The sequence below is a fragment of the Polaromonas sp. genome, assembly GCF_035638815.1.
GTDB lineage: Bacteria > Pseudomonadota > Gammaproteobacteria > Burkholderiales > Burkholderiaceae_C > Polaromonas.
In genome coordinates, this window is the sequence record NZ_DASQZG010000026.1 from 55,033 (window position 1) to 112,703 (window position 57,671).

The following is a 57,671-nucleotide window of genomic DNA, read 5'->3' on the forward strand; positions in this document are numbered from 1 at the left end:
TTCTGATTGACTTCACCCGGCCCGAAGGCACGATGGCGCACCTGGCGGCTTGCCGTGAGCTCGGGGTCAAACTGGTCATTGGCACCACCGGATTTTCAGACGCGCAAAAAACCGAGATTGCCGCTGCAGCCAAAGACATTGCCATCATGATGGCTCCCAACATGAGTGTCGGCGTCAATGTCACCCTCAAGCTGCTTGAAATGGCAGCCAAAGCCCTGAACACCGGCTACGACATCGAAATTGTGGAGGCCCACCATCGCCACAAGGTTGATGCACCGTCGGGCACTGCGCTCAAGATGGGTGAGGTCATTGCAGCAGCCCTTGGCCGCGATCTAAAGGATTGCGCGGTTTATGCCCGCGAGGGCGTAACAGGCGAACGCGACCCCTCGTCCATCGGTTTTGCAACCATTCGGGGTGGCGACATCGTGGGCGACCACACGGTGCTGTTTGCCGGCATTGGCGAACGTATCGAAATCAGCCACAAGTCGTCCAGCCGCGTCACCTACGCGCAGGGCAGCTTGCGGGCCGCGCGTTTTCTGGCGGGGCAATCGAATGGCCTGTTCGACATGTTTGATGTGCTCGGTTTGAACTGAGCGTCCTATGAATGTCCTCGCGCTGATCACCCAGGGCGATGCCGTTACAGCATTGGTGGCTGGCTTGCTGCTGGTCATGTCCGTGGCCAGCTGGGTGGTCATCTTCTGGAAGGCCTGGGTGCTCAAGCGTGCAGTTGGCGACGTGGCTCGCAGCACCGCGGCGTTCTGGCAGTCTCCAAACCTGACCGAGGCGCAGCAGCGGGTCACATCGTTTGACCGCGAAGCGCTGGTGTTGCCGCTGATTGTGGCCACTCACATCCGTGAATCCGGCACGTTGGCTTCAAGCGGACAGCGGTCCCAGCAACTGACCCGTGTTTTGCGCGATGCGTTGCATGGCGTTCTGCACAAGCTGCAGTTTGGCCAGGTGCTGCTGGCCACCGTGGGCTCTATCGCGCCTTTTGTCGGGCTGCTTGGCACTGTCTGGGGGATTTACCACGCACTCATCGGCATTGCCGCAGCGGGCCTCATCACCATTGACAAGGTCTCCGGTCCGGTTGGTGAGGCCTTGATCATGACCGCCGCTGGCCTGGCGGTGGCTATCCCTGCCGTGCTGGCTTACAACATTTTTGGGCGCAGCATCAACCGCATTGAAGCCGACCTTGAAGGCTTCGCTTACGATCTCCGCGAACTGTTGAATGTGTCGGGCGAGGCGAGTCGCGAATTTTCCGACGGGCCGCCCCTGGGAAAATTAGTCCCTCTTTCGAGTGAAAGGGGCAGCGCACCGCCGGAGGCTCGCGAAGCGACAAGCGTGGGGGCTCCGTGAATTTTGGCCGTCTCGAGCGTGCTCAAGGCGCGCAACCCATGAGCGAGATCAATGTCACCCCGCTGGTGGATGTGATGCTGGTGCTGGTCGTGATTTTCATCATCACCGCGCCGCTGCTGGCCAGTTCGATCAAGCTCGATCTGCCCAGAAGCGATGCGGCCAAACCGGGCGAAGCCGCCGCATTTTTAACTGTTGCAGTCGACAAGGCGGGGCAACTTTATCTGAATGAGCAGGCGGTCTCGCTACCCCGACTCGCCGAAAACCTCAAACAGAGCGCAGGTCAAAACCCAGATACCGAGGTGCAACTGCGCGCCGACGAGGGTGTGCCCTACGGCAAGATTGTCGAAGTGATGGGCGTTGCGCAAAAGGCGGGACTGAACCGTATTGGTTTTATCGCTAGCGCACCGCCGCTAACGGACTCTGCAGCTTTGTCTGCGCCCGCCGCAGTTCCCGCAACGCGCCCGTAGCCTGACCGGGCCCGCTGGCACCGCCCAGCGCCTAAAATCCCTGAATTCGGCAGCATTTACTGCTTACTCTCTCTTTTTTACTTCGCGCGCCATGCAAGACAGATACAACCACATCGATGTTGAGCGCGACGCGCAGAACCAATGGGTAGCCGCTGACGCTTACCGCGTTACCGAAGACCGCTCCCGGAAAAAGTTCTACGCCTGCTCCATGCTGCCCTACCCCAGCGGCAAGCTGCACATGGGCCACGTGCGCAACTACACCATCAACGACATGCTCGCCCGCTACCTGCGCATGAAGGGCTACAACGTGCTCATGCCCATGGGGTGGGACGCCTTTGGCCTGCCTGCCGAAAACGCCGCGATGAAAAACGGTGTACCGCCGACCAAGTGGACCTACGACAACATCGCCTACATGAAAAAGCAGATGCAGGCGATGGGGCTGGCCATCGACTGGAGCCGTGAAGTCGCCACCTGCGACCCGAGCTATTACAAGTGGAACCAGTGGCTCTTTTTGAAGATGCTGGACAAAGGCATTGCCTACCGCAAGACCCAGGTGGTGAACTGGGACCCGGTGGACCAGACCGTGCTGGCCAACGAGCAGGTCATCGACGGCAAGGGCTGGCGTACCGGCGCAGTGGTTGAAAAGCGCGAGATTCCGGGCTACTACCTGAAGATCACCGACCACGCCGAGGAGTTGCTCGACAGCGTCAGCACCAAGCTGCCGGGTTGGCCCGAGCGCGTCAAGCTGATGCAGGAAAACTGGATTGGCAAAAGCGAAGGCGTGCGCTTTGCCTTCACCCATGACATCAAGGACTCGTCTGGCGCGCTGATCGGTGACGGGCGGATGTACGTTTTCACCACGCGCGCAGACACCATCATGGGCGTGACCTTTTGCGCTGTGGCGCCCGAGCATCCGCTGGCGCTTCATGCGGCCACGACGAACCCCCAACTCGCCGCCTTCATTGAAGAATGCAAGTCCGGCGGCACGACCGAAGCCGAACTTGCGACCCAGGAGAAGCGGGGCTTGCGTACCGGCCTGTCGGTCGTGCACCCGCTCACCGGCGAGCAGATCGAAGTCTGGGTCGGCAACTACGTGCTCATCAGTTACGGCGATGGCGCGGTCATGGGTGTGCCAGCGCACGACGAGCGTGACTTCGAGTTCGCCAAAAAGTACAGTCTGCCCATCAAACAGGTCACGGATGTTGCAGGTAAGACCTACAGCACAGCGGCTTGGGACGACTGGTATGGCGACAAGCAGCAGGGCGTGGCTGTCAACTCCGGCAAATACGATGGGCTTGGTTTCAAGGCTGCTGTGGACGCGGTCGCGGCGGACCTGGCCGCCAAAGGCCTGGGCGAGAAGAGAACCACCTGGCGCCTGCGTGACTGGGGCGTGAGTCGCCAGCGCTACTGGGGCACGCCTATCCCCATCATCCATTGCGAAGCGCACGGCGCAGTGCCCGTGCCCGAGAAAGACCTGCCCGTCGTCTTGCCGCAGGACTGCGTGCCCGATGGCTCTGGCAACCCGTTGCACAAGCACGAAGGCTTTCACGCCGGCGTGGTGTGCCCCGTCTGCGGCAAAGCGGCCCGGCGCGAGACCGACACCATGGACACTTTTGTGGATTCGTCCTGGTATTTCATGCGCTACTGCGATCCGAAGAACGCCGAGAAGATGGTCGCGGAGGGCGCGGACTACTGGATGCCGATGGACCAGTACATTGGCGGTATCGAGCACGCCATCCTGCACTTGCTGTATGCGCGCTTCTGGACCAAGGTCATGCGCGACCTGGACCTTGTGAAGATTGACGAGCCCTTTACCAAACTGCTGACGCAGGGCATGGTGCTCAACCACATCTACTCCCGCAAGGGTGCCAAGGGTGGTGTCGAGTACTTCTGGCCCGCCGATGTGGAAGACCTGTATGACGAGCATGGCAAAGTCACGGGCGCCAGGTTGCGCAAGGACGGCTCGGCGGTGACCTACGAAGGCGTGGGCACCATGAGCAAGAGCAAGAACAATGGCGTCGATCCACAAGACCTGATCGAGAAATACGGCGCAGACACCGCGCGGCTGTACACCATGTTCACTTCACCGCCCGAGGCCACGCTGGAGTGGAATGATGCGGGGGTTGAAGGTTCGTACCGCTTCCTGCGCCGCGTCTGGAATTTCGGGGTGAAACTGAATGCTATGAATTTAGGAGCTGAAGGCGCCCGAAAAACAAGGGCAGAAGCCGTATTTGATAAAGAATCACAAGCGCTGCGCCGCGAAGTTCATACGGTGCTCAAGCAGATTGACTACGACTACCAGCGCATGCAATACAACACGGTGGTGTCTGGCGCCATGAAGTTGTTGAATGCTCTGGAAGACTTCAAAGTAGATGGCGCCCCCACGCTTGCCGCTTCGCGTACTGCGCTGCCCCCCGAGGGGGCTGAGCTTGCTCGGGGCGGCCCTTCGCGTCACTCGGCATCAGGGGGCTCAGCATTTGCACTGCACGAAGGCATGGGCATCCTGCTGCGTTGCCTTTACCCGGCGGCGCCCCACCTCACACACGCTTTGTGGACAGACCTGGGTTTTGCCAAAGACCACGGTGATCTGCTCGACGCCCCCTGGCCCGAGGTCGACGCGGGCGCGCTGGTGCAGGATGAAATCGAACTGATGCTGCAGATCAACGGCAAGCTGCGCGGGTCAGTCACTGTCCCTGCCGGAGCTGACAAGACTGCCATCGAAGCGGCCGCCCTTGCCTCCGAAGCTTTCATCAAGCAAGCAGCAGGCGCGCCACCGAAAAAAGTCATTGTTGTGCCCGGTCGTCTGGTCAACATCGTCGTCTGAGGAAGCAACCATGCAACGTCGTGTTTTCGTATTGGCTTCTTTGGCGACCCTCGGCCTCAGTGCCTGTGGCTTTGCACTGCGTCAGGCGCCCAAGCTGGCGTTCAAAAGCATTTATACAGGGATTGCCGAGGGCTCTACCCTGGGGACCGAGCTCAACCGCAATCTTGAGGCCAGCGGCGTGCGCTTGATCCGCGATGCACGCCAGATAGAAGAGGCTGACGTCATCCTCGAGGTGCTGAACGACCAGCGTGAAAAAACCGTGGTGGGTGTGAATGCTTCGGGTCAGGTGCGGGAATTCCAATTACGGACCCGTTTCCGGTTCCGACTGCGCACGCTGAGGGGAAAGGTTTTGATCCCGCCTGCGGAAATTCTGCTGCAACGCGACATCAGTTTCAACGAGTCGGCGGTCCTGGCCAAAGAGGCGGAAGAGCAACTGCTGTACCGCGACATGCAGACCGATATCGTGCAACAGGTCATGCGGCGGCTTGCTGCAGTCAAAGAGCTTTAGTCTTTCTGTCCGGGTGGCACTGAGAACGCCGGATCACCAGCAGGACTACCTTTTGCGACCCTTCTCGGGGCTGAACATATAGGCTGATATGGCCTCGGTCAATCGGGCTGCCTGCTGCACATGGTCACCATTGCTGATCATCAAGCTGGTAACCAGCGCTTCTATGACCAGCAAAGCAGAGACAGAACTGCTGGACAAGACCGGGTGTGTTGAATTCGCAAACAGACCCTCGTCTGCGACAGCGGCCAGAGGTGATGCCATGGAATCCGTGATGGCCAGCGTGTAAGCCCCGCGGTCTCTTGCGTACTGTGTCAGGCGGATGGCATCGTCTGCATATCTGGGAAACGAAATTGCGATCAGCACATCGGTCTTGCCGATATTCATCAGCCGACCGGCCGCGACTTCTGTGCCGCCAAACTCCACCACGTTGACAAGCTGCGGACAGAAAGGCTGCAAGTCCAGCGCCAGCATGGCGGCCAGATGCGAGCTCAGCCCAAAGCCCATGATGTAAACAGTGGAGGCCTTGGCGAGCCGGCGCGCCAGCTCCGCCAGGCGCTCGGGGTCCAGACCTTCGGCCGTGGTGCGCGCGTTTCCAAGGGTGAGCGCAAGACTTTCGGATACCACGGACAAGGTGCCGTCCTCGCGGGCGACCACGCCGCGCAACTTTTCCACGGGCTGCAGGACACCCTGCAACACCTCAGCCATCTCGGCGCGCAGCGCAGAAAAGCCGCTCATCCCCAGGGTGCGCGCAAAACGGCTGAGGGTGGCTGTAGAGGTGTGGGCGTTGGCCGCCAGTTCTTCAATGCCCCAAGCGGTGGCCCGCACCGGATTGCGCAGCAAAAAGTCTGCAGTGGCGCGGTTTCCCGGGGTGGCGAGGGGGTCTGACAACACCGTTCTCAGCCTTGCGCCCAGGGGGGACTGCGCAAAAGCCAGTTCGGGCGGCGCGGCGGGACGAACGGGACTAGGGGTTTTCACTTGGAAGGGTTTTTTCATGTTTTACAAATATGAAAATTATGATACAAACTCGCATCGGCCAGCGTACCGCAGTAAAAAAGCAGCTGACCGGTGAAGCAACTTCTTTTTAACCAGCTTGATGGTGACCACAAGAACAATGTTCGATTGTGGCCAGTTCAGGCGCTGCACATGGGGATTTTTATGATTCGCAAACTTACCGCTACTGCGCTGCTCCTCCTGAGCACCGCCGCTTTCGCCCAGGCGCCAAACTGGGGCAAGATCCGCATCGGTGTCGAAGCCAACTACCCGCCGTTTTCCCAGATGGGGACGGACGGAAAGTTTTCCGGTTTTGACATCGATATCGCCAACGCCATCTGCGCCGAAATCAAGGCCGAATGCACCCTTGTAGCTCAAGAGTGGGATGGCATGATGCCCGCACTGAACGCCAAAAAATTCGACATGATCGTGGCGTCCATGTCCATCACTGAAGAGCGCAAAAAAGCCGCAGATTTCAGCAACTCCTATTACGACATTCCTTCCGCATGGGTTGCAAAGACGGGTACTTTCCCCGAAGTTAATCCAACGACCTTGAAGGGCAAGAAAATCATCGTCACGCGAAATACGCCGCGCGCCGCTTACGTGCTGGCCAACTACAAGGACAGCGAGATCCTCCAGGTGGCGAAAGAGGCGGAAGTAACCATGGAGCTGGCAGCAGGTCGTGGTGATATCGGTTTTGGCTCGTCGCTCGCAGCGACGGCGGCCTTCCTCAAGTCGCCTGAAGGCAAAACTTACAGCAAGGTGGGCGCACCCATCAGCCTGGGTGGCGCCAAGGACGGTGGCGGCGTGGGCATTGCCATGCGCAAGGGAGAAGAGTCGCTGAAGACCAAAGTCAATGCCGGACTCAAGCAGATCACTGCCAACGGCGTTTACAAAACCATCAACGACAAGTACTTCGACGTCAACATCCGCGGCGAGTAATCAGCATCGCCGGGCAACCGGCGAGCTGTTTGCATCTGACGACTCACATTACAGCGGGGATTTATGTTGCTTTACGGATACCTGCCGGCAATTCTTGAGGGTCTGTCCCTGACCCTTCGGGTGTCGGCGGTATCCCTTGCGATCGCCTGCGTTTTTGGCATTGCTGGCGCTGCTGCCAAGCTCTCCCAGTCACGCGCATTGCGCTGGACGGCTGAGATCTACACCACGCTCATTCGCGGCATGCCAGAGCTGGTGCTGATGCTGCTGATCTTTTACGGCGGACAGATTGGCATCAACAAGCTGGCTGAATCGCAGGGCTGGGACTATATCGATATCCCGCCTTTCCTGGCTGGCGTCCTCACCATCGGCTTTATCTTTGGCGCCTATCTGACCGAGACATTTCGTGGCGCCATTCTTGCCGTGCCCAAAGGGCAGTCCGAGGCAGCGCTTTCGTTTGCGATGTCGCCCCTTAAGGTGATGTGGCGAATCGTTTTGCCACAAATGGTGCGGCATGCGATTCCGGGGTTCTCCAACAACTGGTTGATCATGATCAAGGCGTCAGCACTTGTGTCCATCATCGGCCTGGATGACATGGTGCACCGCGCTGGGCTGGCGTCGGCGACCACTCGTGCTCCTTTTACCTTTTACCTCGCCATCGCGCTGATCTATCTCACGCTGACGACCGTGTCGATCATTCTCCTGTCGCGCCTGGAAGCCCGTTACAGCCTGGGGCTGAAGAAAGTGCAGTTCTAAATGGACTGGAAAATCATTGCAGACAGTCTGCCGCTCTACGTAGAGGGCATACGCACAACCCTGGTGCTGCTCGCCATCAGCCTGGCAAGCTCCTTCGTATTGGCCGTCCCACTGGCTGTTGCCCGCGTGTCGCCACGGCTTTGGTTGTCAAAGCCCGTCTGGTTTTTCACCTACGTGCTTCGTGGCACGCCCTTGCTGGTTCAGCTCTTCCTGATCTATCACGGGTTGGCGCAGTTCGAGTTCATTCGCGAGAGCGCAGCTTGGGTCTTGCTCAAAAACGCATGGTTCTGCGCCTGGCTTGCCTTTACCCTGAACTCCACCGCCTACACCACCGAAATTTTCGCTGGCGCTCTCAGGGCCACGTCAGTAGGGGAAATTGAAGCGGCTCGCAGCTATGGCATGAGACCATTCAAACTGTACAGCCGGGTGTTGTTGCCAAGCGCGCTACGCCGATCGTTGCCGCAGTACAGCAACGAGGTTGTCGGCCTGATGCATGCAACGGCCATTGCCAGCACGGTCACGCTGGTGGACATCACCCGCGTGGCGCGGGACGTCTATGCAAACCACCTGCTTGTGACAGAGACATTTGGCGTCGCTGCCATCATTTACTTCGTCCTCACCTTTGTGCTTGTCGGGATTTTCAAGTTGCTGGAAAAGCGCTTTCTCAGGCATTTGCAGACGCAAAGAGCAACCGCGCCCGACGCACACCTGATCAAAGCCTGATATGCAAACACAAACCATCAACCTGATGGAGATCGCCCCCGGCGTGCGCCACAGTTTCCAGGTCATTCGCTTCGGTACCCCCGGAACGGGGCCCAAAGCGTATTTGCAAGCCGCACTACACGCCGACGAGGTACCCGCCATTCTGGTTGCGCAGGCGCTCAAACGAAAGCTTCAGGCGCTGGAAACGAGCGGACAGTTGTGCGGTGAAATCGTGCTCGTGCCTTACGCCAATCCGGTGGGTATGACGCAGCAACTCCTGGGGCAGCATCAAGGCCGGTTTGATTTGCGCGATGGTGGCAACTTCAACCGTCACTATTCAGACGTTACATCGCAGGTGGCCACCATGGTGGGAACACAACTTGGGGCTGATGCCGACCAGAATGCGGTGCTGATACGCGATGGATTGCGCAAGGCCGTGAGCGCACTCAGCGCACAGCATCTGGTTCAGGACATGAAAAACCGTCTCCTCCAGCTGGCCGTAGACAGTGATGTGGTCCTGGACCTGCACTGCGATCACGAAGCCGTCATGCACTTGTATGCCCTCACGCCCCAGCGTGAGTTGGCTGCAGAACTCGGGGCGTTGTTGGGCGCAGAGGCCATCCTGCTGGCGACCGAGTCGGGCGACTCGCCATTTGATGAGGCCTGCAGCCGCCCGTGGTACGAATTGCAGCGCCAGTTTCCCGATAAACCTGTTCCGCAGGGATGCTTTAGCGCGACCATTGAATTGCGTGGGGAATCCGATACCAGCCATGAACTGGCCGAGCAGGACGCAGGGGCGATCGTTGAATTTTTGCGTCGCCGCGGGTTGCTGCTGGGCGACGTTCCGGCGCTTCCCGCGCCGCGCTGTCAGCCCACACTGTTGTCGGGTTCGGAGCCCATCACGGCGCCGCGTGCGGGAGTGGTGGTGTTTCACAAACGACCTGGGGACCGTGTTGAAGCCGGTGATGTGATTGCCGACCTCGTTGACGCTTCTACGGGTGCGGTGGAGGCAGTGCGTTGCCGGTCCGGCGGCGTTCTGTACGCGCGCGGCGGTGCGCGCTGGGCGCTGCCGGGCAAGCGCCTCGGCAAAGTTGCCGGTACAAGTCTGGCCCGAACGGGCAAGCTGCTAAGCCCCTAGTAGGCGTGGGCAGGTCAGTGGTTGACTTGCCTGCCCACATTCAAACACTGAGGAGATGACATGACACGCCGTTCCATTTACCTGCTGCTTCTGGCAGCTGTGCTGACAGGTCTTGCATTGCTGGCCTGGCCTTATCGCAACTACGTTGTTCCACTGAAGATCGGCATCGAAGGCAGCTACCCGCCTTTTACCAAGACAGAAGCGGACGGCCGTGTCACGGGTTTCGAGATTGACCTGGCTAACGCATACTGCGAGCGCCTGAAGGCCCGTTGCGAGCTGATCAAGCTTGACTTTGACAGCCTGCTGCCCAAACTCAAAGCAGGTGAGGTTGATGCCGTGATGGCCTCGTTGACCATCACCGAGGAGCGGCTCAAACAAGTCGACTTTTCGGAGAGCTACTACAACGTGCCCAGCATATGGATAGCGCGGACGGGTGCCCCCCATTCATTGGTTCCGGGCATGTTGAAGGAAAAGTCTGTATCGGTTTTGAAGGGTTCACCGCGTGAAAACTGGGCCCGTGTGCAATATCCGGAGGCCAAGCTGGTGTCTGCGGCCAAGGAGACGGACGTCTATGCGCGCCTGACAAGCAACGAGGCCGAGTTGGGACTGAGTTCTGCTCTGGTTGCCAAAACCAAATTTTTGACGCTGCCTGAAGGCAAGGATTTTGCGCAAGTCGGCCCACCCGTGTGGATTGGAAACGGCGTTGGGGTGGCGGTGAACAAAGGCAATACCGTGCTGAGCAACCGCTTTAACCGTGCCATTGCCGCAACCGAAGAGCGCGGTGAATACAAGCGTATTGCAGCGCGCTACTTTGACTTTGACATCAATAACCGAAAGTAAATCGTGAACGCTTCCATGATCCTGCAGGCCTCCGACATCCACAAGCGCTTTGGCACCAACGAAGTGCTCAAGGGGGTGACCGTGCAGGCACGCGCTGGCGATGTGATATCGATGATTGGCTCCAGTGGCTCCGGCAAAAGCACATTCCTGCGTTGCCTCAATCTGCTGGAGCAGCCCAACAGCGGACGCATTGTGGTGGATGGGGAAGAGCTGGTCCTGGTGCCGGATACGCGCGCCAGTGCCGCCGGTGCATTGCGGGCCAGGGATCCGGCGCAGCTGCAGCGGCTGCGCGCACAGGTGGCCATGGTGTTTCAACACTTCAACCTGTGGGCCCACATGACCGCGGTTGAAAACATCACGGAGGCACCCGTTCACGTACTCGGACTGACCAAGGCAGAGGCGCTGGAGCGCGCCCATTTGTATTTGAACAAGGTTGGTGTGTATCACCGCAAGGATGCTTATCCGGCGCATCTGTCCGGCGGTGAGCAGCAACGCGTGGCCATCGCACGGGCGCTGGCGATGGAGCCCAAAGTCATGCTGTTTGATGAGCCGACCTCTGCGCTCGATCCCGAACTGGTGGGCGAGGTCCTCCGCGTGATGCGCTCAGTGGCCGAAGAGGGCCGGACCATGATTGTGGTGACGCACGAGATGAGTTTCGCGCGTGAGGTCAGCAACCACGTTGTGTTTCTGCACAAGGGGCAGATCGAAGAGCAGGGTGATCCGCGCGAAGTGCTCAGCAAGCCCTCCAGCGAGCGGCTGCAGGCGTTTTTGTCCAACAGTTTGAAGTAGGGTGGGAGGGCGCTAACCGCCCGCCCTCACGTGCACCGCCAGATCAGCGCATCAAGGTGCTTTTGCCAAACAGGCTTTCAACCAGGTCAACGGCCACTTCAGCGGTCTGGTTGCGCACGTCAAGCGCGGGGTTGAGCTCCATGATGTCCAGCGAGCCGAGCAAACCCGTGTCAGCAATCATCTCCATGCAAAGCTGGGCCTCGCGGTAGGTCGGTCCACCGCGTATGGTGGTACCCACGCCGGGCGCCACCGATGGGTCCAGAAAGTCAACGTCAAAACTCACGTGCAGGTGAGTGTCAGAGCCAACGTCTGCCAGAGCCGCTTCCATGGTGCGCTTCATGCCCATCTCGTCGATGTAGCGCATGTCAAATATTTGGAGCTCGGAATCGCGCGCGAAACGTTTCTCTCCGGCATCCACGCTGCGAATGCCAATCTGCCGGATCATTCCCGGCTCCATGGCAGGCGTGGTGCCGCCTATCCGGGTCAGCTCTGCGGGGCCATGGCCACACAGCACTGCCACCGGCATGCCGTGCACATTGCCGGTGGGTGTCAGGGCGCTGGTGTTGAAATCGGCGTGCGCGTCCAGCCACAGCACCAGCAGCTTTTTACCCTTGTCCCGGCAATGACGTGCCACGGCGCTGATGGAGCCAATCCCCAGGCAATGGTCGCCGCCCATGAGCAAAGGTAATTCACGCGCGCAAAGCGCAGCGTAAACAGCCTCGTGCACTGCGGTGTTCCACGCGGCCACTTCATTCAGATGGCGATACCCGTCAACCGGCGGCAGCCAGGGGTTGGCCGGACCGATCACATTGCCGCGGTCCGTCACGGTCAATCCGTGGCTGCGCAAAATGTCCTGAATACCTGCGACGCGCAGCGCTTCCGGGCCCATGGATGCGCCCCGGCTGCCGGCGCCTATGTCGGTGGGTGCGCCAATCAGGGCGATGTAAACGCTCATGTTGCGGCCATCGCGGTCAGTCTGACCGATGCGGGCTTGGTAGCACGAGCAGTAGCAGTCGGTTGTGCCGACTCGACCAACAGGCCAAAGAGGTCTTTCGGGTTGTCCAGATGGGGAATCAGGTCGATTTGCTGCCGCTCACCCGCTGCCTTGACCTGCAAGGCATGCAGGTAGCGCAAAGCCGAGTAATCCTCCAGCGCGAACCCGACCGAATCAAAAATGGTGACTTCGTGGTCTCCGGCACGCGCCGGGGCTGTGCCGTTGACCAGCAATGCAAATTCGGTCACGGCAAAGTCAGCAGGCAACTGTTGAATTTCGCCCTCGATGCGGGATTGCGGCTCGTACTCCACCACCACACGCGCATCGGACCTCAGCAGAATATCGGCGTGCAGTTCGGTTTTACCGGGGCAGTCGCCCCCCACGGCATTGATGTGCATGCCAGGTTCGATCATCGTTGGTGTGAGGATCACTGCGTTGCGTTTGTCGGCGGTGACGGTGGTCACGATGTCGGCTCCCTTGACGGCTTCGGCGATGGAAGGGCTGATAACGATGTTGAACTCGTTCAAGCCGAGGGCCCGCAGGTGAGCCGCCAGCTTTTGTGTAGCAGCCAGGTCAACGTCGTACAGCCTGATCTCCCGGATACCGACCATATGATAGAACGCGATGGCCTGAAACTCGCTCTGCGCGCCGTTGCCTATCAGCGCCATGACGCGGCTGTTGTCCCGTGCCATCCACTTCGCGGCCAGGGCGGACATGGCCGCAGTACGCAGCGCGGTCGTAATGGTCATTTCTGAAAGCAGCAGCGGATAACCCGTAGCAACGTCGGCCAGCACACCAAAGGCCGTCACGGTCAGCAGGCCGCGCGCCGTGTTTTGCGGGTGCCCGTTGACATACTTGAACGAGTACTGCTGGCCATCGCTGGCGGGCATCAGTTCGATCACGCCCACGGGCGAGTGAATGGCGTGCCGTGCAGACTTGTCAAAGTCCGCCCAGCGCCGGTAGTCTGACTCGATTTCTTGCGCCAGACCGCTGATAAATTGGGCCGCGCCCATGCTGCCGACGAGGCGTTTGATGTCTGCAATTCCGATGTAATCCACCACGATGTGTCCTTGTTCGCCGCGCCCGTGCGCAGCCGATCAGGGATTGTCTGAGAGCGCGCAGCCAATTAAAAGCCAGTGATTTGTATAATTTGCTAGGTTAGTTAAACAAAAAGCCAGACGTGACTGGCGATTTGATACAAAATGGCGCATGGACGATACCGACCGCCAATTAATCTCCCTGCTTCGTGACGACGGACGAGCGTCGGTTGCTTCCCTTGCCAAAAGTTTGCGGGTTTCACGCGGCACTGTGCAAAACCGGCAGGCCCGGCTGGAGGCGGATGGAACCATCGTGGGGTATACCGTTCGGCTCAAGCCCCTGGCTGAAAACCACCGCATCCGCGCCCTCATGACCGTGTCCGTGGAGGGCAACCGCATTGATCAGGTAATCCGCGACCTTCGCGGCGACCCTGCTGTGAGCGCATTGCACACCACCAACGGCAGATGGGACATCGTTGCCGAGCTGCGAGCCGACAGCCTGGAAGCATTTGACGCTGTCCTGGGTCGTGTGCGTTTGCTGGACGGCATCGCCAACACCGAGACCAGCCTGTTGCTGTCAACCTACAAGCTCTAAACTTCAACGATGCAACTGGCAAGCGCACAACTGTCGGAACACCTCAAGCGTGGGCTTAAAAGTCTGTACACGCTGCACGGCGATGAGCCTCTGCTGGTTCAGGAATTTGCCGACGCTTTGCGTTCGGCTGCGCGGGAACAGGGTTACACAGAGCGCACGGTGCACACCGTTGCCGGCGCCCACTTTGACTGGAGCGAGGTGCTGGCCAGCGGCGGCTCGCTAAGCCTTTTTGCAGACAAACAGATTGTCGAAATCCGCATCCCCAGCGGCAAGCCAGGCAAGGACGGTTCGGCAGCCTTGCAGCAAATAGCGGAGCGGGCACAGGGCGATGACAGCACCTTGACCCTGATTTTGCTGCCCCGGCTGGACAGCATAACCACCAAGGGGGCGTGGTTTGGGGCGCTGGAGAGTTTTGGCACCACGGTCAAATTTGACGCCATTGACCGCCGAAGCCTCCCCCCATGGATTGCGCAACGCCTGCAAATACAAGGCCAGCGCGTGGCTGCAGGCGAGGAAGGCCAGCGAACCCTGCAATTTTTTGCCGACCGCGTGGAGGGCAATTTGCTGGCGGCCCACCAGGAAATCCAGAAGCTGGGCCTGCTGTACCCGGCGCAAGAGGGTGCGGTGCTGAGCTTTGAACAGGTTGAGCAGGCGGTGCTGAATGTTGCCCGGTATGACGTGTTCAAGTTGTCGGAAGCGGTGCTGGGCGGGCAGACCCTGCGTGTGCAGCGCATGATCGATGGCCTGCAGTCCGAGGGTGAGTCCGAGGTGCTGGTGCACTGGGCTCTGGCTGAGGACATTCGAAGCATGAAGAGGGTCAAAGATGCCATCCGCGCGGGCCGCCCCATGCCCATGGCCCTGCGCGAAAACCGGGTCTGGGGAATCAAGGAAAAGCTGTTTGAGAGGGTGCTCCCGCAAATCGGCGACACCACGCTGGCCAATCTTCTACACGCCGCGCACAAGGTGGACGGCATCGTCAAAGGTCTGAAGCAACCCGACTGGCCCGTTGACGGCTGGCAGGCGCTGCATCGCCTGGCCCGTATGGTGTGCGAGCAGTGCACCGCACCCGCAGCAGCACCCCGCGCCGCGCGCCCGTCGGCGGGTGGCGCCAAGACTTAGCGCCATGCAGAACACAGCCTCGCTTTCCAAAAAACTGACGCGCATCGGGGCGAGCTTGTTGGGGGTGGCGCTGGTCTCCATTGGGTTGACGCTGTGGGTAACCTGGCAACTCGAAGGCGGCGCCGCCGCCGTCAACGAAGCCGGTCGCATGCGCATGCAGACCTGGCGCCTCGCCAGCTCGGTGCAGGCCGGCGTAGAGCGACGCGAACTTCAGGGACTGGTAACCCGGTTCGATGAAAGCCTGGCCTTGTTGCGCGAGGGAGACCCTTCGCGGCCCTTGTTTGTGCCCTGGGACGACCAGGTGCGGTCGCGTTTCAACGATGTCGAGTCCCTGTGGCGGACCCAGCGGCCGCTGTGGCTGGCCGAGACGGCTCCGGCGGCGCAGGAACTGCTGGAAGCGGGCGGGGCGTTTGTCGATGCTAGCGATCAACTGGTCCTTGCGATCGAGCAGCATCTGTCCCGTCTGACCGCCATCCTGAACCTGTTTCAGGTGCTGATGATGGTGCTGGCCATTGGCGGCGCGGCCATCATGCTGTTCACCGGCTACATGTATGTGATCAATCCGCTGGCGCAACTCCGGCAGGGATTGCACAAGCTGGAGTCCGGAGATTTCAAGACGCGCATCGACGTTGAGACCGTGGACGAGTTCGGCCAGGTGGCGGCCGGGTTCAACCACATGGCGGTAACTTTGCAGTCGCTGTATGTAGGGCTGGAAGCCAAGGTCGAGGCAAAGACGAAGCGCATAGAGTCACAACGCGCTCGGCTCGAAGCCTTGTACAAGGTTAGCGCCTTTCTGGCCCAGTCCGGCAGCATTGACGAACTTGCAAGCGGCTTTGCGCAGCGCGTGCGGGGGTTGATGAAGGCCGACGCTGCCGCAGTGCGCTGGTCGGATGACGCCAACCAGCGCTACCTGATGCTGGCTTCAGACTGTTTTCCAAAGGAACTGGTGGAAGAAGAGCGCAGCCTGTTGGCCGGAGCGTGCGCCTGCGGCAACCTGCGGGCAGATGCGCGCACCCGCGTGATTCCCATCCTGAGCCACGACGAGGCGCCCGTGCGCCACTGCGCAAAGGTCGGCTACGAAAGTGTCGTCACGGTGCCGATCCGGCTCCAGCAGCGCCTGCTCGGTGAATTCAACCTGTTCTTTCGGACGACAGTCCTGCTGAGTACCGACGAAATTGAGTTGCTCGATGCACTGGCCAGTCATCTGGCCAGTTCACTGGAAGGCTTACGGGCCGATGCACTGGACCGCGAGGCTGCAGTCGCGGAAGAGCGGGCTCTGCTTGCACGCAACCTGCACGACTCAATTGCCCAGTCACTGGCTTTCCTGAAGATCCAGGTGCAATTGCTCCGGGGTGCTGTGCAAAAGGGCCAGGCGCCTCAGGTGCAGGCGGCACTTGATGAGCTGGACGTCGGGCTGCGCGAAAGCATCGGCGATGTGCGGGAGTTGCTGGTGCATTTCCGCACGCGCACCAATACCGACGACATCGAGCAGGCCCTGCAGGAAACCCTGCAGAAATTCCAGAGCCAGACGGATTTGGCGGCACATTTGCAGGTCCAGGGCCAGGGCCTGCCGCTGCCGTCGGACGTGCAAGTGCAGGTGCTTCATGTACTCCAGGAAGCCCTGTCCAACATACGAAAACATGCGGGCGCTACGCAGGTCGACCTTGAGGTGCACAAAGGGGCACGCTGGCGTTTTGTGGTGCGCGACAACGGCGTTGGCTTTGACACGGGCAAACACCCCGGCCAGTCTCACGTAGGACTCAACATCATGCGCGAGCGTGCAGGACGCATAGGCGCCGTGGTCGAGATCGTTTCCTCGGCGGGGGTGGGCACCACCGTGACGCTGACACTGCCGCCACACCCGGAAGTCGGCGGCGGCACGGTCAGGACGGCGGGGTCTGCGATGGCGGCTGCAGGCATGCATGGAGGCTGAGAAAAAGACATGACCATCCCCGTTACCCTCCTCGTCGTGGACGACCACACCCTGTTTCGCCGAGGGCTGGTGGCGTTGCTTTCCCAGGATGAACGTTTTCGCGTGGCAGGCGAGGCGGGCGACGTTGGCGAGGCACTGCGCTGTGTGGAGCGCAACCCGCCCGATTTGATACTGCTGGACAACCACCTGCCAGGTGTTTTAGGCGTGGACGGCATTGCGACCCTCAAGGATGCCGCACCCGGCACCCGCATCCTGATGCTCACGGTCAGTGAAAACGAAGCTGACCTGTCTGCAGCGTTGCAGGCGGGCGCTGATGGTTATCTGCTGAAAACCGTGGAACTCGACAGGCTGTCGGAGTCCATCATCAAGGTATTGGAGGGGGAGTCGGTGGTCAGTCCGGAGATGATGACCAAGCTGGTGACCGCCTTCCGGTCCAGGTCGTCGCCGTCCTCTCATGACGAGGTCGCTGCGCTCAGCGATGGCCGCAGCGCGGAGCTCTCTGCGCCGACCTTGCCGGACGACTCAGCCATCGCGCTCTTGTCAGCGCGTGAACGTGAGGTGCTGGCGCTGGTCGCACGCGGCGACAGCAACAAGGTTATCGCGCGTGAACTCGATATCGCGGAGACAACGGTGAAAATTCACGTCCAGCACATTTTGCGCAAACTGCAGCTCAGCTCGCGCGTGCATGCCGCTGTATACGCTGCCGGACGGGACTGGAGTTGATATAAATCAGCTGCGGGCCAGTTAGGCCCGCCTCTAGTTCTTCAGAACTATTGCCGCCTTGTTCCAAAGGAGGATATTCATACAGCGGTAAAAAGCCGACAGTCATGCCATGTCCCTGGAGAAGAACATGGCCTCTGAACTCGGCAACTCAAGAAAAGCGTGGGCCGTGCTGATTGTCAGCACGCTGGCCTTTACCGTCTGCTTCATGGTGTGGATGATGTTCGGCGTCATCGGCATCCCGATCAAGAAGATGCTGAACCTGAATGCCACAGAGTTTGGTTTGCTTGCGGCCACACCTGTGCTGACCGGCTCCTTGATCCGGGTCCCTCTTGGCATCTGGACCGACCGTTATGGCGGGCGCATCGTCATGGCTCTCCTCATGGCCGCCACCATCCCTGCGATATGGCTCATGGCTTACGCCACCGTGTACTGGCACTTTCTCGTGATTGGCCTTTTTGTCGGTCTGGCGGGCGGGTCGTTTTCTGTCGGCACGCCCTATGTGGCGCGCTGGTTCCCCAAGAACCGACAGGGCATGGCCATGGGTGTGTACGGCGCTGGCAACTCCGGTGCCGCCGTCAACAAGTTTGTTGCGCCTGTGTTGCTGGTGGCGTTTGGCTGGGCCATGGTGCCGCAGGTTTACGCGGCCATCATGCTGGCGGCGCTGGTGCTGTTCTGGCTGTTCAGCCACAGCGATCCGGCCCACCTGGTGCCGAGTCATGTCAAGTTCAGTGACCAGCTCAAGCTGCTCAAGGACCCCAAGGTCATCAAGTACTGCCAGTACTACAGCATCGTGTTCGGCGGGTATGTGGCCCTGTCACTGTGGATGGTGCAGTACTACGTCGGCGAGTTTGGTCTGGATATCCGCGTGGCTGCGCTGCTGGCTGCCTGCTTTTCCCTGCCGGGCGGCGTGCTTCGCGCCTTTGGCGGTGTGTTGTCCGACAAATACGGCGCGCACAGCGTCACCTGGTGGGTGATGTGGGTCAGCTGGATCTGCCTGTTTCTGCTGTCCTATCCGCAGACTGATTTCACCATCCTCACCGTCAATGGCCCAGCGACCTTCCACATCGGCCTGAATGTTTACACCTTCACGGCGCTGATGTTTCTGCTGGGCATTGCCTGGGCTTTCGGCAAGGCCAGCGTTTTCAAATATATCAGTGACGACTACGGCGCCAACATCGGCGCTGTCAGCGGCATTGTGGGTCTGGCCGGCGGCCTGGGCGGTTTCGTCTTGCCCATCATTTTTGGCGGCCTGATGGACCTGACCGGCGTTCGCTCCAGCGCCTTCATGTTCATGTATGGCGTGGTCTGGGTCTCTTTGATCTGGATGTACTGGACCGAGGTGCGGCGCACCGAAGTCATGGGCAGCCACGCCGGCGCACAAGCCTGAACCCTTCATTTTTGAGAAACACCATGAACACCAAAACCAGTCCAAGCACTGACATCACCGATTGGCGTCCCGAGGACGAGCAGTTCTGGGAGAACACCGGCAAACGTATTGCCTACCGAAACCTATGGATCTCCGTGCCCAGCCTGCTGTGCGGCTTTGCGGTCTGGGGCATGTGGGGAATCATCACCGTGCAGATGCTCAACCTGGGCTTTCCGTTTACCCAGGCCGAACTCTTCACCCTGACGGCCATTGCGGGTCTGGCCGGTGCCACCATGCGAATCCCGGCGTCCTTCCTGATCCGGCTGGCCGGTGGGCGTAACACCATCTTCCTGACAACGTCGATGCTGCTGGCGCCGGCCATCGGCACCGGCATCGTATTGCAGCACCCTGAGTGGCCGCTGTGGTCGTTTCAGTTGATGGCCCTGTGGTGCGGGGTGGGTGGCGGAAACTTCGCCAGCTCCATGTCGAACATCAGTACGTTTTTCCCCAAGCGCTTGCAAGGCACGGCATTGGGCCTCAATGCCGGCCTGGGCAATTTCGGTGTGACGACCATGCAGATCGTCATACCGCTGGTCATGACCATGAGCCTGTTTGGAGGCTTGGCGGGCGAAGCGACCACACTGGTAAAAGACAGCGGCTGGATTCTCGGCAAGATTGCTGCGGGTACGCCTACCTGGATACAGAACGCCGGCTTTGCCTGGCTGTTGTCACTCGTGCCGCTGTCCGTGATCTGCTTCTTCGGCATGAACAACCTGAAGACAGTGACGCCCGACACCGGCGGGACCATCCCGGCCTTCCTCAAAATCATCTGGCTCTACACCCTGTCGTTCGTGCCCGCAGGCGTCGGCCTGTATCTTTACCTGCCAAAGCCCACAGGTTTGGGGCTGCTCAACATGTGGATCGCCATGCCATTGATTGTGGCAAGCACTTTGCTGGTGCTCAAGCTCACGGCCTTCGGCACCATGAAAGAAGGCATCACCAAGCAGTTTGCGATTTTCAGCAACAAGCACACCTGGTCGCTGACCTTGTTGTACATCGTGACCTTCGGTTCCTTCATCGGGTTTTCGATGGCCCTGCCGCTGGCCATCACGGTCATCTTCGGCATCAGCCATGTACCTGATGCCGCAGGCGTGATGCAGCACACGCTGAAAAATCCCAACGCGCCTTCGGCACTGACCTTTGCCTGGATTGGCCCCTTTGTAGGCGCGCTCATTCGCCCCGTGGGTGGCTGGGTGTCCGACAAGGTAGGCGGGTCCATCGTGACCCAGATCATCTCCGCCGTGATGGTGCTCGCTTCGGCTGCGGTGGGTTACGTCATGCTGCTGGCCTACAAATCGGCCACGCCGGAAGAATATTTTTTACTCTTCATGGCCTTGTTTATCGTGCTGTTTGCTGCCAGCGGCATCGGCAATGGCTCCACCTTCCGCACGATTGGCGTGATCTTCGATCGCCAGCAGGCTGGCCCGGTGCTCGGCTGGACCTCGGCCATTGCCGCTTACGGCGCCTTCATCGCCCCAGTGGTCATAGGCGCGCAAATCAAGGCGGGAACGCCTGAAAACGCCATGTATGGGTTCGCCATTTTTTATGCCTTGTGCCTGGTCCTCAACTGGTGGTTTTACCTGCGCCCCGGCGCCGAGATCAAAAACCCCTGACCTGCCGTTAAAACGAATTTACCGCCATACCGGAGAACCCAATGAGCCACTTTCTTGATCGCCTGAACCACTTTTCAAACCCGCGTGAATCGTTCTCGGAAGGCCATGGCGTCACCACTGCCGAAGACCGGACCTGGGAAGACGCCTACCGCAATCGCTGGGCGCACGACAAGATCGTGCGCAGCACCCATGGCGTGAACTGCACGGGCTCATGCTCATGGAAGATCTACGTCAAAGGCGGCATCGTCACGTGGGAAACCCAGCAGACCGACTACCCGCGCACCCGTTGGGACATGCCCAACCACGAGCCGCGCGGCTGCGCGCGCGGTGCCAGCTACAGCTGGTACCTGTACAGTGCCAACCGCGTCAAGTACCCCATGGTGCGTGCGCGTCTGCTCAAACATTGGCGCGAGGCACGTTTGACGCTGCCGCCGGTGCAGGCTTGGGCAGCGGTCGTGCAGGACGACGCCAAACGCCGCGACTACCAAAGTGTGCGCGGCCTAGGTGGATTTGTGCGCTCCAGCTGGGACGAGGTCAACGAGATGATTGCGGCCTCCAACGTCCACACGATCAAGAAGCACGGCGCTGACCGCATCATCGGCTTCTCGCCGATTCCGGCGATGTCCATGGTCAGTTACGCCGCTGGCTCGCGTTACCTGTCGCTGATTGGCGGCGTGTGTATGAGTTTTTATGACTGGTATTGCGACTTGCCTCCATCGAGTCCGCAAATCTGGGGTGAGCAAACTGACGTGCCTGAGTCGGCCGACTGGTACAACTCCGGCTTCATCATTGCCTGGGGCTCCAACGTGCCACAGACGCGCACCCCCGATGCCCACTTCTTTACCGAGGTTCGCTACAAAGGCACCAAGACCGTGGCGATCACGCCCGACTACTCCGAGGTCGCCAAGCTCTCCGACCTTTGGCTGCACCCCAAGCAGGGCACCGATGCAGCAGTTGCCATGGCCATGGGCCATGTGATCCTGAAGGACTTCTATTTCGGCGGCAACGGCAAGCCGCGCTCCGCATACTTCGATCACTACGCACGCCGCTACACCGACCTGCCCATGCTGGTCATGCTGAAAGAGCACCAACTGGAAAACGGCGAAACCGTGATGGTGCCGGACCGCTATGTGCGCGCGTCCGACTTCAACGGCAAGCTGGGCCAGGCGAACAACCCCGAGTGGAAAACCGTGGCCTTTGATGCGCAGGGCAAGGTTGTGTTGCCACACGGCGCCATTGGCTTTCGCTGGGGCCCCGATGGTCGTGCAGATGCCGGCCAATGGAATCTGGAATCCAAAGAGGCGCGTCAGGGTGACGAGGTCGCGCTCAAGCTGTCGGTCATGGAGGGTGATGCACCCAGCACGGACAGCGCCAAAGTCGGTTTTCCGTACTTCGGCGGCATCCACCACGACCATTTCCAGAACAACGAGCACAGTGACGTGCTGGTACGTACCGTGCCGGTGCAACGCATTTCCCTGGGCAAGGCCGGCGAGGAGCGCTCAGCCCTCGTGGCCACAGTGTTCGACCTGCAGGTTGCGCAGTACGGCATTGCCCGAGGCTTGCCCGGTGAGCTGGCCGCTGCCGACTTTGACGACAACACGCCTTACACCCCGGCCTGGCAGGAACAGATCACCGGCGTACCGCGCGCCCAGATCATCGCCGTCGCACGCCAGTTTGCCGACAATGCCGACAAGACCGAAGGCCGGTCCATGGTCATCATCGGCGCCGGCATGAACCACTGGTACCACAGTGACATGAACTACCGCAGCGTCATCAACATGTTGATGATGTGCGGCTGCATCGGCAAGAGCGGTGGCGGCTGGGCGCACTACGTGGGTCAGGAAAAGCTCCGGCCCCAGACCGGCTGGACACCACTGGCCTTCGCACTAGACTGGATTCGTCCACCCCGGCAGATGAACTCCACCAGCTTTTTCTATGCCCACACCGACCAGTGGCGCTACGAGAAGCTTGGCGTGGACGAGGTGTTGTCGCCGCTCGCCGACAAGAAGCTTTATGGCGGCAGCATGATTGACTACAACGTGCGCGCTGAGCGCATGGGCTGGTTGCCGAGCGCACCGCAATTGCAGACCAACCCCATGCAGGTGGTCAAGGACGCGCAGTCCGCGGGACTCGATGCGAAAGACTATGTGGTCAAGTCGCTCAAGGACGGCTCGCTCAAGATGAGTTGCGAGGACCCGGACCACCCGGCCAACTGGCCGCGCAACATGTTTGTCTGGCGTTCCAACATCATCGGTTCGTCAGGCAAGGGCCACGAATACTTCCTCAAACATCTGCTGGGTACGGACAACGGCGTGCAGGGCAAGGACCTGGGCGCGGAAGAGGGCAAGCCCGAGGAAGTGGTCTGGCATGACAAGGCCCCGGAAGGCAAGCTGGACCTGCTGGTGACGCTCGACTTCCGCATGAGCACGACCTGCCTGTACTCCGACATCGTTCTGCCGACCGCCACTTGGTACGAAAAGAACGACCTCAACACCAGTGACATGCACCCCTTCATACATCCCCTGTCCACCGCGGTGGACCCGGTGTGGCAATCGAAGAGCGACTGGGAGATTTACAAGGGCTTCGCCAAGAAATTCAGCGAGCTGTGCGAAGGCCATCTCGGTGTCGAAAAGGAAATGGTTCTGACCCCGGTGATGCACGATTCACCCGGCGAGCTGGCCCAGCCTTTTGATGTCAAGGACTGGAAGCGCGGCGAGTGTGAACTGGTGCCGGGCAAGACGGCGCCCCAGATGCAGGTGGTCGAGCGCGACTACCCCAACGTCTATAAACGCTTCACGGCTGTCGGCCCCCTGCTCAACAAGGTGGGCAACGGCGGCAAGGGCATTGCGTGGAACACCGAGATCGAAGTGCGACAACTCGGCGAACTCAACGGCCTCGTGACCGAGCCCGGCGTGACCCAAGGCATGCCGCGTATCAACAGCGACATCGACGCCTGCGAAATGGTGCTGCAACTGGCACCGGAAACCAATGGTCACGTGGCGGTCAAGGCTTGGGCGGCGCTGGGCAAGCAGACTGGTCGTGAGCACACACATCTGGCGCTGCACCGCGAAGACGAAAAAATCCGCTTCCGCGACATCCAGGCGCAGCCGCGCAAAATCATCAGCTCGCCGACCTGGAGCGGCATCGAATCAGAGACGGTGTCGTACAACGCCGGCTACACCAATGTGCATGAACTGATCCCATGGCGCACCCTCACGGGCCGCCAGCAGTTCTACCAGGATCACCCGTGGATGCTGGCTTTCGGCGAGGGCTTGGCCAGCTACCGGCCGCCGGTGAACCTGAAGGCCACCGCCGGTGTGCACGGCATCCGCAGCAACGGCAACACGGAGATACTGCTGAACTTCATCACGCCGCACCAGAAGTGGGGCATCCACTCAACGTACACAGACAACCTGTTGATGCTGACCTTGAGCCGGGGCGGACCCATCATCTGGCTCAGTGAAGACGACGCCAGGCTCATCGGTGTGGAAGACAACGACTGGATCGAGGCTTACAACGTCAACGGCGCGATTGCGGCTCGGGCTGTTGTCAGTCAGCGCGTCAAACCCGGCATGGTGATGATGTACCACGCGCAGGAAAAAATCGTCAACACGCCGGGTTCGGAGATCACCGGCCAGCGTGGCGGCATTCACAACTCGGTGACGCGCATTGTGCTCAAGCCGACGCACATGATTGGTGGTTACGCGCAGCTTTCCTGGGGCTTCAACTACTACGGGACCATTGGCACCAACCGCGACGAATTTGTTGTGGTGCGCAAGATGGACAAGGTGGACTGGCTGGATACGCCGCGTGACGACGAGCGGGCTTTTGCCGTGCAACAAATGGGAGAAGCAGCATGAAGGTACGCGCACAAATCGGCATGGTGCTGAACCTGGACAAGTGCATCGGCTGCCACACCTGCTCGGTCACCTGCAAAAACGTCTGGACCAGCCGCCCCGGCATGGAGTACGCCTGGTTCAACAACGTCGAAACCAAGCCAGGCATCGGTTACCCCAAAGAATGGGAAAACCAGGACAAATGGAACGGCGGCTGGGTGCGCAAGGCCGACGGCTCCATTGAGCCGCGTCAGGGCGGCAAGTGGAAGTTGCTGATGCGCATCTTCTCCAACCCGAACATGCCGCAGATCGATGACTACTACGAGCCCTTCACCTTCGACTACGCCCATCTGCAGGCGGCGCCAGAGATGAAGGCAGCGCCGACGGCGCGGCCACGCAGCCTGATCACCGGCAAACGCATGGAAAAAATCGAATGGGGCCCGAACTGGGAAGAAATTCTGGGCGGCGAGTTTTCAAAGCGCAGCAAGGACGCCAACCTGGCGAACTTCGAGCAGGTCCAGAAAGACATGGTGGGCCAGTTCGAAAACACCTTCATGATGTATTTGCCACGCCTGTGCGAGCACTGCCTCAACCCGGCCTGCGTGGCGTCCTGTCCTTCCGGCTCGATCTACAAGCGCGAGGAAGACGGTATTGTGCTGATCGACCAGGACAAATGCCGCGGCTGGCGCATGTGTGTCTCGGGCTGTCCGTACAAGAAAATCTATTACAACTGGAAAAGCGGCAAGGCCGAAAAATGCACCTTCTGCTACCCGCGCATTGAAGCCGGCCAGCCGACCGTGTGCAGTGAAACCTGCGTGGGCCGCATCCGTTACCTCGGCGTGGTCTTGTACGACGCCGACCGTATCCAGGAAGCGGCCAGCGTCGAAAACGACAAAGATCTGTACCAGGCCCAGCTCGACATTTTCCTGGACCCGAACGATCCGAAAGTGATCGAACAGGCGCGGAAAGACGGCATTCCGGAAGCCTGGCTGGAAGGCGCCCGCCGCAGCCCGGTCTACAAGATGGCGGTGGAGTGGAAGGTGGCGCTGCCGCTGCACCCCGAGTACCGCACGCTGCCCATGGTCTGGTACGTACCGCCGCTGTCGCCCATCACCTCGGCGGCCAACGCCGGGCATATCGGCGTCAACGGTGAGTTGCCCGACATCGCGCAGATGCGGATTCCCGTGCAGTACCTGGCCAACCTGTTAACCGCAGGCGACACGGCACCGGTGATTCGTGCCCTGCAGCGCATGCTGGCGATGCGCTCCTACCAGCGCAGCAAGCATGTGGACCAGGTGCAGAACCTTGCGGTGCTTGAGCAGGCCGGCTTGAGCGTGGCCGAGGTCGAGGAGATGTACCACATCATGGCGATTGCGAACTACGAGGACCGCTTCGTCATTCCGAGCACGCATCGTGAATACGCCGAGAACGCGTTCGACATGCGCGGCGGTTGCGGCTTTACCTTCGGAAATGGTTGTTCGGACGGCGCCAGCGATGTCAGCCTGTTTGGCGGCAACAAGAAACGCACTATTCCCATCAAGGTAGAGGTCTGAACCATGGCATTTTTTAATAACACCCCCGCCGTTGCCACGAAGACACTGCGCGTCCTGGCACGGTTGCTGGGCTACCCAGACACCGAGTTGCGCAGTCATCTGGGCGCCATGCGCGAGGCATTACATGAAGAACGTGCCCTGGGGGCGCAACGGCTGACCGAGCTGGACAGCCTGATTGAAGCGCTTGCGCTTGCGCCAGCGCTGGAGACCGAGGCGGCCTATGTCGAGTTGTTCGACCGGGGCCGCGCTACGTCCTTGCACCTGTTCGAACACGTGCATGGGGATTCACGTGATCGTGGCCCGGCCATGATTGATTTGGCGCAGACCTACGAGAAGGCCGGCATGTACCTGGCCGAAGGGGAGATGCCGGACTTCCTGCCCGTGGTGCTCGAATTTACCTCCACCCAGCCACCACGCGAGGCGCGCGAGTTTCTGACCGAGATGGCACACATCTTCAACGCAATTTTCGCGGCATTGCAGCAGCGCGAGAGTGCCTACGCCTCCGTGCTGGGAGCTTTGCTGGAGTTGGCCGGCGAAAAGGCCCAGCCGGTGCAGATCGCGGCCGAAGAACCTGTGGACACAGTCTGGGAGGAGCCCGTGGTCTTTGACGGCTGCTCGACGAAAGGCCAGGCCAGGCCCGACCAACCGCAACCGATTCATATCGTGCCTCACGTACGCAAGGCACAGCCCACACAAGGAGCACAAGCATGAGCCCCGGACTTCACGGATTCTTTTTTGGCGTCTATCCCTACATCTGCCTGACCGTTTTCCTGCTCGGTAGCCTGATCCGCTTTGACCGCGACCAGTACACCTGGAAAAGCGACTCCTCGCAGCTTCTGCGCACAGGCCTGCTGCGCTGGGGCAGCAACCTGTTCCACGTGGGCATCCTGTTCCTCTTCTTCGGCCATCTGGTCGGCCTGCTGACGCCCCATGCGGTGTATGGGATTTTCATGGACGCCGCCTCCAAGCAGCGCATGGCGATCTACGCGGGCGGCATTGCTGGCGCCATCTGTTTCATCGGTCTGTCGATGCTGATTTATCGCCGCATGTTCGATGAGCGCATCCGTTACACCAGCCACAAGACCGATCTGGCGATCCTTCTGATTCTGTGGGTGCAGCTGGTCGTGGGTCTGATTACTCTGCCTTATTCGTGGGGACACGCCGATGGCAGCGTGATGCTGATCCTGGCCGAGTGGGCCCAGCGCATTCTCACCCTGCGTGAGGTGGACTCTGCAGCGCTGGCGGTACTCCCCTGGCCGTATCGCTTTCACATCGTGTTCGGGATGACCATCTTCCTGCTGTTTCCGTTCAGCCGCCTGGTGCATGTGTGGAGCGGCTTCGGAGCGGTTGCCTACCTGTTCCGTCCCTACCAGATGGTGCGCAGCCGCCGTCTGGGTGTTCCTCGCGCCAAATCGCCCGGCGCTCCTTGACCTCTTTGCATGAACCAGGGACTCTCCATGACCACTCAAACTCTTTCTTCACCCTTTGCAATCCAGGGCTGCGGCAGCGGTTCTTGCGGGTGTGCTTCTTCCGCCGCTACACCTGCCCCGCAGCAAGCCCTTGTCAATGGCATCGCTCTGCATGCGCCCGGGCAACGGCTGGACGCGGCCACGCTGCGTGAACTGGCGTATGCCGAACTGCTGCGACAGCACGCGGTTGCACAAAGACTTCTGTCGCGCCATACCGGCCTGATCACTCCGGAGTTGGATGACGCCCAACGCGAAATCATCGAGGCCATGATCGACCAGGAGGTGGTCACGCCTCACCCCACTGGCGAAGAAGGTCGACGCTATTACGAAGCCCACAAAGCGCAGTTTCTGGTGGGACAGGCTCTGCATGTGCGGCATATCCTGTTTGCCGTCACACCCGGTGTCAACGTCCAGGCGCTCACCGTGCATGCAGAGCGCGCCCTGCTTGAGCTGTCGCACAAAGGCGTGGCCCCGGGGCGTTTCGCACAGCTGGCTGCCGAGTTGTCCAACTGCCCAAGCAGCGCTCAAGGCGGGGACCTCGGCTGGATAACACCTGACGACTGTGCCCCCGAGCTGGCAACTGAGCTGTTTCACCTGGAGCATGCGCAAACCGGTACTGGCGTGCATCCGCGCCTGTTCCACACACGGTTTGGTTTTCACATCATCGACGTGCTGGAACGACGTAGCGGCACGCTGCCCGCGTACGAAGAAGTGCGCGAGCGCATCGCAGCCTTGCTGACTATGCAGTCCCGGGCGCGGGCGCTGCATCAGTACATGAGCCTGCTGGTGGGGGAGGCCGAAATAGAAGGTATCGCTCTTGAGGGAGCGGATTCGCCCCTGGTGCAATGACCGAAAACGCCGCCCCCGCAGACGAGCTGCTGCTGCGTTTGCGGCGTTTTCACTCTGACTATTTTCCGTTGCATCAGCAGCGCTTTCAGGATCTGGTGGCACAGGGGCAGCATCCCAAGACCTTGTTTATTGGCTGCTCGGACTCACGGGTGGTCCCATACCTGCTCACAGGTGCAGGTCCGGGCGAACTTTTCATCGTGCGCAATGTGGGAGCCTTCATTCCGCCGTATGACGGCTCACACGGGCTGCACGGCACCACGGCGGCGATCGAATTTGCGGTGCTCAGCCTGCATGTGGAGCGCATCATTGTTTGTGGCCACAGCCACTGCGGCGCCATCCGCGCCGCCTATGAGGGCGTGCCCGAAGAAGCGGTGGCGCTGCAGGCCTGGCTCAAGCTTGCCGACGAAGCCCTGCTGCCAGTCCAGTCTAGCCCTGAGGCCTTGCGTCGTACCGAACAGCGCATTGTGGTTTTGCAACTTGAGCGTCTGATGGCTTATCCCATGGTTAGGCGCGAGGTCGAGAAAGGCTTGTTGACCCTGCATGGCTGGCATTACGTGATTGAGGACGGTGAAATCCACATCTTTGATGTACGGCAAGGAAGTTTTGTGCCCGCCGCGATAGCCTCCAACAGCGGCACTGGCCCGTACCAACCCTATGTGGAGCACGATGGACAAATTATCAGTATCTGAGGTGGACGCAAGCGCGGGTGTTGATTCGGCCGCGGTGGCGGAAATTCTGCAGACCCTGGCCCATGATTCCGGCCTCAAGCCCTGGCGCTTGGGCGGAAAAAGCCTTGTCCCGGTGGTGCAGGGCGGCATGGGCGTGTGTGTGTCAGCCGGGGGCCTGGCGGGCGCGGTGGCCAGCATGGGTGGTGTAGGCACCTTGTCCTCTGTAGACTTGCGCCGCCTGCACCCTGACCTGATGGCCAAGACCGGGCACCTGGACAAAGAGCCTGATGCAGGTGCGCAAATCGATGCTGCCAATCTGGAAGCGTTGGACCGCGAAATTCGCCGCGCGCGAGAGCTCTCGCAGGGGCGGGGCCTGCTGGCCGTGAATGTGATGAAGGCCCTCACTGCCTACGAAGCCTATGTGCACCAGGCCCTCGCCAGCGGAGCCGATGCGCTAGTCGTTGGTGCGGGCTTGCCACTCGATTTGCCAGATCTGGCAAAGGATTTCCCAAGGGCAGCGTTGATTCCCATCCTTTCCGACGCGCGTGGTGTGCAGTTGCTGGTGCGCAAATGGCAAAAAAAAGGACGTCTGCCTGATGCCATCGTGATTGAACATCCCGGTCTTGCGGGTGGACATCTGGGCGCAGCTAAGGTTGCTGATCTGCACGACGCCCGATTTGATTTTGAGGTGGTCATCCCGCAGGTGCTGGAGTTTTTCAAGACTGCCGGCATTGAGCGCGACATCCCTTTGATTGCTGCGGGGGGCATCAACTGCCGCGAGGACATCCTGCGCCTGCAGGGACTGGGGGCATCAGCTGTGCAACTCGGCACAGCGTTTGCCGTGACCCAGGAGTGTGACGCCGACCCTGCTTTCAAAAAGGTATTGGCCGACGCCAAACCGGAAGACCTGGTGGAATTCATCAGTGTGGCCGGCCTGCCTGCGCGTGCAGTGCGCACGCCGTGGCTGGATAAATACATGCGGCTGGAGCCCAAGCTGCAGGCCGCTGCCCACTTGAAGAAAAAGTGCAACATGTCGTTTGACTGCCTGTCGCATTGTGGTCTGCGCGACGGTGTGTCCACTATGGGCCAGTTCTGCATTGACCAGCAGCTGGGTCATGCGTTTGACGGCGACACGCGTCAAGGCCTTTTCTTTCGGGGTGCTGCCCGGCTGCCTTTTGGCAGCCAGATCCGTTCGGTGCAAGAATTAATGCAATGGCTGCTGGGCGGTATCCGGCCTGCGGCGACTATTGCAGGAGCGTGACATGAAACGCGAGCAACTCAACCGGCCTCAGGATATGACGGCCACGCAGCCCATCAGCCAGGACGTGCTGAAGGAAAAGTACCTCAAACCCGGCGAAACAGGCGTGGAAGACCTGTATCGGCGCGTGGCGCGAGCCCTGGCATCGGTCGAGCCCGAAGCGGACCGCGCAAAACACGAGGCCTTGTTCCTTGAGAACCTGCACGCCGGCGCCATAGGTGCTGGCCGCATCATGAGTGCGGCCGGCACATCCATCCAGGCCACACTGATCAACTGCTTTGTGCAACCTGTGGGCGACGGCATCCAGGGCGTTGACGATGGCGGCTACCCCGGTATTTATGAGGCCCTGCGCGAAGCGGCCGAAACCATGCGGCGCGGTGGCGGTGTGGGCTACGATTTTTCACGCATCCGGCCGCGCGGCGCAGAGGTCAAGGGCACGGCGTCCATGGCCTCCGGCCCGTGCAGCTATATCAATGTGTTCGACCAGTCCTGCTCCACCGTCGAAAGCGCCGGTTCACGGCGAGGCGCGCAGATGGGTGTGCTGCGCATCGACCATCCGGACGTGCACGAATTCATCACTGCCAAGCGCACGCCCGGACGCTGGAACAACTTCAATGTCTCGGTCGGCATGCCGGACGCCTTCATGCAGGCGCTGGCCGAAGACCAACCCTGGGAACTGGTGCACAAGGCCAAGCCCGGCGCTCCGTTGATGGAGCAGGGCGCGTTTCAACGTGCCGATGGCCTGTGGGTTTATCAGACGGTGGCGGCGCGTGAGTTGTGGGACACCGTGATGCATTCGGCCTACGACTTCGCTGAGCCCGGCATCCTTTTCCTGGACCACATCAACCAGGACAACAACCTGCGCTACTGTGAAGATATTGCTGCGACCAATCCTTGCGGCGAGCAACCGCTTCCCCCCTACGGCTGCTGCGACCTCGGACCCATCATCCTCACGCGGTTTGTGCGCAACCCTTTTGGCTTCAACGGCGTGCCGGATTTTGATTTCGAGGCTTTTGCAAAGTCCGTGACCACGCAAGTCCGCGCGCTGGACAACGTGCTGGACGTCACCTTCTGGCCGCTGCCGCAGCAGCAGGCCGAGTCCGCTGCCAAGCGGCGCATTGGTGTCGGTTTCACTGGTCTGGGCAATGCGCTGGCCATGTTGTGCCTGCGGTATGACGCGCCCGAGGGTCGTGACATGGCAGCACATATTGCTGTGAGCATGCGGGATACGGCCTATGCTGCGTCGGTGACGCTTGCGAAAGAAAAAGGCGCGTTTCCGAAGTTCGATGCTGAGGGCTACCTCGCCGCAGGCACCTTTGCCAGCCGCTTGCCGGCCGCTTTGCAGCAGTCCATCCGCGCCAGCGGTATCCGCAACAGCCACCTGCTGTCGATTGCACCCACCGGCACGGTCAGCCTGGCGTTTGCGGACAACGCATCCAACGGCATTGAGCCTCCGTTTTCCTTTATGTACCGGCGCAAGAAACGCGAGTCTGACGGCAGCACTACCGAGTACGCAGTGGAAGACCATGCCTGGCGCTTGTACCGCGAGCTCGGTGGCGACGTGGACAAGCTGCCCGGCTATTTTGTGTCGGCGCTTGAGATGTCGGCGGACAGCCACATTGGCATGATGGAAGCGGTGCAGCCGTTTGTGGACACGGCGATCTCCAAGACCGTCAACGTGCCTGCCGACTACGCCTACGAAGATTTCAAAGGTCTGTATCAGCAGGCCTGGCGCGCAAAACTCAAGGGCCTGGCTACCTACCGGCCAAACGCCATTCTGGGTTCGGTGCTCGAAACCCATGCGGACCCTGCAGCCACGCCAGCGGCAGCGCCTGCCGTCGACCCGATGCGCACGGTGATCGAAAGCCGACCCAAGGGCGCGCTATCGGCGGTGGCGGAAAAGGTGGATTACTGGACGCAAGAAGGGCGCAAGACGCTTTATATCGTGGTGTCTTTTCTGCCGGTTCCTGCTGCCATGGGCGAAGGCACGGTTGAGCGCGCCATCGAATTTTTCATGCCCGTTGGGCAAAGCGGTGAGTCGCAGCAGTGGATCACCTCCAGCATGCGCATGTTGTCGCTGGCGGCGCGCGGCGGTTTCCTCGAACGCGCGCTCAGTGACATGCGCAAGGTCGCCTGGGACCGCGGCCCCGTGCGTCTGGGAACCTACGAGAAAGCCGATGGCACGCGTGTGCCGCTTTGGCACGATTCGGAAGTGGCCGCCATTGCCTATGCGGTGCAGAACATCATCGCGCGGCGGGCGCGGCAACATGCAGCCGGCGCCTCACCTGCGGTGGAGCCCCAGGTTGACATGGCGCTAGCACCGCCGGTGATGGCGGGCAAGAAGTGCAGTGAGTGTGGCGCCCACGCAGTGATCCGCAAGGACGGCTGCGACTACTGCACCCAGTGTGGTCACCTCGGAGTCTGTGGATGAGCGAACACGCGTTGCCAGTTACGACGGTGCGCTCCGGCAAACCCTCGGTCAGCGAGCGCGCCAGGGTAGACCGCCGCTGGCGGCCAGGTCACCTGCTGTTGGCGCCGCATCGGCTGGGTTTCTTTCTGGCAATGATCATTCTCGTGACTGCCGGCGCCTGGTGGGCGCTGGTGCAGCTGGACCGTGTCAGCGTGGCGCTGAGCCTGCCCTACGCGCTGTCGCCTTCGCTCGTACATGGCGCCGTGATGACCTTCGGGTTTTTGCCGCTTTTTTTCTCAGGTTTTCTTTTTACTGCCGGACCCAAATGGCTGGGCGTGGCCCCGCTTGCGCCCCGGCAGCTGCTGGCGCCTTTGCTACTTCAGGTAACAGGCTGGCTGTTGTGTCTGGCCGGTGCGCACCTGCATGGCTTGACGGCCCTCGCCGGCTTGGCTCTGTCGGCTGCCGGACTGACCTGGATGACCGCCCTGTTCTGGCAGTTGCTGCGGCGCAGCCCGGTTGAAGACCAGATCCATGCGCGTGCCATCGGCAGTGCGTGCATCGTGGGTTGCATCGCTCTGGCGGCACTCCCCATCAGTCTGTTGCTGGGTGCGCCGGCGGTTGCGCGCGCCTTTGTGCTCACAGGTTTGTGGGGCTTTGTGGTCGTGGTGTACGTCTCGGTGGCGCACCGCATGATTCCGTTTTTCACGTCCAGTGCCCTGCCTTTTATCAATGCGTGGCGGCCGTTCTGGGTGTTGTGGCTCATGTTGTCTGTGGCTGCTGTCGAGGTAGCGGCGGTGTGGATCGAGCTGGATGGCCGTCCGCCGGGCGCGGCGGGTACTGTCTGGATAGCCGTGCGCGGTGTTTTTGAACTCGCGGCTGGGATCGTATTCGTCTGGCTGGCAGTGGTGTGGGGACTGATGCAAAGCCTGAAGAACCGGCTGCTCGCCATGCTGCATATCGGTTTTCTGTGGTTCGGCCTGGCCCTGGTGCTGGGTGGGGCGGCGCAGTTGCTGGGCATTGTGGAGGACACCCCCGTTCTGCCCCTCGCCGCATTGCACGCCTTGACCATGGGTTGCCTGGCTTCGCTCATGCTGGCCATGGTGACGCGTGTGTCTTGCGGCCACAGCGGGCGGGCCCTGGTGGCGGACGGTCTGGTCTGGTCCCTGTTTCTGCTGCTTCAGGCCGCTACGGTGCTGCGCATTGTCGCCGCCGCACAAAGTCCTTTTCCAGCATGGCTGCTGGTTGCGGTCGTGCTGTTGTGGGTCGGGATCATGGGTGTGTGGGGTGTGCGACTGGGCAACTGGTACGGCCGCCTGCGCGCCGACGGTCGCCCTGGCTGAGAAGGACCGGAAATGAACCTGCTTGCTTTTCCCTCCCGGCCTCCTGTGGCCGCCGCAGTCGAGGCCGATCCGGCGCTGCTGGCGGCCGCGCTCATGCAGTCGCGACAGACCATCTTGCCCAAGCGCCTTGTGGCGCCCGGGCCTGATGCAAAACAACTCGATGCGATTCTGACAGCCGCTGCCACAGCGCCAGACCATGGGCAGCTTCTGCCGTGGCGATTTGTGCTGGTGCCGCAGGAAGCGCGCGACAGGCTGGGCGATGTTTTTGCGGCTGCGCTGCTGGCGCGAGATGCACTGGCCGCAGCGGAGCAAGTGACGCAGGCGCGCGAGAAAGCCTATCGCGCGCCCTTGCTGATGCTGCTGGTGGTTGACGAAAAACGCGGCGATGCAGACATTGATTTGGCCGAGCGCATTGTTTCGGCAGGCTGCGCCGTGCAGAACATGCTTCTCATGGCGACCGCGCTGGGGTATGGTTCAGCGTTGACAAGCGGCAAGGCCCTGAAATCTGATGAACTGCGCGCATTGTTCGGCCTGGATGCGGCCGAGCATGCGCTGTGTTTTGTCAGCATCGGCACCGCGCTGTCGCGCAAACCCGCGCGGTTGCGGCCGGCGCCGCGTGATTTTGTGACCAGCCTGTCGCCTGATGGCGATGCGGCAGATTCTTCGTTTTCCTTGTGACTGGATAGCTTCATGGACATTCTGAGTTTTGATGACCTTCTGCAGGCGGCCCGCGCCCAGCCCGATCCGCAGCGCCTGCTATTCGTGTTTACCGGAGTTGAATTGCCGGAAGACAGCACCCCGGTGCAACGCGAGCGATTTCAGGCCGGCCAGGGCGGGGCGCTGGTGCCCCTGATGTGTGTGGACAAGCGGCCTGAGGAACTGAGCTCTTTCGCTGCGCTGGTGCAGGAGTCGCGCCAGTTCGGTCACAACTGGGGCCTGGTGTTCGCGGCAGCCATGTCGGGCTCGCCGAATCGCGCGCCGACGACGGAAGACGCGGAGGAGCCGCTGCAGCGCATGGTCGAGTCCATCAAGCAGGGGCAGATCGGCGCATTTATTCCGTTTGATCCGCAGGGGCAACCGGTTCAGTTTGGCTGATATGGCGGTGGTCAGGCGGACGGTACAGCCAGCAGCTGTGCCTGGTTTTCTTTCACCGGGCGCCGGTTTTGAAGAGCCGTTTGAAATGCTTGCTGCCTGTCACGAGCGGGTTGAACGCATGCTGGCCCTCCAGGCACGGCTGCAGCAGCACCTGCTGGACAAGGGGCGGGACGAAGCTGCGCGTCAGGCCGCACGCGACGTGATGCGTTACTTTGATCTGGCCGCGCCGCTGCATCACCAGGACGAGGAGCTCCATGTGTTTCCGCCGCTGATGGCCGGGCCGGACGCCGGCCTGCAGGCTGTGGTGGAGCGCCTGATGCAGGATCACCGCGCGATGGAGCAAGCCTGGCCCGAAGCACGTGGCGTTCTGGAGTTGATCGCTCACGACCCTGAGACAGAATGGACGCCTTTGACCGCAGCACAGACGGCGGCGCTGAACGGATTTGCTGCCCTGTACGTGCGACACCTGGCTGATGAAGACCAGCTGGTTTACCCGGCGGCCGCGGCGGCGCTGACAGGACAAGCCCTGCAGACGATGAGCCGGGACATGATGCAGCGCCGGGGTGTTGCTGCCGGCAACTGATCCTGTGGCCCTGATTCGAGGCAAAATAGCCCGATGAACGCGCCCGACTCCCCACAAGCCCTCGCTGCCCGCAGCGACCTCCCTGACCTGATGAAGGCCATGGGTTTGAAGGCAAAAGTGGCTTCTGCCCTTGTCGCACGGGCGCCAGCTGCTATCAAAAACAAAGCATTGCTGTCCCTGGCCGGTTTGCTGCGCAGCCAGACTGCACCGCTCCAGGTGGCCAATGCCAAGGATGTGGAGCGTGCCAAGGCTGCGGGTCTGGCGGCGCCCATGGTGGACAGGCTGGTGCTGAGCCCCAAAATCATCGAGACCGTTGCCGTCGGTTGCGAGCAACTGGCGGCCATGCCGGATGTCATCGGCGAGATCATCGGCATGAAGCAGCAGCCCAGCGGCATCCGCGTAGGTCAGATGCGGGTGCCTATCGGCGTGTTCGGCATGATTTACGAAAGCCGGCCCAATGTGACGATCGAAGCCGCTTCACTGGCCATCAAAAGCGGCAACGCCTGTATCTTGCGTGGTGGCTCTGAAGCCATCGAATCAAACAAGGCGCTGGCCGCGCTGGTGCAGCAGGCGCTGACGGCCGCCGGCTTGCCGGCCGACGCCGTGCAACTGGTGCCGACGGTTGACCGGGAGGCGGTTGGCATTCTGATTGCCATGCCGCAGTACGTGGATGTGATCATCCCGCGCGGTGGCAAGGGCCTGATTGAGCGGGTCAGCCGTGACGCAAAGGTGCCGGTCATCAAGCACCTGGATGGCAATTGCCATGTGTATGTGGACGACCCTTGCGATATGGCCATGGCGGTGACGGTGGCGGACAACGCCAAAACCCAGAAGTACAGCCCTTGCAATGCCAGCGAGGGCTTGCTGGTCGCGCGCGGTGTGGCCGCAGACTTTTTGCCAAAGATAGGCACTATTTATGCGGCCAAAGGTGTCGAGATGCGCTGTGACGCGGAGTCCAAAGCGATCCTGCAAACCATTCGGGCTGAGCCTGTCGAAGCCTTGCTGCGCGACGCGACCGAGCAGGACTGGTACGAGGAATATCTGGCACCCGTCATCAGCATCAAGGTGGTTGCGGGGGTCGACGAAGCCATTGCGCACATCAATCAATACTCCAGCCACCACACCGACGCCATCCTCACCCGGGACCACCTGCACGCACAACAGTTTTTGCGTGAGGTTGATTCGGCAAGTGTCATGGTGAATGCGAGCACCCGCTTCGCTGACGGCTTTGAGTTTGGCCTGGGCGCTGAAATCGGCATCTCTACCGACAAGTTTCACGCCAGGGGCCCGGTCGGCATTGAAGGTCTGACTTCACTCAAATACGTTGTGTTGGGCAATGGCGAGGTGCGTGTTTAACGCGTTGCGTTCGTTCAAGATCCACCCGGAGCCGTATGAAAGCCATTCCCCGCCCGTTGCCCTTTGTGCTGGTTTCCTCCGGGCACGGCACCATGATTGTTAACCGCAACGATTACCGCATGGTCGACGACAAGCGCGGTTATGGCGTAGGCCATCAGATTTTTGAAAGCTCGTATTTCGACCCGCAGGAGGTCCAGCTTGCGCTGGACATGCTCAGCGTACGACGGCAGGTGCACGGCGACGGGGTCGTGGCGATTGATGGCGGCGCCAACAGTGGCGTGCACACCGTGGAGTGGGCCAAACACATGCATGGATGGGGCCAGGTCATTGCCGTTGAGGCGCAGGAGCGGGTGTTTTACGCGCTGGCCGGCAATCTGGCGATCAACAATTGCTTCAATGCGTCGGCGCACTACGCTGCGCTGGGCGCAGAAGAAGGCAGCATCACCGTCCCCAAGCCCGACTATTCAAAACCTGCCAGTTTTGGCTCGCTGGAATTGCGCCAGAGCGCGCGCAATGAGTTTATTGGCCAGGCCATCGATTATTCGGCCGCTGGCGGCCAGCCCGTCAAAATGATCACCGTTGACGGCCTGGGCCTGAGCCGGCTCGACTTTTTCAAGCTGGACATTGAAGGCATGGAGCTTGAAGGCCTGGCCGGCGCCCTGAAGAGCATCGCCGCCTACAAACCGATCATGCTCATTGAAACCATCAAGACCGACGCGGCGGCACTCAAGCGGCTGCTGGACGGCCATGGCTACAAGCAGGTTCAGGTGGGTATTAATGTGTTGGCTATCCATTTGGAAGATCCGTGCCTGACGCACATTAACTTTGCCTGAGCACCGAACGCTTACTACAAAGGCTCGCGCTTCGGTCCGGCTTGAAGCGCGGCCTTTCGGCCCAACCTCTTCTGTTTGCTGCCTTCTTTCCAGAGGATTCCATGGTTCCGCACCTCATCACCGCCCTGAACGGCCCCATCAACGAGCTTGAGCAGCGCATCCTCGACACCACGCCAGCCATTGAGCGCTGGTTCCGGCTGGAGTGGATGGAGCACACGCCGCCGTTTTACAGCTCGGTCGATATCCGCAATGCTGGCTTCAAGCTGGCACCGGTGGACACCAACCTCTACCCCGGCGGCTGGAACAACCTGACGCCCGAAATGCTGCCGCTGGCCGTGCAGGCGGCGATGGCAGCGATTGAGAAAATTTGCCCGGAAGCGCGCAACCTGCTGGTGGTGCCGGAGAACCACACGCGCAACACCTTTTATCTGTCCAATGTGCTGCAGCTCAAGCGCATTTTTCACCAGGCCGGGCTCAATGTGCGCTTTGGCTCGCTCAGCCCGGACATCAAGGAGCCGACAACGCTGACTTTGCCCACCGGCGAGCAGATCACGCTGGAGCCGCTGATCCGCACCGACCGGCGTTTGGGGCTCAAGGATTTTGACCCCTGCACCATCCTGATGAACAACGACCTGTCGGCAGGCGCGCCGGGCATGCTGGAGGACTTGAATGAGCAATACCTGCTGCCACCGCTCCACGCCGGTTGGTCAGTACGCCGCAAGTCGCGGCACTTTCAGGCATATGAAGAAGTCGCCAAGCGTTTTGCCAAGCTGCTGGGTGCCGACCCCTGGTTGATCAACCCGATGTTTGCCAAGTGCGGCGAAGTCAATATTGCCGAAGGCGCTGGCATGGAGTGCCTGCGCACCAACGTCGATGCCCTGCTGACCAAAATCAAGCGCAAATACAAGGAATACGGCATCAACGAAAAGCCGTTTGTCATCGTCAAAGCTGACAACGGCACCTACGGCATGGGCATCATGACGGTGCGCGACGTCAAGGACCTGGACGAGGTCAACCGCAAGACCAAAAACAAGATGAGCACCACAAAAGACGGCCAGCCGCTGTCCGAGGTCATCATCCAGGAAGGTGTGCAGACCAACGAGCGCATCAATGACGCCGTGGCCGAGCCGGTGGTCTACATGATGGATCGCTACGTGGTCGGCGGTTTTTACCGTGTGCATGCGGACCGGGGCATTGACGAAAACCTCAACGCGCCGGGCTCCAGCTTTGTACCGCTGGCTTTTGCCGACAGTGGCCGGCTGCCGCAACCGGGTGAAAAACCGGGCTCCAGCGGCCCCAACCGCTTCTATATGTATGGCGTGATCGGGCGCCTGGCCATGCTGGCCGCCAGCTACGAGCTCGAAGCCACGGATCCCGACGCCGAGGTTTACGACTAAAAAAGGGCCGTTCAGGCCCTTTATTCCTGGTCTTCACAGTCAAATTGGCACTTGCCCTTGTTCCATGGGCGAAGTTCGCTATGTAATTGGTAGCGAGTCAAATCCGGGCCTTGACGCTCCAGATTGTTACGAGTTGTTGCACTGCAACAAAACCCCAGATTTTCGCTTTTAGGGGTGCTGACTGACTTGCGTGGGACGGGCCGAGGCGCAAAATAGCTTTCCCACGGTAACCCTTCCCGCGGCTGGGGGCAAACAGTTAACCCAGCCAAAGCGGGAATTTTTTTGTGTCCAGTAAAAAATCATCCCTCGCGGCGCTCACCCTCGGCGCCATCGGTGTTGTCTACGGCGACATCGGCACCAGCGTCCTGTATGCCGTCAAGGAAGTCTTCGGCTCCGGGCACGTCGCTTTTACCCCCGACAACGTCTACGGCATCCTGTCCATTTTCTTCTGGACGCTCACCGTTATCGTGTCTATCAAGTACGTCGCGCTGGTCCTGCGCGCCGACAACCACGGCGAGGGCGGGCTGGTCGCCATGCTTGCCCTGGCATCGCAGGCCGTCAAGGACAAGCCCGAATTGCGGCGGATTCTGTTAATCGTCGGCATTTTCGGCACGGCGCTTTTTTATGGGGATGGGGTCATCACCCCAGCCATTACGGTGTTGTCCGCCGTAGAGGGCCTTGAAGTCATTTCGCCGAAGTTTAAAGAGTACGTCGTCCCCATTACCTTGATGATCCTGTTTGCCTTGTTCGCGGTGCAAAAGCGTGGGACCGCAGGAATTGGTAAATTTTTTGGCCCGATCACGCTGGTCTGGTTCGGGGTGCTGGCGCTGCTGGGCGTGGCGCAAATCATCACTTACCCAAGCATTCTGCAGGCGATAAGTCCCCACTACGCGCTGATGTTCATGTGGGCCAACCCTGGAACGACCTTCATTATTCTGGGTGCGGTGGTTCTCTGCGTGACGGGCGCGGAGGCTTTGTACGCTGATCTTGGGCATTTCGGTAAAAAGCCGATTCGCCTGGCCTGGTTTGCGGTAGTCATGCCCGCCCTGACCCTGAACTACTTTGGGCAGGGCGCGTTACTCCTCAAAACACCCGAAGCCGTCAAAAACCCGTTCTTTCTGATGGCGCCGGATTGGGCCCTCATCCCGCTCGTGCTGCTGGCCACCATGGCGGGCGTCATCGCCTCTCAGGCCCTTATTACCGGCGCTTTCAGCGTGACCAAGCAGGTGATTCAACTCGGGTATCTGCCGCGGCTGAACATCCAGCACACCAGTGTGCGGGACACCGGCCAGATTTACATCCCGATGGTTAACTGGGGCTTGTTTGCCACCATCGTGCTGGCGGTTGTGATGTTCCGCTCCTCCAGCAACCTGGCAGCGGCCTACGGTATTGCGGTCTGCACAGACATGCTGATCACCACCATCCTGACCTTCTACGTGATTCGCTACGGCTGGAAATATCCGCTCTGGTTGTGTGTGGCCGCCACCGGCATTTTCTTCGTCATTGATTTCGCGTTCTTCGCATCCAACCTGATGAAACTGTTTGCTGGCGGCTGGTTCCCGCTGGTCATTGGCGGCATCATCTTCACGTTGATGATGACCTGGAAGCAGGGCCGCGCCATGCTCAACGCCAAGCTGCGTGACGATGCAATTGACCTGCCCGGTTTCCTGGAGGCCGTTTTCATCAATCCACCGGCACGGGTCGAGGGCACAGCGGTTTTTCTTACCGCCGAGCCCGGTACCGTGCCCAATGCGCTGCTGCATAACCTCAAGCACAACAAGGTGCTGCACGAAAACAACCTGTTTGTGACAGTGCGCAACCACGAGGTGCCGTGGATAGGTCTGGATAAACGCCTGGCCATTGAGTCGCTTGGCCATCATTGCTGGCAAGTCGTTATTCATTACGGCTTCAAAAACGATCCTGATGTTCCGAAAGCACTGCAGCAAATGCGCGGACGCGGCTGCGAGCTGGACAACATGACCACGAGTTATTTCCTGTCGCGCGATGTGGTGGTGCCCACCATAGGCGGGGGCATGGCGCAATGGCGCGAGAAGCTGTTTGCGCAGATGCATCACAACGCGAGTGGAGCGGCGGATTTCCTGAATTTGCCTAATAACTCTGTGGTGGAACTGGGTAGCAAGATCGAGATTTGATCTCCGGCATTGTTATCCCGCACGCCGGATCGAGTGCGGGGCACGCTATGTCCGGATCCATGTCCGCTTCACTTTCGCCCCGTTCTGTCTCGTTCGGACCGAGCTTGTCGAGAGATGTGCAAGCGTGCTACGGCGGTGCATTTTCATACAAGCCGGCCTCTCCGGCTTGTTAGAGGCAACCAGGAGATCCCAAGCTGGCGTTACCCATGACGCTAGGGGTAGAAAAAGTTAAACCGGCAAGCCCCGAAACTTCATCGCCGCCTGCCTGATCACCTCAGCCAGCAACCTCTCCCGCCCCTGCAACTCCCGCAACCACCGAGCATCGTTATTTGAAAGCTCAACGCTGCTGCGCAAGAGATGAATGCCACCACTCGCGCCCAGCGGGCCGGCGTGGGGACCGAGTTTGTCCATGGTCATCAGGATGTGGTCGCGCAGTGCCATGTGCTCGCCGGTGGCGGGGTCCACGTACACCGCTTCAAGCCCGAAACGGCAGGCTTGAAAACGGTTGTAGGTGTAGACCAGGTAGTCGTCTTCGGTTGGCGTGAAGGGCTGGTCATTCATGAACCAGGAGGCCAGGGACTGGACGTAGCCCGCCAACGCGGCCGCGCGGCCGACAGTCAGCGGGGTATCAAAAACGCGGATTTCGATGGTGCCAAACTCTGGTTTGGGCCGGATGTCCCAGTAAAAATCTTTCATGCTTTTGACCACGCCGGTGCGCGTCATCTTGTCAAAGTACACCCTGAATTCATTCCAGGTCAGGGCCAGCGGCGCGCGGCCGGACAAGGGAAAAGCAAAGACTGAATTGAGCCGCGCTGAATCAAAAGCGGTGTCCTGCCCCTGCACATAAGGACTGGATGCCGAAAGCGCAATGAAATGCGGAATGTAGCGCGACATGCGGTGCAGGGTTAGCAGCGCGGTATCTGCATCGGGGCAACCAACGTGGACGTGCTGGCCAAAAATCGTGAACTGTTTGGACAGGTAACCGTACAGCTCGGAGAGCTCGCGAAAACGCGGTTTGTCGTAAATGCGGCGTTCGTGCCACTGCTGGAAAGGGTGCGTCCCGCCGCCCACAACGGCGATGTTGAGTTTGTCTGCGCACTTCACAAGCGAATCACGAAGCTGGGTGAGCTGGCCCAGCACTTCGGCTGAAGACTGGCAGATACCGGTCGAAATTTCGATCATGCTGGATGTCATTTCCGGCACCACGCTACCGGGCAGCGAAATCCTGCTCATCAGGCGAAGCATGTCTTCGGCGTAGGGCGCCAGGTCGTAGTCGTGTGTGTTGACCAGCTGCAGCTCCAGCTCGACGCCGAGAGACAGCGCTCCCGATTTCTGGAACGGTTCCAGGGTGCTGGCGGAATGATGGATCAACGCAGTTCTCCAGCGGCGGTATGCAGGGGTTTGGGTGCTTCGTGCGCGGTGCTTTCGCGAGCCCGGTGCAATGCAAATGTGGCCAGAATGGCGCCCAGCACTTCCATCAGCAAGATAGCCGGCAAGGCAATGCTGGCGATGCGGGGCCCGAGTTGGGGCGATGACATTACAAACTGTGACACTAGAAGCAGCGCCACCGATGACATGGGTGACATGGCGCAGCCCACCCAGAGGGCCTGCGTCCAGCTGGTTCCACTGCCCATGTTCCCTAGGGCCACGCCCACGATCTTGGCAAGGGCGCGCGCCAAAACAAGTGCGATGACCAGACCAGCAACCGGACCGGTCCAGTCAGCCTGCGCCGCCACCACGGAGACCAGCACAAACATCAACATGGTGAGCATGGCCGAGGCGGTGCCCATCTGCCGCGGCCATGACCACGGGCGCGGATTGAGTTGTTTGAGGATCATGCCGCCCAGCAAGGCCGCCAATGGAGCAGAACCACCAAAATGCGCCGCCAGTGCAGCGCCTGCCGCAATCACGGCCAGCAGCAGGATGGCTGTGTTTTCGCTGGCCGGGCTCATGACGCGCAAGGCCGAACGCAGCGCCAGCGCCAGACCTGCACCCACCGCCACCGACAAACCCAGCACCACGGCAACGGGGTATACCGTGTCACCCAAGCTTAGCTCGCCCACATTCATCATGCCCGCGCGGGCGCTGCAAAACGTCAGTGCGTACAGCGTGCTCAGCGTAGACAAAACCATGGCCCGTTCAGTCACAGGCCCGGAGGCACGCGTATCCATGATCACCCTTGACAGCACGGCGGGAGATGCCGCCATGGCCAGCAGTGCCAGTGGTTCGGCTACCGCTGGGCGCACGTCAAGGAAGGTCAGCGTCAGATACACGGCGCCAAAGGTCAGCGCAGATTCGGCGACGCTTTGCACCAGCACCATGGGGTTGTAGCGAAACCAGCGCAGGGGAATGCGGCCACCGGCTTCAAACAGCACCACGGCAACGCCCAGCTCCAACAGAAAAAGGCCTGTTCCCTGCAAGGGCCAGGGCGCGCCTGAAAACCCTGCCAGACCGGCGAGGCCACCAACCACGGAGTAACCCACAACCTTGGGAATACCCGCGTAGCGGCGCACCAGATGCCCGGCCAGTGCGGCAACGGCAAGCAATACAGACCATTGAATAGTGGCCAGGCCCGCGGAAGGCCTGATCCAGTCCGACCAGAAGGTCAGCAATTCATCCATGAAGAAAGGCTCCGGCTCGTTGAAAATCTGCAGCCACGCGGCGATGCCAGCGGGCGCCCGGAGTAAGAGTCTTGCCAAGCAGCATACGCTTTGGCGAGTAAAGCCTTGTTAATTTATGTCACTGCCCTCACGGGCCGTGTAGGACAAGGGCTGAGATGCCTGTTTGGCTTCCCAAGGCGGTATGCGAGCTACCTGTCCGGGACGAAAAAACTGCCCGGCTTGCTGCGCAAGCGCGCCCAGATGGCCGAACGGATACGCGCGCGGTCGATGCCGCTGACGTTGTGGGCTTGCAGCGCCAGTCTGAAGGCAAGGTAAAAACTCACGCCGAGATTGAGCGCGCCAATCACGGGAATAGCTGCGACGCACCACCACCATGCGGGTAGCCAGAAAACGTTCCAGCCCAATGATGCACTGGCCGCTGCCAGTTGCCCCGCCGAAAGGGTGACATGGCGCACTTCAAGCTCCAGACCGAAAAAACCTGTCATAGGCGGAATCAGGCCAAGCATGAAACCGAGGGCAATGTTGGACGTGAAGCCGGAAATGTTGTCGTGCATGAAGGCCGCCCAGCGCCGCGCACGAGGAACGCCCAGGGCCCTGGTGATGCGCGGGTTGTAACGTATGGCTGATGCCAGCCGATACAACACAAACCAGTTTTCCACCCAGCCGCCTATGAGGCTGGCGGCAAACAGGATGGTCCCGGTGAATGCCGCCCACAGCAGGGTGGGCCCCAGCAGGCTCAGGGCGTGCAGGACTTTTTCAGCCTCGTAGATATCAATCATCGGGCGACCAAACCCCAGCGCCATGGCGCCGCTGATGAGCAGCACCACGGGTACTACCATCAGCACGTTGCCAAGAACGGCCGCAACCTGCGAGCGGACCAGATGTGTGACCTCATCCACAAACTCGCTGACGGCCTCGCCCGTGCGCAGATCCTTCAGTTTGGCTGCCATGGCCGGCGCGGTCATGGCAGGTTGTTTGGTGGCGAGTGTGAAATGCATCAGCTGGATCAGCACAAAGCTGCCGGCGTACACCAGGCTGGCCACAAAACCGCCCCAGAAGGCGGAAAGTGCCAGACCAACGATCGCAAATTTGAGCAAGGTGGTCACCGCCGTTAGTGCGCCACCACCGGCTGCTTTTCCCAGCATGTCGATATAGGACGCCCGGTCCCTTGTGATGTAGCGCTCTCCGGTCTCTGCCCCGCGCTCGGCCACCTTGGCGGCCAGCAGCGTGGAGTTTGTCGAGATCAGTGCCCGTATGCTGCGCCGCTCTTTGGCCAGCAGCACAAGCCGGGCCAGCAACTGCATGGCGCTGCTGGCGGGTTTTTCAGACAGCAGGCAGTCCAGCAACTCGCGAATTCGCAGAATCCGCTCACGCAGTTGCCGCAGGCGGAATACCAGACCCACGGAAATGCCGTGTTCGTTGAGATGGGCATACACCGAAGAGGCCGCGCCGCGGCATGCCTCCAGCCGGGTTTTGAACTGGTCCACCGCCAGGTGCAGCGCGCCGCTATCCCGGCCGTGGGTCGCCAGGGCCGAGCGAATGGCATCCAGATCGGATGGCAGGTGGTGAAATGGGCGTGCCATCAGGGATTGGGCGTTCATGCGCAAACGCAGCTCGGGTGAAAAGCCGGTCGCACTGACTTGACTGGTGCAATAAGTCAGAGCCTCCAGCAAGACGACCTCCCAGTTTCTGAGCAGGGTGCCTGCAGGAGCGTCTTCCTGGTGGAGTTCGTCCAGAGCCGGGTCCGCAGCTGGTGCCGGGCTCAATAGCCCGCCCAGGCGAGACAGCGTTTCTTCATCGATCAGCCGAAGCCACTGTGCGTCCGTGGATGCCGGGAACAGGAGCATGAACAGCTCGGTGGCGTGTGTGGTTTCCGGCGTACCGGGCATGAGCTTGTAGCGAAGCCGCTCGCCCAGCTCACTCAAAAACGCCGCGCGCGGGGCAAAGCCAAAGTCGGCCAGCAAAGGGGTGGCGTCAACCGTGCCGACCAGGGTTCGCCACCACTGTTGCAGCCGCTCCGGAAACCCGGTGCGTGTCACCGCCGCATCCATAAAAAGGTGAACTCTGGCCAGTGCCGCCTGCGGATCGCTGGCATCGCCCCGGATCCATTCCATCAGGCTGATAAGCCAGAGGTGGCGGCGGGCCAGCTCGGCCGAAGGGTCCAGCTGATCCAGCAGTTGGGCCAGGTTGCGCATGCGCCCGGGTTCCGTCAGTGCAACACCCGACCACCACCCACGCCGTCGCCGGGGCTGGTGGGGTCGCGTGCGTCCAGAAGAAACATGGGGATGGGCGATTCAAACCGTTCGCCGTCTTCGGCAACGCAAAAGTAGCTGCCGTGCATGGTGCCCGTCGGCGTGCGCAGGCTGGAGCCGCTGCTGTACTGGAACGACTCACCGGGCTTGAGTAGCGGCTGGTGACCCACCACACCCAGGCCTTTAACTTCTTCGGTGTGCCCCTTGGCATCACTGATGATCCAGTGGCGCGAAATCAGTTGCGCAGCAACCTCGCCAGTGTTGGTAATGGTGACGGTATAAGCAAAGCCGTACACGTCGTCCTGAGGCGAGGATTGTTCAGGCACAAAGCGGGGCTGAACTTCACAGGTAAATTGGTATTTCGACATGGCGATGGAAAAAGTAATGCGCATGTTAACCGCGCCTGATTGCCGGATCATTGCCGGGTCATTGCGGGTGGGAAGGTCGGGCTTGGGGCTCTACTGGTTCCCTGGGTCGCCGCATGCTGCGACAATTCGTCCATGATGCCAAACAAGTCACCGGTGTACCGGATTGCCCCTTCCATCCTGTCCGCTGATTTTGCCCGCCTGGGCGAGGAAGTGCAGAGCGTGATCACCGCCGGCGCCGACTGGATTCACTTCGACGTGATGGACAACCATTACGTGCCCAACCTGACTTTTGGTCCCATGATCTGCAGCGCGCTGAAACCGCACGCCAAAAAGGCCGACGGAACTGCCGTGCCTATCGACGTTCATCTCATGGTTCAGCCGGTGGATGCCCTCGCCGCGGCCTTTGCTGACGCTGGTGCTGACCTGATCAGCTTTCACCCCGATGCTTCCGCCCATGTGCACCGCAGTGTGCAAGCCATCAAGTCCCAGGGCTGCAAAGCAGGGCTGGTGTTCAATCCGGCCGCGCCGCTGGATGTGCTGGACTGGGTCATCGACGACATTGACCTGATCCTCATCATGAGTGTCAACCCGGGATTCGGCGGCCAGAGCTTTATTGACTCAGCGCTACGCAAAATTGAAGACGCCCGCAGGCGCATCGACGCGTCTGGCAGGGATATCCGGCTGGAAGTTGATGGCGGCATCAAGCTCGACAACATCGCCCGCGTAGCCGCCGCCGGCGCCGACACATTTGTCGCAGGCAGTGCGATCTTCGGGAAGCCCGACTATAAAACCGTCATCGACGCGATGCGGAGCGCTTTGGCAACGTAATCCGCCTGGGCTGCGCTCACGTGATGGAGGGGCCGGAAGACCCTGTTCAGCCGCCCGTGCCTGCTGTCGATGCCGGTTTAGTCCGCATTTGACCTGGATCGGTGTATCGTCTGCACATTGGTGCCGACCAGATGCCGTTCAGACAATGCGCCAGCGCTACTGCGAGACATGACGGAATGAAGCTACCTTTTCGCACGACCATCAACTTCGCTCTGGCGATTGGCTTCAGCCTGATTGTCTTGAGCATCGCCGCTTCCTACAGCACCATCAACTTTCTTGTCCAGGCTGCGCAGCAGGAAACGCAGGCCAGGGAGACCATCATTCTCCTGGAGCGGCTGGTTTCGCAATTTAAAACCGCGGAGTCCCTGCAGCGCAGATACCTGCTGATCCCCACTGACAAGGACCTGGCGGCGTACCGGCAGGCCGGCGAACGGGCGCGCGTCGCGCTTCTGGACCTGCGAAGCGCGGCGGCACTCAACATTGGCAATCAGGAATTGATGCCCCTGCTTGGGCCCATCGGGCGACGCATGGAGCTCATGGACCAGGTAGTCAGTGTGAGGCAGCAGTCCGGGTTGGCGGCTGCCACCGCCCTGATCGACAGCGATGCCAATCGGCAGCTGCATGAAGAAATCGACGGTTTGGTCAGCCGGGTGAAAACCGACGAAGCCGGGACACTGGAGCGCTTCAGGGAGAAGGCCCGGCAAAACGCACAAACCGTCAAGGTCTGGATTTTGATGGGCGGGTTGCTCTCCCTTAGTGTTCTCGCGTGGGCGGTGTGGCTGATCATCCGGGCTCAGGCCAAGCGCAAGCTCGTCGAGGCCCGCCTGTCGGACAGCGAGGCTCTGAGCCGGGCCGTGACCGAAAGCATGGCCGAGGGTGTGGTCACTGCCACGCAGGACGGCACCATCGTGAACGCCAACAGGGCCGCCCGTAAACTTTTTGGCTACAGCCTTGAGTCCATGCTGGACCGAAAAGTCACCATGTTGCTCCCGGCCCGCTATCAGATGGGTTTCACCGCTTTTTATTCAGCACTCGCAGATCGCCGCCCCGGTTTCAAGGAGTCAGACACGCAAGTAATGGGGCAGCGCAGTGACGGGGTGGAGTTTCCGGTCAATGTGTCTTTCGGCGACGTCGAAATAGGTGGGCGACGGCTTTTCACCGCCATCATCCGCGACGTCACTGACAGCAAGCGGATTGCGCAGGCCTTGCGCGACAGCGAGGCCCAACTGCGCCAGGTGACCGACACCGTTCCCGCGCTGATCGCCTACCTGGACAAAAACCAGCGCTTCCAGTTTCACAACAAGGCTTACAAGGAAGCGTTTGGCCTGTCGCATGAACAAATTCACAACAAGACCATGCTGGAGATCATTGGCCCCGAGGCTTATGCCAGGGCGCGCGAACATGTGCTGGAGGTGCTGGCAGGCTACGCTGTGCGGTATGAGCGCGAGCAGGTGCTTGCCAGCGGCGAAGTCCGTGAATACGTGCTCAATTATTTCCCCCGGTATGGCGAGGGCGAGGATGAAGACAAGGTGATCGGGTTTTACGCGATGGGCAGTGACGTCACCGAACTCAAGCGTATTGACCGCATGAAGAGCGAGTTTGTGTCCACGGTGAGCCACGAGCTGCGCACCCCTCTGACATCGATTCGCGGTTCTTTGGGGCTGGTGTGGGGCGGCGTTGCCGGCCCGCTGCCGGAAAAGGCAAAGGAACTGGTCGGGATCGCCAAAAGCAATTGCGAACGCCTCATCCGGCTGATCAACGACATTCTCGACAGCGAAAAAATCGAGTCGGGCAAGATGCGCTTTGAGATGCAAACGCTCGAGTTGGCCTCGCTGATGGCTCAGGCGCTGACGGCCAATGAAGGGTTTGCCGCGCAGCACCACGTCAAAACAGTCCTGATCGAACCGGGTGCGCCCGTCCGGGTGAGTGCCGACAGCGACCGGCTGATCCAGGTGGTGACCAACCTCTTGTCCAATGCCATCAAATTTTCGCCCCCTGAAGGTGTTGTGCCGGTTGTCCTGCAGAGGCGGCCGGGGTGGGTGCGGGTTGAAATCAGCGACAAGGGGCCAGGCATTCCCGAAGAATTCCGTAAACGCATTTTCCAGAAATTTTCCCAGGCTGACTCATCTGACACCCGTCAGAAAGGCGGTACAGGGCTGGGCCTGAATATTTCAAAAGCGATCATTGAACGCATGGGGGGAAGCATCGGGTTCACGACCGAAAGCCAGGTGGGCACAACGTTCTACTTTGAGTTGCCAGAGTGGAAGGAAGCGCCGCCTGTGACTGCGCCCATGGGCTTGTACGCCGTCGCGCGTCCGCGTGTGCTGGTGTGTGAGGATGATCCCGACATTGCTCAGTTGATCGGCATGATGCTGGACAAAAGCGGTTTCGATGCAGACATGGCGCATACCGCTGCTCAGGCGCGAGACTATCTCAAGATGGAGTCGTATGCTGCCATGACCGTGGACGTCAAATTACCCGACGCCAACGGCATGGACCTGATCCGGGAGCTGAGACAAGTGGGCCGGACCCGCAATCTTCCCGTTGTGGTGTTGTCGGTGACCTCAAGTGAGGATCAATTGGGGCAGGGGCACGAGGACCTGGCTATTTCGGGCTGGCTGGATAAGCCAATCAATGAACTGCGCCTGTTGCAAGTGCTGAAAAATGCTATCAAAACCGGGAAAGCCTTGCAGTCTTGAGGGAGCTTGATAGCTCGCTGCAGATTGGGGGCGGTCCTGCATCAGGACAAAAAAACGGGGCTTGCGCCCCGTTTAAAGTCTGTACTTGAGGCTATATCAGCCGGCTTTGCCCAACAAGGCTTCCTTGAGTTTCCAGTCTGCTGGCTCGGGACCGAGCCAGATGCGCATCATGGCGTTGAAAAATTCGACTTCCTTGAATGGCTCGCCTTGGGGAACGCCCTTGATGGTGATAACTGTGCCCGAGCCGGGAACCCAGTCAATCGTGAAGACGTCGCCAGTCATGAGTTTCTTTTGGTCAGAGAAAATTTGCCCCATCCTGATCAGTCCGGGTACCAGCTTGGACATCTCCGCCTTGGGCGAGTTGTCCCCCACACCACGTGAGAACAGTTTGCCGAGTTCGTTGGAGTCAATGTCGCGCATCATGACGATTTGCATGCGCTTGGCCCCCGGTGTCGCCAGCACTTCGTCCGTGGTGGCGGCCTTTTTTGTCAGGTACAGGCCCGCAGCGTACACCTTGAACACGGCTTTATAACGCACGCCCGCGCCGTTAAGAACCAGCTTGCTGCCACGCACGTCCGTTGCGTCTTCGATTTTGACGCCAGCCACGTCGACGGTAGCTGCCGCGGCGCCCCATGACAGTGTCAGGCCGGCAACGATGGCGATACATTGCTTCATCAAGTTCATAGAAAGTCTCCTAAAAAGAACGGTCGTTCGATGGCGCATTTTGGCGCTGGCCGCCGGCCTGATCAACAGGGTTTGCGAGTATGGCCCGGTAAAGCAAGCGTAAATCGAATCCGGGTTTGCTACACTTCGCGCTCTATGTTCATTCACCGCATCATTCAGACAGGTAGCAGCTACCGGGGAGCCTGGCCCTGGCGGGCCTGACAGCTCTCGCATGAAATGCCAGTCCGCCTGGCCGTCATGCAAGCCTGTTTTGATGCGCTCCTTTGCACCACGCGAGGAGCATTCCCCCGGCTTCGGGGCGTACGGAATGATGGTGGCCATGCCAGCAGGCGTGATTTCCACCCGTGAAGGAACTTGTCATGATCTCTGAGCTTGAATTCAAAAGCCTTGCGCAGCAGGGCTACAACCGTATTCCATTGATGGCAGAAGCATTTGCCGATCTGGAAACCCCTTTATCCCTCTATCTCAAGCTGGCGAACTCCAAGGACGGCGGCAAATTCAGCTTTTTATTGGAATCCGTTGTTGGCGGGGAGCGTTTTGGTCGCTACAGCTTTATTGGTCTTCCTGCACGCACCTTGATTCGCTGCGGCGGCTTTGGCCCGGACATGCTGACCGAAGTCGTCCGGGACGGGCAGGTGATTGAAACCTCAAAAGTCAATCCGCTCGATTTCATCAGCGAGTACCAGAAGCGGTTCAAGGTCGCGGTGCGGCCCGGCCTGCCGCGGTTTTGCGGGGGACTGGCTGGCTACTTTGGCTACGACGCTGTGCGCTACATCGAGAAAAAACTGGTGGCTTCCTGCCCGCCCGACACCCTGGGCTGCCCGGACATCCTGCTGCTGCAATGTGAAGAGCTGGCGGTCATCGACAACCTCTCCGGCAAGCTGTACCTGATTGTGTATGCCGACCCGGGTGAGGCCGAGGCTTACACCAATGCCAAAAAAAAACTGCGCGAGCTGCGTGAGCAACTCAAATACGCCGTCAGTGCGCCTGTCGTTAAGGCCTCGCAGGCTTACCCTGCCGAGCGCGAGTTTGCAAAGGCAGACTACCTTGCCGCGGTTGAGCGGGCCAAGGAGCTGATTGCCAGTGGTGACTTCATGCAAGTGCAGGTCGGCCAGCGCATCAAGAAGCGCTTCACCGAGTCTCCGCTGTCGCTGTACCGGGCGCTGCGTTCGCTTAATCCCAGCCCCTACATGTATTACTACCACTTTGGTGATTTCCATGTAGTGGGTGCTTCGCCAGAAATTCTGGTTCGGCAGGAGAAAGTCGAGGCTGGGCAAAAAGTGACGATCCGCCCCTTGGCCGGTACGCGGCCCAGAGCGTCGTCGCTTGAAGCGGACTTGGCGGTTGAGCAGGAGCTGATCAACGATCCCAAAGAGCGTGCCGAGCATGTGATGCTGATCGACCTGGCGCGCAATGACATTGGGCGTATTGCGAAGACCGGCACGGTCAAGGTGACCGAGGCTTTTGCGGTTGAGCGGTACAGCCATGTGATGCACATCGTGAGCAATGTTGAAGGCGTGTTGCTGGACGGCATGAGCAGCATGGATGTGCTCAAGGCTACTTTTCCGGCTGGCACCCTGACCGGTGCGCCCAAAGTGCATGCGATGGAACTGATTGACCAGTTAGAGCCCACCAAGCGCGGTCTTTACGGCGGCGCCTGTGGCTACCTCAGTTACGCCGGAGACATGGACGTGGCGATTGCGATCCGCACCGGCATCATCAAGGACCAGATGCTGTACGTGCAGGCGGCTGCCGGTGTGGTGGCCGATTCGGTGCCTGAACTTGAGTGGAAAGAAACAGAGGCTAAGGCGCGCGCCTTGCTGCGTGCGTCCGAACTGGTTGAGGAGGGTCTGGAATGAGTCACAACCTTCTTTCCGTTGCGCGCTGCGAGTCCATGACCGAGGTGCGCCAACATATAGATGCACTCGATGACCGCATTGTCGCCCTGCTGGCCGAGCGCAGCGCCTATGTCGCGCAAGCGGCGCGCATCAAACCAAGCGCCGACAAAATTGTCGATCATCCACGCATCGAATTCATCATCGACCGTGTACGTCGGCAGGCCAGAGAAGCCGGTGCTCCCGAGCCCGTCATCGAGGCGGCCTACCGTGCCCTCATTGCGGCATCGATTGACTTCGAGCGCGTCGAGTTTGCGCGCATCAGGGAAGGAGCTGCATCATGAAACTCCTGATGATTGATAACTACGACTCCTTCACCTACAACATCGTCCAGTACTTTGGCGAGCTGGGCGCAGAGGTGGAGGTTTTTCGCAATGACGAGATCACGGTTGAAGGCATTGCATCCCGTGCTCCGGACTTGTTGGTGGTGTCTCCCGGCCCTTGCTCGCCGGCCGAGGCGGGCATTTCCGTCGCTGCGATTACGCATTTCGCCGGCAAGCTGCCGATTCTGGGTGTGTGTCTGGGCCACCAGGCCATAGGCGCGGCCTTTGGCGGCAAGATCGTGCGCGCGCAGCAGCTCATGCATGGCAAGACCAGTGAGATCAGCACCACTCAGGAAGGCGTGTTTGCAAACCTGCCGGCCCGATTCACGGTCAACCGTTATCACTCGCTGGCGATTGAAAAATCGTCCTGCCCGGGAGTGTTGGCGGTGACCGCGTGGACTGACGACGGCGAGATCATGGGGGTGCGTCACAAAGAGCTGCCCATTCAGGGCGTGCAGTTTCACCCTGAATCCATCCTCACCGAACACGGGCATGCCATGCTGCGCAACTTCCTTGAGCAAACATCATGATTGCGAACGCTATTGTTTTTATAGCTAACTGCGCACGTGATACAAGGGCGGGAGGCCGAAATGACTGTTGATCTCAGAAGTGATACGGTCACCCGGCCCACACCGGCGATGCGGGAGGCCATGCAGGCTGCGCCATTGGGAGACGATGTTTTTGGCGACGATCCCAGTGTCATCGCCCTGCAGGAAAAAATCGCCGGTCTGCTGGGCTTCGAAGCGGCACTGTTCGTGCCCACTGGCACGCAAAGCAATCTCTGCGCAATCCTCAGTCATTGCCAGCGCGGTGATGAATACATCGTGGGGCAAATGGCTCACTGCTACCGCTGGGAAGGTGGCGGCGCCGCTGTGTTTGGCAGCGTTCAGCCTCAGCCGCTGAACCACCAGCCGGACGGCACACTGGCCGTTGCCGACATTGAGGCCGCCATCAAGCCCGACGACGCGCATTTCGCGCGCACCCGTCTGCTGGCCCTGGAAAACACATTGGGCGGCAAGCTGCTGCCTTTTGAATATGTGCAGCAGGCGACTTCGCTGGCAAGTAGCAGGGGGCTGAGCCGTCATCTTGACGGTGCCCGCCTTTTTAACGCTGCCGTGGCACAAGCTGCACAAACTGGCCGTAGCCCCCTGGCTGAAGCGCGGCTTATCGCGCAGTGTTTTGACAGCATTTCTGTGTGTTTCAGCAAAGGGCTGGGCGCGCCGGTTGGATCGGCGCTGTGCGGCTCGCGCGAATTGATTGCCCGGGCCCACCGCATCCGAAAAATGGCCGGTGGCGGCATGCGCCAGGCGGGCATGCTGGCCGCTGCGGCCACGCATGCGCTTGATCACCACGTCGGCCGTCTGGCTCAGGACCATGCGCTGGCGCAACGCCTGGCTGACGGTCTTGCGGGTATCGAAGGTCTGCAGGTTGAAGCGCCGCAAACCAACATGGTGTTTGTCGATCTGACGGGCGCGGCACGCCACAAGTCTGCCGCCTTGCTGAAACACTTGGCGGGGCAGGGTATTGAGGCGACCGGGTTGTACCGCCTGCGCTTTGTCACCCACCTGGACGTTGACTCAGAAGGCGTAGACCGCGCAGTCGCAGCCATCCGCCAGTTCTTCAATGAAGGGGGAGCACGTCTTGCCTGATTTTCAACATCTGCTGCTTTTTATGGCGGCGGGCTGGCTGCTGAACCTGACACCCGGCCCGGATGTGCTGTACATCGTGACCAACTCCCTGCGCTCAGGCGCGCGCGCCGGCATCGTCGCCGGTTTGGGCATTACGGCCGGTTGTTTTGTTCACATCTTTGGAGCGGCCGTCGGTGTTGGCGCTTTGCTCGCCACCTCGGCCACGGCGTTTACCGTGTTGAAGTGGATTGGTGCGGCATATCTATTGTGGGTCGGCGTGAAGATTTTGTTTTCCCGGGGGGCGCAGAAAAGCACCGACCTGATGGCCATCGCAGCTGCCGAGCCGCAACGTCCGTTGAAGGCGATTTTTATCGGCGGTTTCTGGACCAACGTGCTCAATCCCAAGGTCGCCATTTTCTTTTTGGCGTTTGTGCCGCAGTTCATTGCGCCTGACGCCTCGAACCCGGCGGTGGCATTTGCCCTGCTGGGCGTGTTGTTCAATCTCAACGCGATTCCCATCAATACGGGCTGGGCGCTGATGGCCGCCTGGATGGCCAAACGCGAGGCCGTGCAGCGCGGCATGCACTGGTTGGACCGTGCGGCCGGCGTCATGTTCATCGGATTTGGCATCAAGCTTGCCATGTCCGACAATCCTTCAGCCAACTGAGAGAGCACCATGCCCCTGAGCAACAAAATTACTCCACAGGAAGCGCTGCAGCGCACCATCGAGCACCGGGAAATTTTTCACGACGAGATGCTCAAGATCGTGCGCCTGATCATGAGCGGCGAGCTGTCGCCAGTGATGACGGCGGCGCTCATCACTGGCCTGCGCGTCAAGAAGGAAACCATTGGCGAAATCACCGCAGCTGCACAGGTGATGCGCGAGTTCTCAACCAAGGTGCATGTGCCAGACAGGGCGCATCTGGTGGACATCGTCGGCACGGGCGGCGATGGCTCCCACACTTTCAATATCTCCACCTGCTCCATGTTCGTAGCGGCCGCAGCGGGCGCCAAGGTCAGCAAGCACGGCGGCAGAAGCGTGAGCAGCAAGTCAGGCAGCGCAGACGTGCTGGAAGCGCTTGGCGTCAACATCAATCTCTCGCCCGAGGCAATAGCAAAATGCATTGAGGAGGTTGGCGTTGGTTTCATGTTTGCCCCCAACCACCACCCGGCGATGAAAAACGTCGCGCCCATCCGCAAAGAGCTGGGCGTGCGCACCATCTTCAACATACTGGGCCCGCTCACCAACCCCGCCGACGCACCCAACATCCTGATGGGCGTTTTTCACCCCGATCTGGTGGGCATCCAGGTGCGCGCATTGCAACGCCTGGGCGCAGAACACGCGCTGGTGGTCTATGGCAAAGACGGCATGGACGAGGTGAGTCTGGGAGCCGCAACGGTTGTGGGTGAGCTTAAAAGAGGCGAGATCACCGAGTACGAAATCCACCCCGAAGACTTCGGGCTGGCCATGGCCAGCAACCGCGCGCTGCGGGTCGAAACGCCGGAGCAGTCCATGCAGATGCTCAAAGGAGTGCTGGACGGCGAGCCGGGCGCCGCGCGCGACATCGTCATCCTCAATGCCGGCGTGGCGCTGTATGCCGCCAACGTGGCTGACAGCATCAAAACGGGGATTGATCTGGCCCGAAAAGCGATCGACTCCGGCGCCGCCAAAGGCAAGCTGGAGCAACTGGTTTCCACCACCTCTTCACTGGCCGCTTAAGTTCACCATGTCCGATATCCTGAACAAAATCGTTGCCGTCAAACGTGATGAAGTTGCCGCGGCCCTAAAACGCACTTCCTTGGCAGCCATACGAGCCGACGCCGAATCCCGGATGTTGACGCGGGATTTTGCAGGCGCCCTGCGCGCCAAAATCGCCACCGGAAAGCCTGCCGTGATCGCCGAGGTCAAAAAGGCCAGCCCGTCCAAAGGCGTGTTGCGCAGCGACTTTATTCCCGCGGACATCGCCCAGAGTTACGCTGAGCATGGTGCAGCCTGTTTGTCGGTGCTTACTGACAAGGATTTTTTCCAGGGCAGTGTGGACTACCTGAAGCAGGCCAGGGCTTCTTGTGGCCTGCCGGTGCTGCGCAAGGACTTCATCGTTGACCCGTACCAGGTCTATGAATCACGGGTCATGGGTGCCGACTGCATTCTTCTGATCGCCGCCTGCCTGGACGATGCTGAAATGAAGGCGCTCGAAGCCCTGGCTTTTTCGCTGGACATGGCGGTTCTGGTGGAAGTCCATGACCATGCGGAGATGGAGCGGGCGCTTAAACTGAAAACGCCTTTGTTGGGTATCAATAACCGCAACCTCCAGACTTTTGAGGTCTCGCTCGAAACCACGCTCGCGCTCAAAAAAGAGGCGCCCGCCGACCGGCTGCTGGTCACTGAGTCCGGCATTTCGACATTGGCCGACGTGGCGCGCCTGCGCGAAGCGGGTGTACAAGCTTTTCTGGTGGGAGAGGCGTTCATGCGAGCCGAAGATCCGGGGACCGCGCTCGCAGGCCTTTTCCCGGATGCTACTCATTAAATAGCAAACTATGTCCGTTCTGAAAGGGCGACAGGCCGATCTGGCCTGCAATGCCATGCCAACGCCCGAGACAGGGGTGGCGCACGACGGGACGTGTCTTGAGCGGTGGGATCCTGCGAGTTGGCCTGTGGCGGCTGATTGGGCCGGGCATACGGCGCAATTCCTGGCCAGCGGAGCGGGGCTCGCGCTGGGTTCGTTTATCGGCCGGCGTCTTTCAGCGGGAGCCACGGTTTATCCGGCGCAACCATTCCGGGCGCTTGCCTTGACGCCTCTGGATGATGTGAAGGTTGTCATCC

51 protein-coding genes (2 of these 51 only partly in view) are annotated in these 57,671 nt (G+C 60.3%); 43 read left to right on the forward strand and 8 right to left on the reverse strand.

All coding sequences use genetic code 11. The features are described 5' to 3' along the window. From dapB to lptE, 5 genes are all read left to right on the forward strand, one after another. Positions 1-593 carry the 3' portion of a 4-hydroxy-tetrahydrodipicolinate reductase gene (dapB, locus tag VE934_RS15860; protein WP_324889236.1) on the forward strand. The gene continues 229 nt to the left of window position 1, outside the view, so only the last 593 of its 822 coding nucleotides appear in the window; its start codon lies beyond the left edge, outside the window; the stop codon is at positions 591-593. Between the two features lie 7 nt (positions 594-600). Then, complete coding sequence (locus tag VE934_RS15865) at positions 601-1,356, forward strand: MotA/TolQ/ExbB proton channel family protein (RefSeq protein ID WP_324889238.1); 756 nt, start codon at positions 601-603, stop codon at positions 1,354-1,356. Further along, positions 1,353-1,823, forward strand: coding sequence for a biopolymer transporter ExbD (locus VE934_RS15870; protein ID WP_324889240.1), 471 nt, complete (start codon positions 1,353-1,355; stop codon positions 1,821-1,823). Before VE934_RS15865 ends, VE934_RS15870 begins: the two co-directional genes overlap by 4 nt. Before the next feature lie 91 nt (positions 1,824-1,914). After that, positions 1,915-4,647: a leucine--tRNA ligase gene (gene leuS, locus VE934_RS15875; RefSeq protein WP_324889242.1), complete on the forward strand. Its 2,733-nt coding sequence runs from the start codon at positions 1,915-1,917 to the stop codon at positions 4,645-4,647. A 10-nt stretch (positions 4,648-4,657) separates the two neighbouring features. Beyond that, positions 4,658-5,155: an LPS assembly lipoprotein LptE gene (gene lptE / locus VE934_RS15880; RefSeq protein ID WP_324889244.1), complete on the forward strand. Its 498-nt coding sequence runs from the start codon at positions 4,658-4,660 to the stop codon at positions 5,153-5,155. Positions 5,156-5,200: 45 nt separating this feature from the next. Here the strand turns inward: lptE and VE934_RS15885 are convergent, their stop codons facing one another. Beyond that, positions 5,201-6,148, reverse strand: coding sequence for a MurR/RpiR family transcriptional regulator (locus VE934_RS15885; RefSeq protein ID WP_324889246.1), 948 nt, complete (start codon positions 6,146-6,148; stop codon positions 5,201-5,203). A 162-nt stretch (positions 6,149-6,310) separates the two neighbouring features. Between VE934_RS15885 and VE934_RS15890 the strand changes: the two genes are divergently transcribed. The 6 genes from VE934_RS15890 (at position 6,311) to VE934_RS15915 (ending at position 11,309) form a co-directional block, all read left to right on the forward strand. Beyond that, positions 6,311-7,087: a transporter substrate-binding domain-containing protein gene (locus VE934_RS15890; RefSeq protein ID WP_324889248.1), complete on the forward strand. Its 777-nt coding sequence runs from the start codon at positions 6,311-6,313 to the stop codon at positions 7,085-7,087. Positions 7,088-7,150: 63 nt separating this feature from the next. Continuing rightward, positions 7,151-7,840 carry an ABC transporter permease gene (locus VE934_RS15895; RefSeq protein ID WP_324889250.1) on the forward strand — a complete coding sequence of 230 codons (690 nt, stop codon included), beginning with the start codon at positions 7,151-7,153 and terminating at the stop codon, positions 7,838-7,840. After that, the gene (locus VE934_RS15900; protein WP_324889252.1) at positions 7,841-8,563 is read left to right on the forward strand and encodes an ABC transporter permease; all 723 of its coding nucleotides are present in this window, start codon (positions 7,841-7,843) and stop codon (positions 8,561-8,563) included. 1 nt (position 8,564) lies between these two features. After that, positions 8,565-9,680, forward strand: a complete 1,116-nt coding sequence (locus tag VE934_RS15905; protein WP_324889254.1) for a succinylglutamate desuccinylase/aspartoacylase family protein — start codon at positions 8,565-8,567, stop codon at positions 9,678-9,680. A gap of 60 nt (positions 9,681-9,740) precedes the next feature. Beyond that, a complete protein-coding gene (locus VE934_RS15910) occupies positions 9,741-10,520 on the forward strand; it encodes a transporter substrate-binding domain-containing protein (RefSeq protein WP_324889256.1) in 780 nt (259 codons plus the stop codon). Positions 10,521-10,535: 15 nt separating this feature from the next. After that, on the forward strand, positions 10,536-11,309 hold the full coding sequence (locus tag VE934_RS15915) for an ABC transporter ATP-binding protein (protein ID WP_324889347.1): 774 nt from the start codon (positions 10,536-10,538) through the stop codon (positions 11,307-11,309). 43 nt (positions 11,310-11,352) lie between these two features. Here the strand turns inward: VE934_RS15915 and rocF are convergent, their stop codons facing one another. Together rocF and VE934_RS15925 are read right to left on the reverse strand one after the other, a co-directional pair. Then, positions 11,353-12,264: an arginase gene (gene rocF, locus VE934_RS15920; RefSeq protein ID WP_324889258.1), complete on the reverse strand. Its 912-nt coding sequence runs from the start codon at positions 12,262-12,264 to the stop codon at positions 11,353-11,355. Next, the gene (locus VE934_RS15925) at positions 12,261-13,364 is read right to left on the reverse strand and encodes an ornithine cyclodeaminase (protein WP_324889260.1); all 1,104 of its coding nucleotides are present in this window, start codon (positions 13,362-13,364) and stop codon (positions 12,261-12,263) included. The genes rocF and VE934_RS15925 overlap by 4 nt, the downstream gene beginning before the upstream one ends. Positions 13,365-13,512: 148 nt before the next feature. Between VE934_RS15925 and VE934_RS15930 the strand changes: the two genes are divergently transcribed. The 22 genes from VE934_RS15930 to VE934_RS16035 all read left to right on the forward strand — a co-directional run bounded on the left by VE934_RS15930 (position 13,513) and on the right by VE934_RS16035 (position 41,549). Then, positions 13,513-13,935, forward strand: coding sequence for an Lrp/AsnC family transcriptional regulator (locus VE934_RS15930; protein WP_324889262.1), 423 nt, complete (start codon positions 13,513-13,515; stop codon positions 13,933-13,935). 9 nt (positions 13,936-13,944) lie between these two features. Further along, positions 13,945-15,054: a DNA polymerase III subunit delta gene (holA, locus tag VE934_RS15935; RefSeq protein ID WP_324889264.1), complete on the forward strand. Its 1,110-nt coding sequence runs from the start codon at positions 13,945-13,947 to the stop codon at positions 15,052-15,054. Between the two features lie 4 nt (positions 15,055-15,058). Further along, positions 15,059-16,987, forward strand: coding sequence for a type IV pili methyl-accepting chemotaxis transducer N-terminal domain-containing protein (locus VE934_RS15940; protein ID WP_324889267.1), 1,929 nt, complete (start codon positions 15,059-15,061; stop codon positions 16,985-16,987). Between the two features lie 9 nt (positions 16,988-16,996). Beyond that, positions 16,997-17,710, forward strand: a complete 714-nt coding sequence (locus tag VE934_RS15945) for a response regulator (RefSeq protein ID WP_324889268.1) — start codon at positions 16,997-16,999, stop codon at positions 17,708-17,710. Between the two features lie 127 nt (positions 17,711-17,837). Next, complete coding sequence (locus VE934_RS15950) at positions 17,838-19,097, forward strand: nitrate/nitrite transporter (protein ID WP_324889270.1); 1,260 nt, start codon at positions 17,838-17,840, stop codon at positions 19,095-19,097. Between the two features lie 23 nt (positions 19,098-19,120). Then, positions 19,121-20,749: an antiporter gene (locus VE934_RS15955; protein WP_324889272.1), complete on the forward strand. Its 1,629-nt coding sequence runs from the start codon at positions 19,121-19,123 to the stop codon at positions 20,747-20,749. 41 nt (positions 20,750-20,790) lie between these two features. After that, positions 20,791-24,609 (forward strand): nitrate reductase subunit alpha, encoded by a 3,819-nt coding sequence (locus VE934_RS15960; protein ID WP_324889274.1) that lies wholly within the window; start codon positions 20,791-20,793, stop codon positions 24,607-24,609. Further along, positions 24,606-26,138 (forward strand): nitrate reductase subunit beta, encoded by a 1,533-nt coding sequence (narH, locus tag VE934_RS15965; protein ID WP_324889276.1) that lies wholly within the window; start codon positions 24,606-24,608, stop codon positions 26,136-26,138. Before VE934_RS15960 ends, narH begins: the two co-directional genes overlap by 4 nt. A 3-nt stretch (positions 26,139-26,141) precedes the next feature. Beyond that, positions 26,142-26,849 carry a nitrate reductase molybdenum cofactor assembly chaperone gene (gene narJ, locus VE934_RS15970; RefSeq protein WP_324889278.1) on the forward strand — a complete coding sequence of 236 codons (708 nt, stop codon included), beginning with the start codon at positions 26,142-26,144 and terminating at the stop codon, positions 26,847-26,849. Beyond that, positions 26,846-27,568, forward strand: a complete 723-nt coding sequence (narI, locus tag VE934_RS15975; RefSeq protein ID WP_324889280.1) for a respiratory nitrate reductase subunit gamma — start codon at positions 26,846-26,848, stop codon at positions 27,566-27,568. Before narJ ends, narI begins: the two co-directional genes overlap by 4 nt. A 27-nt stretch (positions 27,569-27,595) precedes the next feature. Continuing rightward, entirely contained in the window at positions 27,596-28,456 is an 861-nt protein-coding gene (locus tag VE934_RS15980; RefSeq protein ID WP_324889282.1) for a peptidylprolyl isomerase, read from the forward strand. Then, on the forward strand, positions 28,453-29,145 hold the full coding sequence (locus VE934_RS15985; protein WP_324889284.1) for a carbonic anhydrase: 693 nt from the start codon (positions 28,453-28,455) through the stop codon (positions 29,143-29,145). The genes VE934_RS15980 and VE934_RS15985 overlap by 4 nt, the downstream gene beginning before the upstream one ends. Further along, positions 29,123-30,385, forward strand: coding sequence for a nitronate monooxygenase family protein (locus tag VE934_RS15990; protein WP_324889286.1), 1,263 nt, complete (start codon positions 29,123-29,125; stop codon positions 30,383-30,385). Before VE934_RS15985 ends, VE934_RS15990 begins: the two co-directional genes overlap by 23 nt. Before the next feature lies 1 nt (position 30,386). Continuing rightward, positions 30,387-32,813 carry an adenosylcobalamin-dependent ribonucleoside-diphosphate reductase gene (locus tag VE934_RS15995; protein WP_324889288.1) on the forward strand — a complete coding sequence of 809 codons (2,427 nt, stop codon included), beginning with the start codon at positions 30,387-30,389 and terminating at the stop codon, positions 32,811-32,813. Then, the gene (locus tag VE934_RS16000) at positions 32,810-34,132 is read left to right on the forward strand and encodes an NnrS family protein (RefSeq protein WP_324889290.1); all 1,323 of its coding nucleotides are present in this window, start codon (positions 32,810-32,812) and stop codon (positions 34,130-34,132) included. The genes VE934_RS15995 and VE934_RS16000 overlap by 4 nt, the downstream gene beginning before the upstream one ends. A gap of 12 nt (positions 34,133-34,144) precedes the next feature. Continuing rightward, a complete protein-coding gene (locus VE934_RS16005) occupies positions 34,145-34,810 on the forward strand; it encodes a nitroreductase (protein ID WP_324889292.1) in 666 nt (221 codons plus the stop codon). Between the two features lie 12 nt (positions 34,811-34,822). Continuing rightward, entirely contained in the window at positions 34,823-35,227 is a 405-nt protein-coding gene (locus VE934_RS16010) for a ribonucleotide reductase subunit alpha (protein WP_324889294.1), read from the forward strand. 85 nt (positions 35,228-35,312) lie between these two features. Beyond that, complete coding sequence (locus VE934_RS16015; RefSeq protein ID WP_414693868.1) at positions 35,313-35,810, forward strand: hemerythrin domain-containing protein; 498 nt, start codon at positions 35,313-35,315, stop codon at positions 35,808-35,810. A 33-nt stretch (positions 35,811-35,843) separates the two neighbouring features. Beyond that, positions 35,844-37,166, forward strand: coding sequence for a glutamate-5-semialdehyde dehydrogenase (locus VE934_RS16020; RefSeq protein ID WP_414693866.1), 1,323 nt, complete (start codon positions 35,844-35,846; stop codon positions 37,164-37,166). A gap of 35 nt (positions 37,167-37,201) precedes the next feature. Further along, positions 37,202-37,999, forward strand: a complete 798-nt coding sequence (locus VE934_RS16025; protein ID WP_324889298.1) for an FkbM family methyltransferase — start codon at positions 37,202-37,204, stop codon at positions 37,997-37,999. A 101-nt stretch (positions 38,000-38,100) separates the two neighbouring features. After that, positions 38,101-39,396, forward strand: a complete 1,296-nt coding sequence (gene gshA, locus VE934_RS16030) for a glutamate--cysteine ligase (RefSeq protein WP_324889300.1) — start codon at positions 38,101-38,103, stop codon at positions 39,394-39,396. A 284-nt stretch (positions 39,397-39,680) separates the two neighbouring features. Beyond that, on the forward strand, positions 39,681-41,549 hold the full coding sequence (locus VE934_RS16035) for a potassium transporter Kup (protein ID WP_324889302.1): 1,869 nt from the start codon (positions 39,681-39,683) through the stop codon (positions 41,547-41,549). A gap of 228 nt (positions 41,550-41,777) precedes the next feature. Here the strand turns inward: VE934_RS16035 and VE934_RS16040 are convergent, their stop codons facing one another. The 4 genes from VE934_RS16040 to apaG all read right to left on the reverse strand — a co-directional run bounded on the left by VE934_RS16040 (position 41,778) and on the right by apaG (position 46,790). Continuing rightward, positions 41,778-42,917: a YbdK family carboxylate-amine ligase gene (locus VE934_RS16040; RefSeq protein WP_414693869.1), complete on the reverse strand. Its 1,140-nt coding sequence runs from the start codon at positions 42,915-42,917 to the stop codon at positions 41,778-41,780. After that, positions 42,917-44,170 (reverse strand): cation:proton antiporter, encoded by a 1,254-nt coding sequence (locus VE934_RS16045; RefSeq protein ID WP_324889353.1) that lies wholly within the window; start codon positions 44,168-44,170, stop codon positions 42,917-42,919. The genes VE934_RS16040 and VE934_RS16045 overlap by 1 nt, the downstream gene beginning before the upstream one ends. Before the next feature lie 188 nt (positions 44,171-44,358). Next, the gene (locus VE934_RS16050; RefSeq protein WP_324889304.1) at positions 44,359-46,365 is read right to left on the reverse strand and encodes a site-specific recombinase; all 2,007 of its coding nucleotides are present in this window, start codon (positions 46,363-46,365) and stop codon (positions 44,359-44,361) included. Positions 46,366-46,379: 14 nt separating this feature from the next. Continuing rightward, entirely contained in the window at positions 46,380-46,790 is a 411-nt protein-coding gene (gene apaG, locus VE934_RS16055) for a Co2+/Mg2+ efflux protein ApaG (RefSeq protein WP_324889355.1), read from the reverse strand. A gap of 135 nt (positions 46,791-46,925) precedes the next feature. Here apaG and rpe point away from each other — a divergent pair, with 135 nt between their 5' ends. Together rpe and VE934_RS16065 are read left to right on the forward strand one after the other, a co-directional pair. Beyond that, entirely contained in the window at positions 46,926-47,618 is a 693-nt protein-coding gene (gene rpe / locus VE934_RS16060) for a ribulose-phosphate 3-epimerase (protein WP_414693867.1), read from the forward strand. A 176-nt stretch (positions 47,619-47,794) separates the two neighbouring features. After that, positions 47,795-50,317, forward strand: a complete 2,523-nt coding sequence (locus VE934_RS16065) for a PAS domain S-box protein (RefSeq protein ID WP_324889308.1) — start codon at positions 47,795-47,797, stop codon at positions 50,315-50,317. Positions 50,318-50,413: 96 nt separating this feature from the next. Here VE934_RS16065 and VE934_RS16070 read toward each other — a convergent pair whose 3' ends face one another. Beyond that, positions 50,414-51,001, reverse strand: coding sequence for a chalcone isomerase family protein (locus tag VE934_RS16070; RefSeq protein WP_324889310.1), 588 nt, complete (start codon positions 50,999-51,001; stop codon positions 50,414-50,416). A gap of 359 nt (positions 51,002-51,360) precedes the next feature. Here VE934_RS16070 and trpE point away from each other — a divergent pair, with 359 nt between their 5' ends. The 8 genes in view from trpE to VE934_RS16110 are tightly spaced (at most 60 nt apart) and all read left to right on the forward strand, a layout consistent with a single transcriptional unit that may run on beyond the window. Continuing rightward, entirely contained in the window at positions 51,361-52,860 is a 1,500-nt protein-coding gene (trpE, locus tag VE934_RS16075) for an anthranilate synthase component I (protein ID WP_324889312.1), read from the forward strand. Further along, positions 52,857-53,180 carry a chorismate mutase gene (locus VE934_RS16080; RefSeq protein ID WP_324889314.1) on the forward strand — a complete coding sequence of 108 codons (324 nt, stop codon included), beginning with the start codon at positions 52,857-52,859 and terminating at the stop codon, positions 53,178-53,180. The genes trpE and VE934_RS16080 overlap by 4 nt, the downstream gene beginning before the upstream one ends. Continuing rightward, positions 53,177-53,749, forward strand: coding sequence for an aminodeoxychorismate/anthranilate synthase component II (locus VE934_RS16085; protein ID WP_324889316.1), 573 nt, complete (start codon positions 53,177-53,179; stop codon positions 53,747-53,749). Before VE934_RS16080 ends, VE934_RS16085 begins: the two co-directional genes overlap by 4 nt. A 60-nt stretch (positions 53,750-53,809) precedes the next feature. Further along, positions 53,810-54,868 (forward strand): low-specificity L-threonine aldolase, encoded by a 1,059-nt coding sequence (gene ltaE, locus VE934_RS16090; protein WP_324889318.1) that lies wholly within the window; start codon positions 53,810-53,812, stop codon positions 54,866-54,868. Beyond that, positions 54,861-55,514, forward strand: a complete 654-nt coding sequence (locus VE934_RS16095; RefSeq protein ID WP_324889319.1) for a LysE family translocator — start codon at positions 54,861-54,863, stop codon at positions 55,512-55,514. Before ltaE ends, VE934_RS16095 begins: the two co-directional genes overlap by 8 nt. A gap of 9 nt (positions 55,515-55,523) precedes the next feature. After that, positions 55,524-56,567, forward strand: a complete 1,044-nt coding sequence (gene trpD / locus VE934_RS16100; RefSeq protein ID WP_324889321.1) for an anthranilate phosphoribosyltransferase — start codon at positions 55,524-55,526, stop codon at positions 56,565-56,567. 7 nt (positions 56,568-56,574) lie between these two features. Then, the gene (trpC, locus tag VE934_RS16105; RefSeq protein ID WP_324889323.1) at positions 56,575-57,375 is read left to right on the forward strand and encodes an indole-3-glycerol phosphate synthase TrpC; all 801 of its coding nucleotides are present in this window, start codon (positions 56,575-56,577) and stop codon (positions 57,373-57,375) included. Positions 57,376-57,430: 55 nt separating this feature from the next. After that, positions 57,431-57,671, forward strand: partial view of a uracil-DNA glycosylase gene (locus VE934_RS16110; RefSeq protein WP_414693870.1) — the 5' end (the start) only. It continues 488 nt past the right edge of the window; 241 of the gene's 729 nt are visible here — the first part of the coding sequence; it begins with the start codon at positions 57,431-57,433; its stop codon lies off the right edge, out of view.

Excerpts from the sequence above, each read along its gene's own strand:
- trpE (WP_324889312.1), top strand. The coding sequence starts at position 51,361 with ATGATCTCTGAGCTTGAATTCAAAAGCCTTGCGCAGCAGGGCTACAAC.
- VE934_RS16015 (WP_414693868.1), top strand. The coding sequence starts at position 35,313 with ATGCTTGCTGCCTGTCACGAGCGGGTTGAACGCATGCTGGCCCTCCAG.
- rpe (WP_414693867.1), top strand. The coding sequence starts at position 46,926 with ATGCCAAACAAGTCACCGGTGTACCGGATTGCCCCTTCCATCCTGTCC.
- VE934_RS16025 (WP_324889298.1), top strand. The coding sequence starts at position 37,202 with ATGAAAGCCATTCCCCGCCCGTTGCCCTTTGTGCTGGTTTCCTCCGGG.
- VE934_RS15955 (WP_324889272.1), top strand. The coding sequence starts at position 19,121 with ATGAACACCAAAACCAGTCCAAGCACTGACATCACCGATTGGCGTCCC.
- VE934_RS16010 (WP_324889294.1), top strand. The coding sequence starts at position 34,823 with ATGGACATTCTGAGTTTTGATGACCTTCTGCAGGCGGCCCGCGCCCAG.
- VE934_RS15940 (WP_324889267.1), top strand. The coding sequence starts at position 15,059 with ATGCAGAACACAGCCTCGCTTTCCAAAAAACTGACGCGCATCGGGGCG.
- VE934_RS16070 (WP_324889310.1), bottom strand. The coding sequence starts at position 51,001 with ATGAACTTGATGAAGCAATGTATCGCCATCGTTGCCGGCCTGACACTG.
- narH (WP_324889276.1), top strand. The coding sequence starts at position 24,606 with ATGAAGGTACGCGCACAAATCGGCATGGTGCTGAACCTGGACAAGTGC.
- narJ (WP_324889278.1), top strand. The coding sequence starts at position 26,142 with ATGGCATTTTTTAATAACACCCCCGCCGTTGCCACGAAGACACTGCGC.
- trpC (WP_324889323.1), top strand. The coding sequence starts at position 56,575 with ATGTCCGATATCCTGAACAAAATCGTTGCCGTCAAACGTGATGAAGTT.
- VE934_RS15895 (WP_324889250.1), top strand. The coding sequence starts at position 7,151 with ATGTTGCTTTACGGATACCTGCCGGCAATTCTTGAGGGTCTGTCCCTG.
- VE934_RS16085 (WP_324889316.1), top strand. The coding sequence starts at position 53,177 with ATGAAACTCCTGATGATTGATAACTACGACTCCTTCACCTACAACATC.
- rocF (WP_324889258.1), bottom strand. The coding sequence starts at position 12,264 with ATGAGCGTTTACATCGCCCTGATTGGCGCACCCACCGACATAGGCGCC.
- VE934_RS15980 (WP_324889282.1), top strand. The coding sequence starts at position 27,596 with ATGACCACTCAAACTCTTTCTTCACCCTTTGCAATCCAGGGCTGCGGC.
- lptE (WP_324889244.1), top strand. The coding sequence starts at position 4,658 with ATGCAACGTCGTGTTTTCGTATTGGCTTCTTTGGCGACCCTCGGCCTC.
- VE934_RS15945 (WP_324889268.1), top strand. The coding sequence starts at position 16,997 with ATGACCATCCCCGTTACCCTCCTCGTCGTGGACGACCACACCCTGTTT.
- VE934_RS15900 (WP_324889252.1), top strand. The coding sequence starts at position 7,841 with ATGGACTGGAAAATCATTGCAGACAGTCTGCCGCTCTACGTAGAGGGC.
- VE934_RS16005 (WP_324889292.1), top strand. The coding sequence starts at position 34,145 with ATGAACCTGCTTGCTTTTCCCTCCCGGCCTCCTGTGGCCGCCGCAGTC.
- VE934_RS16045 (WP_324889353.1), bottom strand. The coding sequence starts at position 44,170 with ATGGATGAATTGCTGACCTTCTGGTCGGACTGGATCAGGCCTTCCGCG.
- VE934_RS16065 (WP_324889308.1), top strand. The coding sequence starts at position 47,795 with ATGAAGCTACCTTTTCGCACGACCATCAACTTCGCTCTGGCGATTGGC.
- VE934_RS16050 (WP_324889304.1), bottom strand. The coding sequence starts at position 46,365 with ATGCGCAACCTGGCCCAACTGCTGGATCAGCTGGACCCTTCGGCCGAG.
- trpD (WP_324889321.1), top strand. The coding sequence starts at position 55,524 with ATGCCCCTGAGCAACAAAATTACTCCACAGGAAGCGCTGCAGCGCACC.
- narI (WP_324889280.1), top strand. The coding sequence starts at position 26,846 with ATGAGCCCCGGACTTCACGGATTCTTTTTTGGCGTCTATCCCTACATC.
- apaG (WP_324889355.1), bottom strand. The coding sequence starts at position 46,790 with ATGTCGAAATACCAATTTACCTGTGAAGTTCAGCCCCGCTTTGTGCCT.
- leuS (WP_324889242.1), top strand. The coding sequence starts at position 1,915 with ATGCAAGACAGATACAACCACATCGATGTTGAGCGCGACGCGCAGAAC.
- VE934_RS15960 (WP_324889274.1), top strand. The coding sequence starts at position 20,791 with ATGAGCCACTTTCTTGATCGCCTGAACCACTTTTCAAACCCGCGTGAA.
- VE934_RS15995 (WP_324889288.1), top strand. The coding sequence starts at position 30,387 with ATGAAACGCGAGCAACTCAACCGGCCTCAGGATATGACGGCCACGCAG.
- VE934_RS15910 (WP_324889256.1), top strand. The coding sequence starts at position 9,741 with ATGACACGCCGTTCCATTTACCTGCTGCTTCTGGCAGCTGTGCTGACA.
- VE934_RS15985 (WP_324889284.1), top strand. The coding sequence starts at position 28,453 with ATGACCGAAAACGCCGCCCCCGCAGACGAGCTGCTGCTGCGTTTGCGG.
- VE934_RS16080 (WP_324889314.1), top strand. The coding sequence starts at position 52,857 with ATGAGTCACAACCTTCTTTCCGTTGCGCGCTGCGAGTCCATGACCGAG.
- VE934_RS15990 (WP_324889286.1), top strand. The coding sequence starts at position 29,123 with ATGGACAAATTATCAGTATCTGAGGTGGACGCAAGCGCGGGTGTTGAT.
- VE934_RS15905 (WP_324889254.1), top strand. The coding sequence starts at position 8,565 with ATGCAAACACAAACCATCAACCTGATGGAGATCGCCCCCGGCGTGCGC.
- gshA (WP_324889300.1), top strand. The coding sequence starts at position 38,101 with ATGGTTCCGCACCTCATCACCGCCCTGAACGGCCCCATCAACGAGCTT.
- holA (WP_324889264.1), top strand. The coding sequence starts at position 13,945 with ATGCAACTGGCAAGCGCACAACTGTCGGAACACCTCAAGCGTGGGCTT.
- VE934_RS15885 (WP_324889246.1), bottom strand. The coding sequence starts at position 6,148 with ATGAAAAAACCCTTCCAAGTGAAAACCCCTAGTCCCGTTCGTCCCGCC.
- VE934_RS16000 (WP_324889290.1), top strand. The coding sequence starts at position 32,810 with ATGAGCGAACACGCGTTGCCAGTTACGACGGTGCGCTCCGGCAAACCC.
- VE934_RS15890 (WP_324889248.1), top strand. The coding sequence starts at position 6,311 with ATGATTCGCAAACTTACCGCTACTGCGCTGCTCCTCCTGAGCACCGCC.
- VE934_RS15930 (WP_324889262.1), top strand. The coding sequence starts at position 13,513 with ATGGACGATACCGACCGCCAATTAATCTCCCTGCTTCGTGACGACGGA.
- ltaE (WP_324889318.1), top strand. The coding sequence starts at position 53,810 with ATGACTGTTGATCTCAGAAGTGATACGGTCACCCGGCCCACACCGGCG.
- VE934_RS15865 (WP_324889238.1), top strand. The coding sequence starts at position 601 with ATGAATGTCCTCGCGCTGATCACCCAGGGCGATGCCGTTACAGCATTG.
- VE934_RS16020 (WP_414693866.1), top strand. The coding sequence starts at position 35,844 with ATGAACGCGCCCGACTCCCCACAAGCCCTCGCTGCCCGCAGCGACCTC.
- VE934_RS15950 (WP_324889270.1), top strand. The coding sequence starts at position 17,838 with ATGGCCTCTGAACTCGGCAACTCAAGAAAAGCGTGGGCCGTGCTGATT.
- VE934_RS15915 (WP_324889347.1), top strand. The coding sequence starts at position 10,536 with ATGATCCTGCAGGCCTCCGACATCCACAAGCGCTTTGGCACCAACGAA.